This is a genomic window from Paenibacillus methanolicus, assembly GCF_008124765.1.
Lineage (GTDB): Bacteria > Bacillota > Bacilli > Paenibacillales > Paenibacillaceae > Paenibacillus_Z > Paenibacillus_Z methanolicus.
This window is the reverse complement of the sequence record NZ_VNHS01000007.1, coordinates 57,672-115,342: the sequence shown is the minus strand read 5'-3', so window position 1 is coordinate 115,342 and position 57,671 is coordinate 57,672. Positions and strand designations below refer to the sequence as shown.

General features: G+C 55.4%; 39 protein-coding genes and 1 pseudogene (2 of these 40 cut by a window edge). 4 read left to right on the top strand and 36 right to left on the bottom strand.

Features of this window, described 5'->3' with window-relative positions; translation table 11 throughout:
* A protein-coding gene (locus tag BCM02_RS18855) for a TetR/AcrR family transcriptional regulator (RefSeq protein WP_425466191.1) crosses the window boundary here: on the bottom strand, window positions 1–299 show its 5' portion. It extends 343 nt beyond the left edge of the window; only the first 299 of its 642 coding nucleotides appear in the window; its start codon is at window positions 297–299; the stop codon falls past the left edge of the window.
* Window positions 300–479: 180 nt separating this feature from the next.
* On the opposite strand from BCM02_RS18855, the gene BCM02_RS18850 reads away from it, so the two are divergent.
* Entirely contained in the window at window positions 480–1,364 is an 885-nt protein-coding gene (locus tag BCM02_RS18850; RefSeq protein WP_148930676.1) for an SDR family oxidoreductase, read from the top strand.
* Window positions 1,365–1,899: 535 nt separating this feature from the next.
* On the opposite strand, the gene BCM02_RS18845 is transcribed toward BCM02_RS18850, so the two are convergent.
* The 8 genes and pseudogenes from BCM02_RS18845 to BCM02_RS18810 form a co-directional block, all read right to left on the bottom strand.
* Window positions 1,900–2,532 carry a type 1 glutamine amidotransferase family protein gene (locus tag BCM02_RS18845; RefSeq protein ID WP_148930675.1) on the bottom strand — a complete coding sequence of 211 codons (633 nt, stop codon included), beginning with the start codon at window positions 2,530–2,532 and terminating at the stop codon, window positions 1,900–1,902.
* Between the two features lie 75 nt (window positions 2,533–2,607).
* Window positions 2,608–3,570, bottom strand: a complete 963-nt coding sequence (locus BCM02_RS18840) for a helix-turn-helix transcriptional regulator (RefSeq protein ID WP_148930674.1) — start codon at window positions 3,568–3,570, stop codon at window positions 2,608–2,610.
* Window positions 3,571–4,175: 605 nt separating this feature from the next.
* Window positions 4,176–5,159, bottom strand: a pseudogene (locus BCM02_RS18835) (IS110 family RNA-guided transposase); the annotation flags it as partial.
* 259 nt (window positions 5,160–5,418) lie between these two features.
* Window positions 5,419–5,937 carry a hypothetical protein gene (locus BCM02_RS18830; protein WP_148930673.1) on the bottom strand — a complete coding sequence of 173 codons (519 nt, stop codon included), beginning with the start codon at window positions 5,935–5,937 and terminating at the stop codon, window positions 5,419–5,421.
* A gap of 369 nt (window positions 5,938–6,306) precedes the next feature.
* Window positions 6,307–6,756 carry a cell wall hydrolase gene (locus tag BCM02_RS18825; protein ID WP_148930672.1) on the bottom strand — a complete coding sequence of 150 codons (450 nt, stop codon included), beginning with the start codon at window positions 6,754–6,756 and terminating at the stop codon, window positions 6,307–6,309.
* Between the two features lie 165 nt (window positions 6,757–6,921).
* Window positions 6,922–7,524 carry a dihydrofolate reductase family protein gene (locus BCM02_RS18820; RefSeq protein WP_148930671.1) on the bottom strand — a complete coding sequence of 201 codons (603 nt, stop codon included), beginning with the start codon at window positions 7,522–7,524 and terminating at the stop codon, window positions 6,922–6,924.
* A gap of 229 nt (window positions 7,525–7,753) precedes the next feature.
* Window positions 7,754–9,262 carry a UDP-N-acetylmuramoyl-L-alanyl-D-glutamate--2,6-diaminopimelate ligase gene (locus tag BCM02_RS18815; protein ID WP_148930670.1) on the bottom strand — a complete coding sequence of 503 codons (1,509 nt, stop codon included), beginning with the start codon at window positions 9,260–9,262 and terminating at the stop codon, window positions 7,754–7,756.
* Window positions 9,263–9,421: 159 nt separating this feature from the next.
* On the bottom strand, window positions 9,422–10,024 hold the full coding sequence (locus BCM02_RS18810) for a suppressor of fused domain protein (RefSeq protein WP_148930669.1): 603 nt from the start codon (window positions 10,022–10,024) through the stop codon (window positions 9,422–9,424).
* A gap of 259 nt (window positions 10,025–10,283) precedes the next feature.
* Here BCM02_RS18810 and BCM02_RS18805 point away from each other — a divergent pair, with 259 nt between their 5' ends.
* Window positions 10,284–13,832 (top strand): family 43 glycosylhydrolase, encoded by a 3,549-nt coding sequence (locus BCM02_RS18805; RefSeq protein ID WP_148930668.1) that lies wholly within the window; start codon window positions 10,284–10,286, stop codon window positions 13,830–13,832.
* Window positions 13,833–13,929: 97 nt separating this feature from the next.
* On the opposite strand, the gene BCM02_RS18800 is transcribed toward BCM02_RS18805, so the two are convergent.
* Both BCM02_RS18800 and BCM02_RS18795 read right to left on the bottom strand, forming a co-directional pair.
* Window positions 13,930–14,442: a hypothetical protein gene (locus BCM02_RS18800; protein ID WP_148930667.1), complete on the bottom strand. Its 513-nt coding sequence runs from the start codon at window positions 14,440–14,442 to the stop codon at window positions 13,930–13,932.
* A 107-nt stretch (window positions 14,443–14,549) separates the two neighbouring features.
* Complete coding sequence (locus BCM02_RS18795; protein WP_148930666.1) at window positions 14,550–16,670, bottom strand: GMC family oxidoreductase; 2,121 nt, start codon at window positions 16,668–16,670, stop codon at window positions 14,550–14,552.
* A 244-nt stretch (window positions 16,671–16,914) separates the two neighbouring features.
* Here BCM02_RS18795 and BCM02_RS18790 point away from each other — a divergent pair, with 244 nt between their 5' ends.
* Both BCM02_RS18790 and glgP read left to right on the top strand, forming a co-directional pair.
* Window positions 16,915–17,433: a hypothetical protein gene (locus BCM02_RS18790; RefSeq protein ID WP_148930665.1), complete on the top strand. Its 519-nt coding sequence runs from the start codon at window positions 16,915–16,917 to the stop codon at window positions 17,431–17,433.
* Between the two features lie 327 nt (window positions 17,434–17,760).
* Window positions 17,761–19,935 carry an alpha-glucan family phosphorylase gene (gene glgP / locus BCM02_RS18785; RefSeq protein ID WP_148930664.1) on the top strand — a complete coding sequence of 725 codons (2,175 nt, stop codon included), beginning with the start codon at window positions 17,761–17,763 and terminating at the stop codon, window positions 19,933–19,935.
* A gap of 466 nt (window positions 19,936–20,401) precedes the next feature.
* On the opposite strand, the gene BCM02_RS18780 is transcribed toward glgP, so the two are convergent.
* From BCM02_RS18780 to BCM02_RS18660, 25 genes are all read right to left on the bottom strand, one after another.
* Window positions 20,402–21,556, bottom strand: coding sequence for a family 43 glycosylhydrolase (locus tag BCM02_RS18780; RefSeq protein WP_148930663.1), 1,155 nt, complete (start codon window positions 21,554–21,556; stop codon window positions 20,402–20,404).
* A 57-nt stretch (window positions 21,557–21,613) separates the two neighbouring features.
* Window positions 21,614–22,561: a glycoside hydrolase family 43 protein gene (locus BCM02_RS18775; protein ID WP_148930662.1), complete on the bottom strand. Its 948-nt coding sequence runs from the start codon at window positions 22,559–22,561 to the stop codon at window positions 21,614–21,616.
* Between the two features lie 51 nt (window positions 22,562–22,612).
* A complete protein-coding gene (locus BCM02_RS18770) occupies window positions 22,613–23,560 on the bottom strand; it encodes a glycoside hydrolase family 43 protein (protein WP_148930661.1) in 948 nt (315 codons plus the stop codon).
* A 202-nt stretch (window positions 23,561–23,762) separates the two neighbouring features.
* Window positions 23,763–24,641 carry a carbohydrate ABC transporter permease gene (locus BCM02_RS18765; RefSeq protein WP_148930660.1) on the bottom strand — a complete coding sequence of 293 codons (879 nt, stop codon included), beginning with the start codon at window positions 24,639–24,641 and terminating at the stop codon, window positions 23,763–23,765.
* Window positions 24,635–25,492 carry an ABC transporter permease gene (locus BCM02_RS18760; RefSeq protein WP_148930953.1) on the bottom strand — a complete coding sequence of 286 codons (858 nt, stop codon included), beginning with the start codon at window positions 25,490–25,492 and terminating at the stop codon, window positions 24,635–24,637. The genes BCM02_RS18765 and BCM02_RS18760 overlap by 7 nt, the downstream gene beginning before the upstream one ends.
* Before the next feature lie 130 nt (window positions 25,493–25,622).
* The gene (locus tag BCM02_RS18755; RefSeq protein ID WP_148930659.1) at window positions 25,623–27,170 is read right to left on the bottom strand and encodes an extracellular solute-binding protein; all 1,548 of its coding nucleotides are present in this window, start codon (window positions 27,168–27,170) and stop codon (window positions 25,623–25,625) included.
* Window positions 27,171–27,405: 235 nt separating this feature from the next.
* Entirely contained in the window at window positions 27,406–29,631 is a 2,226-nt protein-coding gene (locus tag BCM02_RS18750) for a helix-turn-helix domain-containing protein (protein ID WP_187434299.1), read from the bottom strand.
* 548 nt (window positions 29,632–30,179) lie between these two features.
* A complete protein-coding gene (locus BCM02_RS18745; protein ID WP_148930657.1) occupies window positions 30,180–32,147 on the bottom strand; it encodes a family 20 glycosylhydrolase in 1,968 nt (655 codons plus the stop codon).
* Window positions 32,148–32,297: 150 nt separating this feature from the next.
* Window positions 32,298–37,580 (bottom strand): DUF4962 domain-containing protein, encoded by a 5,283-nt coding sequence (locus BCM02_RS18740; protein WP_187434298.1) that lies wholly within the window; start codon window positions 37,578–37,580, stop codon window positions 32,298–32,300.
* Between the two features lie 441 nt (window positions 37,581–38,021).
* A complete protein-coding gene (locus BCM02_RS18735) occupies window positions 38,022–40,394 on the bottom strand; it encodes a glycoside hydrolase family 95 protein (RefSeq protein ID WP_148930952.1) in 2,373 nt (790 codons plus the stop codon).
* 101 nt (window positions 40,395–40,495) lie between these two features.
* Entirely contained in the window at window positions 40,496–40,957 is a 462-nt protein-coding gene (locus BCM02_RS18730; protein ID WP_148930655.1) for a DinB family protein, read from the bottom strand.
* Between the two features lie 135 nt (window positions 40,958–41,092).
* Window positions 41,093–41,824: a thioesterase II family protein gene (locus BCM02_RS18725; protein WP_187434297.1), complete on the bottom strand. Its 732-nt coding sequence runs from the start codon at window positions 41,822–41,824 to the stop codon at window positions 41,093–41,095.
* Window positions 41,825–41,856: 32 nt separating this feature from the next.
* A complete protein-coding gene (locus BCM02_RS18720; RefSeq protein ID WP_281288214.1) occupies window positions 41,857–43,101 on the bottom strand; it encodes an MFS transporter in 1,245 nt (414 codons plus the stop codon).
* Between the two features lie 2 nt (window positions 43,102–43,103).
* Window positions 43,104–44,339, bottom strand: coding sequence for an ATP-grasp domain-containing protein (locus tag BCM02_RS18715; RefSeq protein WP_148930652.1), 1,236 nt, complete (start codon window positions 44,337–44,339; stop codon window positions 43,104–43,106).
* Complete coding sequence (lysA, locus tag BCM02_RS18710; RefSeq protein ID WP_246183449.1) at window positions 44,326–45,678, bottom strand: diaminopimelate decarboxylase; 1,353 nt, start codon at window positions 45,676–45,678, stop codon at window positions 44,326–44,328. Before lysA ends, BCM02_RS18715 begins: the two co-directional genes overlap by 14 nt.
* Before the next feature lie 299 nt (window positions 45,679–45,977).
* Window positions 45,978–46,739: a diaminopimelate epimerase gene (gene dapF / locus BCM02_RS18705; RefSeq protein WP_148930651.1), complete on the bottom strand. Its 762-nt coding sequence runs from the start codon at window positions 46,737–46,739 to the stop codon at window positions 45,978–45,980.
* Window positions 46,740–46,783: 44 nt separating this feature from the next.
* Window positions 46,784–48,031 (bottom strand): ATP-grasp domain-containing protein, encoded by a 1,248-nt coding sequence (locus BCM02_RS18700; protein WP_148930650.1) that lies wholly within the window; start codon window positions 48,029–48,031, stop codon window positions 46,784–46,786.
* Window positions 48,028–48,285 carry an acyl carrier protein gene (locus tag BCM02_RS18695; RefSeq protein WP_148930649.1) on the bottom strand — a complete coding sequence of 86 codons (258 nt, stop codon included), beginning with the start codon at window positions 48,283–48,285 and terminating at the stop codon, window positions 48,028–48,030. The genes BCM02_RS18700 and BCM02_RS18695 overlap by 4 nt, the downstream gene beginning before the upstream one ends.
* 61 nt (window positions 48,286–48,346) lie before the next feature.
* Window positions 48,347–49,330, bottom strand: coding sequence for an acyl-CoA dehydrogenase family protein (locus BCM02_RS18690; RefSeq protein WP_187434295.1), 984 nt, complete (start codon window positions 49,328–49,330; stop codon window positions 48,347–48,349).
* 231 nt (window positions 49,331–49,561) lie between these two features.
* Window positions 49,562–50,659 (bottom strand): aminoacyl--tRNA ligase-related protein, encoded by a 1,098-nt coding sequence (locus tag BCM02_RS18685; protein WP_148930647.1) that lies wholly within the window; start codon window positions 50,657–50,659, stop codon window positions 49,562–49,564.
* Window positions 50,660–50,664: 5 nt separating this feature from the next.
* Entirely contained in the window at window positions 50,665–51,753 is a 1,089-nt protein-coding gene (locus BCM02_RS18680; protein WP_187434294.1) for an acyl-CoA dehydrogenase family protein, read from the bottom strand.
* Window positions 51,754–52,435: 682 nt separating this feature from the next.
* Window positions 52,436–54,085: a GTP-binding protein gene (locus BCM02_RS18675; protein ID WP_148930645.1), complete on the bottom strand. Its 1,650-nt coding sequence runs from the start codon at window positions 54,083–54,085 to the stop codon at window positions 52,436–52,438.
* A 1-nt stretch (window position 54,086) separates the two neighbouring features.
* Entirely contained in the window at window positions 54,087–55,010 is a 924-nt protein-coding gene (cysD, locus tag BCM02_RS18670; protein WP_148930644.1) for a sulfate adenylyltransferase subunit CysD, read from the bottom strand.
* Between the two features lie 484 nt (window positions 55,011–55,494).
* A complete protein-coding gene (locus BCM02_RS18665) occupies window positions 55,495–57,318 on the bottom strand; it encodes a hypothetical protein (RefSeq protein WP_148930643.1) in 1,824 nt (607 codons plus the stop codon).
* A gap of 37 nt (window positions 57,319–57,355) precedes the next feature.
* Window positions 57,356–57,671 carry the end of a hypothetical protein gene (locus BCM02_RS18660; protein WP_148930642.1) on the bottom strand. It continues 1,307 nt past the right edge of the window, so only the last 316 of its 1,623 coding nucleotides appear in the window; its start codon lies beyond the right edge, outside the window; its stop codon occupies window positions 57,356–57,358.

The following is a 57,671-nucleotide window of genomic DNA, read 5'->3' as shown; positions in this document are numbered from 1 at the left end:
AACAGGTCAGATAAATAAACAACGCACAGCAGCGACTGCAGAAATGTTTTTTGGAAGCGATCTGCATAAGAGAGGGAGTCATCATTTACAACGAGATCAGCCTGCTGTAAGTACTGAATTTCATATTCGACAACCTTTTCGATGATATCATCTTTGGATGAAAAATGTTTATATAGCGTCACTTTACTAATATCCATATATTTTGCGATATCGTCTATTCTCAATTGGCTGAACTTCGCTTTTCGAACGATCGGCTTAATTTTATTCAAGTAGTGATTGGTGCTCATCGGTTTCCTCACGACTTAAGCCTCCTTTGATGCTTACTCCACAATAGTATAACAAAATCGATGTTATCACAATTTTCATTAACGAATTTTATTAACTTAACTAATTTAGTTAAATTAGTTTACTTTGTTGATTGCCTGCTGTATAATCTCTCCTGTACCTAATCATGCCATTGAGGTGAAAGGATGAATACAATGCGTGTATTTGTAACTGGTGCAACGGGTTTCATCGGTTCTGCCGTCGTACGCGAACTTCTCGATGCTGGCCATCAGGTAGTTGGACTCGCCCGCTCTGATAAGTCAGCCGCAGCGTTATCGGCAGCCGGCGCCGATGTGCACTACGGCGACCTCGATAACCTTGACAGCCTTCGAGAAGGCGCTGGGTTGGCGGATGGCGTCATTCACTTGGCCTTCAAACATGACTTCTCCAGTTTTGAGGCAGCCGCAGCCGCCGACAGCCTGGCAATCGAGGCAATGGGAGCGGCGCTCAAGGGCACCGGGAAACTATTTGTTGCCACCTCGGGCACGTTAATGCTCATGCCGGGAATCCTCGGGACGGAAGAGCAGGTTTCGATGCAACCTACGCCGCGACGCTCCGAGGAGGCGGCGCTTGTACTGGCTGGCCACGGAGTGCGGTCATCGATCGTCCGTCTCGCACCGTCCGTCCATGGTGAGGACGAGCAGGGCTTCGTACCGACCCTCATCGGGATCGCGCGCCAAAAAGGGGTTTCGGCATATGTGGGAGATGGACGCAACCGCTGGCCGGCAGTGCATCGGTTGGATGCGGCACGTCTCTTCAGACTGGTGCTTGAGAAGGGCGACACGGGAGCCATATATCACGGGGTCGCCGACGAGGGAGTGCCCTTTCGGGATATTGCCGGCGTCATCGGTCGTCAACTTAACCTGCCGGTGCGCAGCATAACCCGTGAAGAGGCAGACGCTCACTTCGGGTGGCTCTCCTTCGCCGCTTCCACCGATAATCCAACCTCGAGCGCGCTGACTAAGGAACGCTTAGGATGGCAGCCAGTGTACCCTGCTCTGATCGCGGACCTTGAACAGGGCCACTACTTCAAACACTGAAATACCTCGTTATCTCTAATGCAATTTTGGGCCATCCTTTGTGAGACGGCCCTTCGCTTTCGAAAGAATTAATTCCTACTCCGGCCTTCTGTCTTCTTAAAACTTGCCGTTACTTGTGGTACGGTTCACCGTAACGTATCAAAACACAACGTACAGTTTGACCCCATAAAATATATCAATAATATAAACAAAGCCACTCCTGACAATGGAGTGGCTCTTTGGATAGACTTCACTTTATCGAACTAACGTTCCCAGTTAGTTAGCTTAACTCTCTTTTAACCCAGTGGTAATAAAGGAGTCAATGATGCAGTGTGAGTAATCTACGGTGGAACTTAACTGAGGAACAAATAACGTACCAATGAAAAATTTATGCTCAGGTAGGGAAACGACAGGAAAATGCGGATTTACAACAATAAGAAAATTCCAAATTAAAAAACCCAACTTCTCTGCAAAACAAAATAGAGAAAGTGAGCTTTTCAGTTACTTCATTATTTTTATTTGAACCAATATAGAACTGCTAAGTTGATTTTTTAGCTCAGCTATTTATTGAATTCATTAGCTGGAAGAAGTATTCGGGTTTATGAGTCTTATTTAGGTTATACCATGAATGTAATGTATCTGGTGCAAATACATCTAATTTTTTCAGTACTTCCATCGCAAATTCCAGAGGAGCTATTCCTGATGCAGTAACTAAATTCGCATCAGACACCGCAGTTCCCCCCTCATAGAACTTTTCTCCTTTATAGTTAGGACATACCATTTTAGTGTATTCTAAATTATTACTTGTATGCTTTCTAGTATCTAAGTATCCCATATTCGCAAGGGCCTCAGTTGCACCACAAATTGCAGCAACAATAGTGCCAAACGTTAAAGCTTGGCCAATTCTTTCCAAGATAGGTTGATGAATTTCTTCATTCCAAGTAGTCCCTCCTGGTAAAATTAAAAGATCTTTACTCTCAAGAGTACATTCATCAAGGGAAATATCTGGTTTTATGTTCAGTCCTCCCATAGTAGTAATCATTTCTTTATTAGCTCCTACTGTAATTACTTTTAAAGGTACTAAATCTTTTTTGAAGTATCTTCCTGAGTTTAGTTCAGCAATTAAATATCCATATTCCCAGTCCGACATTGTATTAAATACATATAAAAAAACTTTTTTTGTTTGCATCCAATAACACTCCAATCACAATTGATATAGCCAACTATAACATTACTCCCCTGACACCTAGCGTCAGGGGAGTAATCAAATTTGGTGAAATTTAATTAATTCCGACAAAACTTCAATCATTCTTTTCTTAAGGCTGATTGGCTCAATAACTCGAATAGATTTACCGTACGTTAAAAGTAAATAAGGTACATATGTATGTATCATATCTTTCTCAAGAAGAAATACTGCTTGATTTGAAGTCCACTCTTGTAAATAATGTCCTAAAAACCAATGTTGGCAAATATCAGCTAATACACTTTTATCCCCATTAATAACCAAAGAAATAATCCCTTCCTTATCTTCTATAGTTGGAAGAAGATTTTTCATAAAAGAGACACGTGCTGAAAAATTTTCTGGCCGGTTAAACTTATTTTCAGTTAGCATTAGACTTTCAATTCGATCTAATCTAAAACTACGGATATCATTCCTAAGATGACAAAATCCAATCACATACCACTTATTATTCCAATAGATAATTCTGTACGGATCGACCAATCTATAATTTAATTGCTTTTCGCCACTTTTATGGTGAAGAATTTTTACTGAGTACCCGTCAGCTACGGCCTGCTCCAACTCCTTCAAAAAAGGTTCCCTAGCGAATGAACTTAATCGACTTATTACTTCAAGACTAGTTAAATGTTGGTTTATCTTTGTTTCCTGCTCTTGATTTGAGTATTTACTTAGTTTTGAAATGGCCCTATTTAGTGCTTCACCTCCATAATATCCGGCTTCTTCTGCAAAAACAGCAGCGTGAAATAGTGAAATTTGCTCCTCAAAATCAAAAAAAAGAGGAGCCTCAATAAAATTGTTCAATAAAGTGTATCCACCGTTATGTCCTGGTTCTGAAATTATAGGTACGCCACTTGTTGAAATTGTATCAATATAACGATACACAGTCCTTATATTCATCTCTAACTTTTCTGAAATTTGTTTTGCAGTAATTTTTTCACCTGAACGAAGCATCCATAGAATTGCCAACATATTGTCAATTTTAGGCATATAATTCCACCTCAATATGAAATTTATTTTCTATTATACATTTCCGATTTTTGGTATAACTCATCAACTGTTCCAGCTTTCTATACAATGAAGCCCTAGACACATTTGTGAATATGTCTGGTTGCTGTTCCTTTCCCTGTGATTAGATAGCTCGATTACGTCTCCTAATCATACAACTAATTGGAAGTATCCTCCCTCTATGGAGAATCGTTTTCCTCTTAAATACGCCTGTTTTCTTAGATTTTGAACGTTTTTCTTTCGTACGAAACACAAACTGAATGGAGCAAAATTGTAAAAGATACAGAATGTGGGGCAGGGAAAGCGAAAAAGCATACCCACCCAGACCACTCGTTTAAAAAAAGCGGTCGTTCTGGAGATTTATGGTTGCACCTTTGGATCTCCACATCGCCTCATGGAGGTCAACCCTCCCATGTCTCACAGAGTCTTCGCTCCCACATTCCTTCATTCAACCTGTCCATGAGGTGGAGGTCGGATATGCTGCCCGACAGGATCTTCGTCCGTATGATAGGTCTGTTCCGACTCATCCGTGCTTCAATTGTCCGTACCCTTGTTATTTACGTTCGTCCTCTATGAAAAGCCTGAATTTAAGCTGCTAACGAAACTTTCGTGAACCGAGGGATATCCTGCAACATCTTTACTTCACTGAACCGATGACCTTTTTTCAAGACACCAAAGAGAATTCGAATCAGCTTGCCATAAAGCGTAATGAACGACTGCATCTTTTTCAACGGATTGTCTGGCCGTTTGGTGTAGTACTGATGCAAGGCCTTAAACGCTCGGTTCTTGGCCACCAGCGGCATCATGACGCGAAATAGCAGCGCCCGTAACCGCTTACGACCTCTCTTTGTGATCTTCGTTTGTCCTTTGTGTTTCCCGGACGTGTTTTCTTTGAGGTTCAAGCCGGCGAGCTTAATGATCTGTTTTGGATGCCGGTAACGCTCAATGTCGCCAATTTCAGCGAGGAAACCGGCTATGCTATCCCGACCAATGCCTTTTATGGCCATTAACTGCTTCACATGTGGAATTTGTTCTAAGAGCTCATCCAGCCTTGCCTTAAGCTCTTCAAACTTACTTTCAAGCAGCTCGTACTGTGTTAACAACAGTCTCAGCTCGAGTTTTGCTAGTGCTGTACCTTCTCGTATACCAACCGAACAGCTTGCCGCTGCTTTCAGACTTCTCATACGCTCGATACCCAGACCTCGCTTGGCAACCTTCCTGAGATGACTCAGCAAGGCCTCCTCTGACTCTGAAACCAGCTCATGCGGCAACAAACAAAGACTGAGCATTTGGCGTGCGGACTTGCACTCCCAATCCTTAAATACCATGAGGAACTCTGGAAAATACCGATCCAACCTGTTATGGACGCGGCCTTGCACCACGCGCAAGTCAGTCGACAGATGATCGCGAATTTTCATCGCTTCCCTGAGTTCGGCATAGATGCCTTGGGGAAGGTTAGGTACGGCGTATCTTCCGTCTTTGACGAGCTGCGCGATGACTTTAGCATCTTTGATGTCGTTCTTGGTTGGCGAATTGTCATCTAATTCTTTGCTTTTCTTCACGTGGAGCGATGGTAGAAGTGATTTGATTAATTCGATCATTTTGAGTAGAATGCATCTTGTAGTCTCCTTGGTTTGTTTTTGGATCCGTTAGCTGGCCAGCATCGTGGACCCATTAATATCATACCAAGGAGTCTTTTTGTTTTCTCAAACCTCGTATTTCTTCAATATAGGAATGCTGCCCAATAGCTTAATGATAAAAGAAGCAGCTGCCGCGGCGGCAACTGCTCCTGGATCGTTCAACTAAAGTCTCCTGTTAGAGCATAATCAACTAATTATCGAACGTAATGATTAGTCTAATATCCGAAGGGTCCTTACTTCCAACAAGACGATTTACGGCATCCAAAAATCTACATCCACATTCCCGATAATTAACCGATTCCATTATTTTTTCGCCGTCCATAGTCTCATCTTCATATTCAAACACTTGGTCCCAGTTATATTCTATCAGTTCTTTTGCAGTAAACCACGTCGTACTATGACCTTCTATAAGTATGATTTGGGGCGGAATCTTCGGGCTAACGTCTTCGGGCAACCCGCGTGGATCACAGATATAAGGCATGTTCTCGGAGTTACGTTGATTTGCCAAGATTGCAAAGAGCTCATAATTTCTATCAGTGAAGACCATATCCTTTCTTAGGACCTCCCAAATCGGGGGCTCGTCAATATCAGGAACGACACCTGCCCAACTGCTTGTCCACTTATCACAGGATACCCACTTGCCAATTCGGTTTACACCTTCATTTTCATACACTTTCTCTTCTGCAAAACAATGAATATCCGTTCCCATTATGCACCTCTAGTTATTACCAGGATATGAATATCATTCGAGGTATTTCCGCGTTACCCTGCCCGTTAATTCAATGAAAACGACAGCCGATCAAATGGCCGGCTGCCGCGGTGTTCATTCAGCTATCGTTCCCAGATAGCTTAAGCTTCTTCCGATACTACGTGAAATTTGATAAAAGCCACCCTTGATTATTTAAAGTTTGGATTTGCAACTACTTTTAAGTGATCACCTATTTTTTCACAGTCAGGTGAGGACGCTTATCAAGAAGAGGCTGTGCTTCTTTTAAGGCAACTTTTCGTAGTCGATGGCATACCGAAGTGTTTTTTATTTGGCATTGAATGCCTTTGGCATTCGCCCTTATAAAGTTTTTTATCGGTAAATTTCCGCGCATTCCGTGCTTGTTGGTTGGTAAAAACAATGATTTTTCCAAGTACCCGCGAGCGGTTGACCGTACCACACTTCGGGGCAAGCTTGAGATGTTGGCCCCCACGGGTTGAAATACCACAGCGAGTATTTTGAAGGCCATTCTCGCCAGCCTTTTATGGTCTGCTCAGCTAGCCGCCGCTCTCGTTCCCGTGACTTCAGATAAAAATCGGGTTCTACTATGGCGTCGAACATGGCATCGCCATTCATATAATGATAAATAACATCATTAATATTGTTGACGTTCTTGAAGTCCGAACACCTGACTACGGCCCGATTAATCACGACAGCGCCAACCGTTAACATTCCCTTTTCGCCTTCCGCCTGTGCCTCGCCCCTCATAAGCCGCGCCAACAAATCAACGTCAGACGACGTATACTTAACCCTCGCACCCATGGCAAATCCCCCTTTAACTGGTTAACACACTATATTCACATTATGGCAAAATGACCATTGACGTGCGGGGCGGGTCGCATGGCAGCCGATCGTTTGGCCAGCTGCCGCTGTGTAACGGTTGAACTAACGTTCTTCCGTTAGCTTAATCAATAACTGAAGCTTCGTTCACATACTGCCGAATGACGGTTTTCCTACAAGCTGGTAACGCAATAGAACCGCCCCTTTGGAGAACGTTCTGGATTCCATCAATTGCAGGACCGTCGGTAGCGTACCATCACCGAAAAATCGTTTTCCCTTTCCGAGCAATACAGGAAACTGCCAGATGTTCATTCGGTCAATTAGCTCATGACGTAACAAGGTCTGGACCAGGTCACTGCTGCCGGCGACGTGCACCTCCCCGTACCGCTCCTTCAACAAAGGCACACTTATGGTCACATCGGCGTCGAGCAGCTTTGTATGGTTCCAATCCACTTTAGTCAATGTCCGGGATGCAACATATTTGGGTTTCTCGTTCATCAACTTGGCGAACGGGTTTGTATCTGGCGCCTGCGGCCAGTACGACGCAAAGTTCTCGTACGTCTTACGACCGATCAACAGAGCGTCGAGGCTGGCATAATCAGCCGCGATCAATTGTCCAGACTCGGGATCTGTAAACGGCTCCTGCCAACCGCCATAGCCGAAACCACCGTCACGGTCTTCATCAGGCGACCCGGGGGATTGTATAACGCCATCCAAGGTCATGAACATATGCACGACAAGTTCTCCCATTTTGCTGTTCATCCTTTCTATTAAAGCTGGTATCGAGTATCTGTATGCTGCATTTTAGGGCATTTCAGTTCGAATTGTTTCTTACAGATTGCTAATCTAAATTGCCCGATATTTCAATGAAAACGGCAGCCGATCAATGGCCAGCTGCCGTCATGTCTAGATTCAGCTATATTTTTCCGATTACTTAATCTTGTAGTCCACACTATCTGGTTTAGGCAGTTCTACCCCATTAGCTGGGAGTTCCGCCCCTCCGCTCTCGAATCTTATCCCTGGCAACCTCGCGGTCATCAAACTTAATCGTTCCAACCGACGTGATTTGGTAAGTTTCATGCCCTTTACCCGCAATGACGACGACATCACCTGGATTCGCCATTGCAATCGCCCTCGTAATAGCCTCGGCACGATCCGCCGTTAATTCATAGCTGTCTCCCGAATCATGCTTCTCTCGTAGACCTGCCTCGATGTCCGTCAGAATCTGTTCTGGATTCTCCGAACGCGGATTGTCGGATGTAACGACCACATAGTCGCTGTACTCAGCCGCAATGCGTCCCATAATAGGGCGCTTCGTCCGGTCGCGGTCGCCACCGCAGCCAAATACCGTGATAACACGTTGTCTGGCAACCCCTTGGACTGCACGTAGCAGATTGTCCAGTCCATCCGGAGTATGGGCATAATCGACCAGTACGAGGAATGGTTGCCCTTCGTTAACAACCTCCATCCGACCCGGAACGCCTGGAAACGATGCTAGCCCCCCGCGTATAGTCTCGAGTGTCAAACCCTCGACGAGAGCAGCAGTAATTGCCGCCAATGCATTATAAACGTTGAACATACCGACCATACCGACTTGCATCTCAGCGGTTCCCTTATACGTGACGACCCGGAATGACGTACCTAATGGGGTCAATTGGATGGCTTCTGCCCGTACATCCGCCTCTTCGCGAATGCCGTATGTGAGCACATTCGCCGCCGTAAGCTTGCGAAGAACGGAAGAAGCGTCATCATCCTCGTTCAGCACCGCAAACTTGCGTTTCGCCGGATCGTCGGAGAAACCGTTGCCGAGCCTTGAGAAGAAAAGGCCTTTCGCGGCGATATAACGTTCCATCGTACCGTGATAATCCAGATGATCCTGCGTAATGTTAGTAAACACGGCCGACCGGAACTCACAACCTAATACCCGCCCGGCATCGAGCCCCTGCGACGTCACTTCCATTACGGCAATTGAACAGCCCTCATCGACCATTCTCCGAAGATTCGCTTGCAGTACTGGCGGCTCTTGCGTATTGATGTCTGTCTCGAAAAGCGTATCTCCGATCTTCGTGCCGATGTTCCCCATCAACCCAGTTTTGCTGCCAGCATACCGAAGAATCGCATCTATCATGTGGGCGGTAGTTGTTTTGCCGTTCGTTCCGGTGACCCCGATCAGTGTGAGCTCGCGGCTAGGATAACCATAGAAATGCGCTGAAAGCACCGCAAGCGCGTGCCGCGAATCCTTCACGAGAACCACGGGAACATCGACCTCAATGTCATGCTCGGCGACAATGGCTACCGCCCCCGCATGAACAGCATCGCCGGCATAGGGGTGCCGATCTTCCTGATAGCCGGGAATGCCTGAAATGCATACGAACAGTTCACCCGGTGAAAGACGTCGTGAATGATTAGAGATTCCCGTTATTTCGATATCTGCGTTTCCACGGACAATCGCGTTCGGAATAAGTGCTGCTAAATCCCGTAATTGCATTCCTCATCCTCCTCAAAGCGTGCACGGATACATTTATTTTACACATCCAATCCATTCGAAGGAAATATTCCCATTCAAGCGAACTGCCGTTACTTCAACCAGACAAACAAGAAACTTATCAATATTTCTTGAATCCGTTGGTAGTTATTGCTGAGTTGCCTACGGCCGACGAGGATCGATAATGGAATGTTCAGTGCCTGCCATGTAGGAGTCGAAGGCATCCACGCCTTCCCGCAAAATCAGGGTGGCTTCTTGCGCAGTGATAGGTAACGCCCATACAACCCGGATAACCTCGTTTCCGATCTGAATCTCCTCCAGATCTTCGCTTTCTCCCCTCAGCTCGTCCAGGAAAAAGGCTTTCGTCGACCAGTTTGCTGGAGCAAGCTTACTTTCCTCCATGACTATGGGTATCCGGGAATCACGAGATGTTACAATATGATGCGCGATTAGATCGCATACATACGAGAATATTCGATCGACGGACTCGCCGCCTAAATCATATGGCAAAGCCATCACCCATTCCGTACCGATCGGTTGTCCATTGGAGCGGAGCGTATTGGATAACCCGACAGTCGAAAATCTCGCTACGTCGTTCTCGCCTGCTGCCGGAAAATAATAGATTTCTACGTGAACCGCTTTTTCGGGATGGTTCAGGATGACCCGGTATTGGGGCATTGACCATTCTTTGATAAAGGCTCCCAAGATGATCGTCCTTCGAATATCGAACGAAAGCGCTCTCTCTTTGTTTGATTCCATGAACATAGCAAACCACACGCTCCTTCTTTTCGTTGTAACCCGTTGGAATACCAGCGCAATGTTCATTCAACCATAAAAGTGCACGAAAATCACATCGAATTCAATGTTTTGCTCGCATATCGAGGATTATAATGAAAAGGATATACCCATGTAAGCGAATACATTTGAAGGGAGGGCAGCTTCCCTGCACGAACGTTTTTCGTTAGGCCCGTCGAGATACATTTCGTATCTTTTTTGTGCACAAACAATCAGGGAGGGAATCGGATTGTTTCTACGAAAAAAGGTAACCACGGTGTTTCTAGCCTCAACCCTGGTCGCAAGCGCATCCGCCGCCTTCACTCCGGCCATCCACGCCGAAGACGCCGCCGACTTGGCGTACACCGAGCAGCAAATGAAGGATAACGACGACATCGTTTATTTTGTGAATGCGGGTGATCCTTCCCCGCTTACATTGGAGATCGGCGATAAACTAGGCCTGTATGCCAGCCGAACCGAACAAGCTTACGGGATGGATCTCGTAACCGGCAAAAAGTGGGGCTACGCGACAGCCACAACGGGGACGAACGTGACGAACGCCTCTTCCAAAAACGGTTCTCTCCGTTACTATAATGGCGCGCAGGTTCGAAGCAAAGCGATCCAATATCGTTTCGAGCTGCCGGCAGACCGATATGATATTACGTTGGGCTTTCAAAATCCTTGGAGCGGCCGCAGCGTCAATATTCTCGTCGAAGGCAGCAATGTCTCCGGCGGCGATTACGATATAGGCAGCTATGGCGCCTTGAAGGAAGTCACCTACTCCGCCAAGGAAGTATCCGACGGTGAATTGAACCTCGACATCCAAGGACCCGCGACGGCTGCGCTTACCAATCATAATGATCCGCTCGTAAGCTATATCATCGTCCGTAAGCACGTGACCATTCCGATCTCGGATCTGCGGGAACGCATCGACGCAGCCGAGCTTGCGGCAAGCAATCCGATTTACACGACATACAGCGTCAGCCTATTAAGAGGCGTCATCGCCAAAGCCGAAGCGCTCGTCACCCGCGTAACCGAGGATGGCGTCGATGTCGTAACGGTTCAAGATGAAATCCGATCCGTCATGCTGGAGCTGGATGCAGCCGAAGCAGCGCTCGCGCCGTTGGTCACGCATGATTCCTACACGCCTGGAACGGTATGGACGGACACGAACGGCGCGCCTATTCAGGCCCATGGCGGCGGCGTCCTCTTCGACGAGCCTTCGCAAACCTATTATTGGTACGGGGAGGATAAAACGAATGGCTACCTCCCCGCCAGAGGAATCCGCGTCTACTCCTCCAAGGATCTATACAATTGGAAAGACGAAGGTCTCGCGCTGACGGCCATCGAATCGATGGATCAGTTCAAGACGGATCCGCTCATCTCCTCCTTGTATGCGGGGCGGACGGATCAAGCGGATATTTTCAACGACATCGGCACGCAGCGCATTATGGAGCGTCCAAAGGTCATCTTCAATGATAAGACGAATAAATACGTCATGTGGCTGCACACGGACGGGCCAAGCGCAACGTCGAATGCCAACTATGCCAAAGCCGAGGCGGGCTATGCGCTCAGCGATTCGCCTACCGGCCCCTTCGTCTACGGAGTCAGCAACCGGATGGACCGCGTGCCGCCGGGCGCGAGCTATGACGGTCAGCCGGACCAGCCGGGCATGGCGCGGGACATGAACCTATTCAAGGATGACGACGGCACCGCCTATCTCATCTACTCCAGCGAAGAGAATATGACAATCTATATCTCCAAGCTGAACGAGTCTTACACCGATGTCGTCGGCTGGCATAAGGACGGCTTAGAGACGCGCGATACCACCTACAAGGCCGAGTACGGCGTCGATTACATCCGCGTCTTTCCGGGTGCGCAACGGGAAGCTCCCGCCATGTTCAAGTATGACGGCAAATACTATTTGATCACGTCCGGCGCAACCGGATGGGCGCCGAACCGGGCGCAATATACGGTGGCGGACTCCATTTTCGGCGAATGGAAGACGATGCGCGACCCATCCATCGGGGAGAAAGCCTCTACGACCTTTGACTCCCAGAGCACGAATGTCATCCCGGTTGATCCTGCCAAAGGCAAGTTTATTTACATGGGAGACCGTTGGAATTCCAATGACCTGAAGAATTCGCGCTATGTTTGGCTGCCGATTGAATTCGGTCAACAGGATGAGATTGCGCTCAAGTGGTATGACGAATGGAAACTCGAGGACTTGGACCGCATGGGCAGAGTGACCCTCCAAACTTCCATTCCGCAAAAAGCGACCGTTGGTCATCTGCCGCAATTGCCCGCTAAGGTAAAGGTCATCGATACGAGCGGCCAATCGAAGGAAACCGCCGTCGCGTGGACGCTGAATGAAGCGGAATTTTCACGTCCGGGATACGCAACTATCACGGGTCGCCTAACGGACTTGAGTAATAAAGAAGTCCGCTTCTCGCTAACGGTCTTGCCGGATAATGTGCTTTATCTCGTCCATGCCGGCGGCGCCGCGACAGACGACTACGCCTTATGGAGCTCGTACATGCAGCATTCCTTGGTGAACAAGTCCGTCATTGATCAAGCCTACGATCCGGCGAACGGCAAATCATGGGGATATGTCGGTACCGGCACGAGTCCTTCGGGCAGCAATGGCGGCAATATGTTCACCGCGCTGCGTTATCTGAAGGCGAACAATGGGGACGACCTGACGTACAAATTCGATATTCCCGATGGCAGCTATACCGTTTATGTCGGATTGTACGATCCGTGGTACGCCTCGACCAAGGGCAGCCGCAAAGCCAACATCCTCATCAACGGGGAAGTGAAGACGAGCGGTTATGTGTTCACCGATGCCTACGATTCGCTCGGCTATGAGCATGTCAATGTGACCGGCGGGCCAATCGACGTTACCGTCCGGAGGGTAGCGGGTTCCCCGGATCCGCAGATTAGCTGGATCATGATCGTCGATGAGAATACGTCCGCCGAACTTGAGGGCGCCGATCAAGCGAATGCCGGCCAAACCTTCGAGTTGACCTATGGGCTGGATCAAGTTGAAGGCGACCAGAGCAAAGCGTACGCCCAAGAACTGACCATCCAATACGATCCTTCTCTACTTGAATTGGTGAAGGCCGAGTCGTTGAAGGAGAACGTGATCATCGCCGGACAAAGCGACACGCCGGGCAGCGTTCGGCTTCTGCTCGCCGGCGTCGATTCCGAGCACGGCATCGAGCCAGACGAGAGCGGCAGCCTTGTCCGGCTGACTTTCCGAGCGGCAGCCTCTTCCCCGAACTCTGTCGCCAGTGTAAGCGTGACCGGCGTTATCCTTGCCAATGGCGCTGGCGAGGAACGGTCCGTGACGGGCGATCGACATGATATTCGAATCGTTTCGTTAGAAAAGCAATCGCTGGAGCGCCTGATCGCGGATGCGCAAACCCTGCACGACGGCGCGCCGGAAGGCACGAAAGCCGGCCAGTACAAGAAAGAAGTTCGCGAAGCATTCCAGGCCGCGATCAATGCGGCAAGCGCCGTTGCTGCCGATCCATCTGCGACCCAAGCGCGAATCGATCAAGCCGTGAGCACGCTTCAAACGGCCATGGACACGTTCCGTAGATCGGTGAACACCGCCACGCCGGGCGATATCAACGAGGACAATCGCTTCACGATCGGGGACCTTGCCATTATCGCTTCCCACTATGGCGAAACACCTTCTTCGCATGGCTGGCTTGCAAGCGCCGACCAGAACCGGGATGCCGTCATTGATATCCTTGACCTGTCGATTGTGGCGCAGGCCATCTTGAACAAGTAGGAAATGAGCGTACAACAAGGAGAGGCCGAGAGGCCTCTCCTTCTCCGTATGGCGAAAGCCAGCTTCTTCTCCTGCAGCGAGAACATCGGCCCCCCTCTTATGCCGGTATAATGACGACGGTATCAAGAAACATAAAAGCTGGACGCAACCCCGTCCCATTGACCCGAAACTCCAGCTCCAGTGAAGATTGCGCGCTCGAAAAGACGATCTCGAACGATCCGTAATTCGTGGATGGCAGCAGGTTCAAATTCGTCGTTCTTGAAATAGCCGTATTTAAAAAGCTGACCTGAAAAACGCCCTGATTATTGTTCCGATCCGCCAATACGCTATAGATTAACCGAAATCTGCCGGTGGGGCCAGGCTGCCCTAATGTCACTCGCTGCCGCAGCGATGCGCTTCTGCCCGGCTGAACGGCAAAAAACGCGGATTGCGCGCCAATATTCGGACGCAGGGTGGAAAGGAATACGGCGCCGACATCCCGCCACGGGAAGAACGTCGGGTCGGTGAAGCCCGGGTTTAGCACCTGGGTGGCTCTCGCTTTTCTTGCGGCTATACTTTTTTTTCGCGTAACATTCCCGACTGGCTTTTTCCTTTTGACTCTCGCCGGCATGCTATCTCCTCCTTCTCTGATCCTATACTATATGATCACAAAAAATGAGAGTGATAGTTGAGTATCCAACACGCCTTCAGAGCCGTATCCGACCATACGGGAAGGCCCTACTTCGACTTCACCAGATTCTCGGCCGTCCGGAACGCCAAGGCCAGAATCGTGAGCACCGGATTGACGCCGCCGTTGGTGACGTGCACCGAGCCGTCGCTGATCCAAATATTATCGTAGCCATGCACGCGTCCCGAAGGATCCGTCACCGACGTCGAAGGGTCGTCGCCCATCCGCAGCGTGCCCGCCTGATGCTGTCCGCCGCTCAGTCCGCCGCCTGCCGTGGTCCGCCATACGTCGCGCGCGCCCGCCGCCCACAGCCACTTCTCCGCTTGCTCGGCCAGCAGGGCCGAAGCGCGAAGCGATTCGGGATGGACGCTGCCGGAAAGCTGCGCGACGGGGAGGCCGAAGCGGTCCCTGGCCGAGCCTGAGAGCCGAACTCTGGCATCCGCGTTCGGAATCTCTTGGATCGGCCCCTGAATATGGCTGGTGCGCAGGTACGTCTCGCGCATCGTCGCCTTGCCCGCGCTCCCCCATCTGGGCGCATGCGGCGCGAGCGCCCGGTACCAATGGAGGATCGGCAGCCGGGTGAACTCGTTGGCCAGCAGGCCTCCCCCGATGATGCCGCTATCCGAACGATGGTCGAAGCGGAAGGTCGCGATGCTTACCCCCGGACCAAGGCCGTCTTGCACGGGTTCATCGAACAGTCCGTAGGCGCCCGAGTAGACGTGGCCTTGAAGATGCCGGCCTACCTGTCCTTGACGGTTGCCGATCCCGCCTTGCTCCGCGTCGCTGGCCGAGTTAAGCAAGAGCCGCGCGCTCTCGATCGCGCCCGCCGCCACGACCACATGGCCTGCCCGCACGCTCCGCCGACGGATCCCGCCTTCCCATTCCTGTACGAGACGCACTCCGGTGGCATGCTTGCCCCCTTCGGTATCGATATAGGCAACCGCGGTATCGCAGATCAGATCGCACTTGCCGGTCGCGATCGCCCGCACGAGCATCGTATTATGTCCGCCGTTCTTGCTGTTCGTCGGACAAGCGAACCCGACGCATTGCCCGCATCGGCCGCAAGCCGGCCGTCCGTCCCGCTCCACGGAGTTGATAAGCAGCGGCACCGGTCCCGCATCCCAGCCTAACTTGTCTGCCGCCCGGGCCAATCGTTCGGCCTCCAGCGTCCTCGCAAGCGGCGGCATCGGATACGGACGCATCCGCTTCCCGCGTCCGGGGTGAGCACTGCCGTCGCCGGAGACGCCGACTTCCCATTCGGCCCGCTCGTAATAGGGCTCGAGATCCTCATAGCGGATCGGCCAGTCGCTGAGCGAGCTCCCCTCCGGTATTCCGTAACGGCTCGCCATGCGGAAGTCGTCCGGATGGAACCGCCACGCCTGCGCCCCGTAGATACGCGTCCCGCCGCCCACCGTCATGGCGTTATTATGATAATCGCCGTCGATGGGCGAGGTAATGCGCTCTTGGCCGTTCGCGAGCAGAATCGTTCGCGGGCTGCCCTCTAGCGAAGGTCCCGTGTTGTGACCATATCTGGTGAACCGATGGTTCCGCAGATGGTCGCGCCCGATGTCGTCATAACGAAGCCAGCTGCCGCGCTCGACGACCAATACGCGAAGCCCCGCCTCGGCCAATACGGCGGCCGCGACGGAGCCGCCGGCGCCGGCGCCCACGATGACGGCGTCATACGCCTCGCGAAGGTCGTCGAGCGACGTTTGCGCAAGCTCCGTCTCCTGAATCCGCGGCTGTTGTTCATCGACGACGCCAGGACGGAATCCGATCATCGCCCATGACTTGGCCTCCCGATTGCCGCCCGACTCCGGACTCCCGTAATAGCCTTCGATCACCAGGGGCAACAACGCGTCGAAGAAGCGCTTGGACGACGCGGGCCAGTCCGGCAAAGCGTCCTTCTCCGCTTCCTGCAGCAGGCTATCTTGTGCCTTCGAAGCCAACTCGGCGAACGGACGGCTATAACGCGCGATTGCCGCCGCTTCCAGCGCGCGAAGTCCGGGCTCGAGCACCTCGCTCCAGATGCCGGCAGTCTCGGCGGCATGGCGCTCCAAATACGTCAGCACGCCGCCCTCCGTCCCCGACGGCCAGTCATCCCCCGGAATCACCCGGTCGGTAACCGCTTCCAAAATCGAACGAAACGAATCGAATCGCGTACTGTTCATCTACCTTCCACTCCCTATTCTCGATCTGCCGGCAGTCATTCAAGCCATGCACGGTCCGCGCATGGCGCGTTCGTATTCCCTAGATACATTATACGTTCCGAGGATCTCGAGCGCAGTCGAAACTTGTCCCCTCGTATTAGAGAGTCCGCTGCTCGCGCCCGGCGCTGGCGAATTGCGGCCGCTTCGGTTAACATGATGGCATGTCCCTCGGTCGTTACCTTTCATTCCTAGGAGATGCACAAGCATGGATATAACCAAGGACCCGCTCGTTCAGAAGGCGCTCGCCGTTCCTCGTCTCAGGCAGCATATCGTGAACAAAGGAACGATGTTCCTCTATTGCGACTACGCCGGCTTCGCCGAGCGCAACGCGTACGGCACGGCCGTCTGCGCGGTGTACAATCGCACGGTCAACGTCGCCGCCCGGAAGCTGCCGATCGAGCAGGATCCAGGTTCGAGCTACGGCGAGATGATGGCGATCGTCTTTAGTCTGGAGACGCTCGCGGCCGCGTTTTTGGAACATCGACCGAACAACGCCGTCATTTACACCGATTGCAGCCGCATCTCGCGCCTGCTCGCGCAGGACCGGTTCGCGCATCCGCACGTCGAACAAGGCCGAGACGAGCTGTTGGCCGCGCTGGCCGAACTTCGCGGCCGGTTTCCCGAGGTTGAGGTGCACATTACGTATATGCGCGGCCATCGGAAGAACAACTACTTGCATCGCATGGCGCACAATGCGGCGAGGAAAGCGGCCGAGCTAGCTTAGATTCACAAGAAAAATAAACCGGCTTCTGTCGCATGGCAGAGTCGGTTTATATCCTCTGCCGTCTCCCTGCTTCATCCGCTCCTCCCTGTCGTAATAAGAATCGACGCCTCTTCTTTCTCCCGATCGCTCACCAGCGGAATCGCCATACTCCATCCCGCTTGAATGCCGCATAAAGACGACCTCCTTCTACTTCTTCTTACAACGATTGGTACAGCCCATGTCGAATTATTGGGCAGTTGCACCGGGAACCGGCATATAGATATAAGGGCACCAAGTAAGTCGCTTTCATGACGAAGGCGCGATTTTACGCGAAAATGAGGTGGGATCATGCCAAACGGCGGCGTGGCGTATTTCTCCGCTGAGTTCGGAATCGACGAATCCTTGCCGATTTACTCGGGCGGGCTCGGCATCCTGGCAGGCGACCATATCAAGGCAGCATCGGACCTGAACGTTCCGCTTACGGGCGTCGGCATATTGTATGGCAAAGGGTATTTCCGGCAGCTCATTAACGAAGGCGGCTGGCAAGAGCATCTGTATCCCGAGGTCGACCTCGCGGCAAGCGCTTACCCGATTCGGCTCGCGCGGGATGCCGAAGACCGTCCGGTCGTCATCGACGTGACGTTGGCCGGCCGGCGGGTGCATGCCAAAGCGTACACCGTGCAGGTGGGCGCGGTCACCCTGTATCTTCTCAATACCGACGTTGAAGAAAATGGCGACGAGAATCGCCGCTTGACCGACACGCTCTACCCGAGCGATCCGGACGTCCGCATCCGCCAGGAGCTCCTGCTCGGCATCGGCGGCGCGAGGCTGCTGGCCGCGCTCGGCATCCATCCGGACGTCTGGCATATGAACGAAGGACATTCCGCCTTCCTGGCGCTCGAGCGCATCCGGATGCTATCCGCCGAAGGCGTGCCGTTCGAGACGGCGCTCGAGGCGGTCAAGGCGAGCACCGTCTTCACGACGCACACGCCGGTTCCGGCCGGGCACGACGTCTTCTCAATCGACATGATGGACCGCTACTTCGGCGACTATTACTGGCAGCTCGGGACGGATCGGGAGCGCGTGTTGTCGCTGGGACAGCTGGGTGGCGCCTTCAACATGACCCGGCTTGCCGTCAGCACGTCGTCCAAGGTGAACGGGGTGAGCAAGCTGCACGGCGAGGTGACCCGCGATCTGTTCCACGGATGGACGCCGCATATTCCAAGACAGGATATTCCCGTGGACTCGGTCACCAACGGCATCCATATCGGAACGTGGCTGGCGCCCGGCATCCAGGAGCTGTACGATCGGCACCTTCCGTCCGACTGGGCCGTACGCGCGGCCGAACGGGACGTATGGTCCGCCGTGCGGGATATTCCGGCCAAAGAGCTGTGGGAAGCGCATTGGCGGGCGAAATCCGACATGGCGGAGGAGCTGGGCTTGCCGATCGCGTTGTCCGGCGAAGGGCCGCTCGTCATCGGCTTCGCCCGCCGATTCGCGACGTATAAGCGGGCGCTGCTCATCTTCCGCGACTTGGAGCGCCTCGCGCGCATCCTGAACGATCCGCATCGCCCGGTTAACCTGGTCTTCGCGGGCAAAGCCCATCCCGCCGACGGACCGGGTCAGGAGCTGATCCGGCGGCTCGTGGAACTGTCCCGGGAGGAGCGGTTCAAGGGACGCGTTCACATCGTGGAGAACTACGCGATGGATAAAGCGAAGAAGCTCGTGCAAGGCGTCGACGTCTGGCTTAACACGCCGGTGAAGCCGATGGAAGCGAGCGGCACGAGCGGGCAGAAGGCCGCCATGAACGGCGTGCTCAACTGCAGCGTGCTCGACGGCTGGTGGGTGGAAGGCTACAACGGGCGGAACGGCTGGGCCATCGAAGGCGCGACGGACGGCGACTCCGAGCACCAGGCGCGGCAGGACGGCGAAGCGCTGTACCGGCTGCTCGAGGAAGAGATTGTCCCGCTGTTCTACAAGCGGGACGAACGCAACATCCCGACGGAATGGGTCAACATGATGAAAGAGTCGATCTGTACGCTCGCGCCCGTCTATAACACCCACCGGATGGTCAGCGATTACTGGCACAAAGTTTACGAACCCGCGAGCGCAAGGGGCAATCGGTTCGCCGCGGATTACTTCGAGGTCGCCTCCAGGGTGGCCGCCTACAAGCAATTCGTCCGCGACAACTGGTCCGCGGTCCGCGTGCGCAAAGTGGAGATTCTCGCCGACCACAGCAGCCGGATCGGACTGTCCAAGACGGCCTTCCGCGCCGAAATCGCGCTCGGCGCCATCTGGCACAAAGACGTCCGCGTGGAGGCGGTCGGCTCCGACGGGAAGCAGGGCATCTGGAAAGCGAAGCTCGAACCGGTCCAGCAGCAGGCGAAGGGCGTGTACGTCTACGAGGGCGTGTCGCCCGATATCCCGATTCATATCTGGCGAACGAACGTCAACGTCCGGGTCACGCCGGTCAGCCCGGATTTCGCCAGCGACTTCGAGATGGAGCTGTCCGCTTGGGGGTAATACTAGAGAACAAGGGGCTTTGCCCCTTCAGATCCCCATTCATTCTCCCTCCCCCTTCCCCCTCCGCTGAGGGGAACCATAGGGCTTTGCCCTCTGGACTCCCTTTTCGTGATGGCTCACTTGTTTGCGGTGGGCGGGTTGGCTTGAGCGGGGCACGCTTTTGTCCTGCCGGACAAAGCTTCAGTAGGTTTTGAAGTCCGTCCTAAGACTTAAGCCTGTCAACTATAGGACCTTGCTGGCTTTATCGGACGTTTTTCCTTAACCTGACAGCATTGCCCCCTCTCCAGGGGAACCAAAGCCTATGCTTCCGAAGTGCGCTTTCCGTTGAGGCGCTCTCGCGGACACGCTTTACAACCCGATAGCGACACCTATGTCGCTATCGCTCGCCAGCAGGGCGGTCGGCAGATCCTACCAAAAAATCCCGGCATGATGCACACGCCGGGAGCCTTCGCTATATAACTTTCGCCTATTCGACGGTCACCTTGCATCTAAACGCGCGGCCGGCGGCATCCGGTCTCCAGCCGGGCGCGCCGAAGAACGGCGTGCCGTCCGGCTTCCAGAAGAAGCGCTGCACGCGGGCGTGGCGATTGGGATCGTAGAGCGGCTCGCCGGCAATTTCCCGGTAGGGACGGGCATGATACACGAGCAGATCGGCCGAGCCGTCCTCGGATACCGTGAAGCTGTTATGGCCCGGGCCGTATTCGGAAGCGGCTTCGTTGCTGACGAACACCGGCTCCTGCGATTTGGTCCAGGAAGCCGGATTCAGCAAGTCGCTCTCCTCCTCCGCGGCCAGCAAGCCCATGCAATAACGATGGTCGGTGCCGCTGGCGGAATAAGCCATGAACACGTACCCATTGCGCTTCAGCACGGCCGGCCCTTCGTTCACGCGATGCAGCTGCGTCTCCCAGTCGTACTCCGGGGCCGACAGCTTCACGGGATCGCCGGCGATCGACCACGGCGTGTCCATCGGCGCGAGATATAGGCAGGAGTCTTCGATAATTTGAGCCCATGCCAAATACCTGCGCCCGCGATGTTCGAAGGTCGTGGCATCCAAGGAGAAGCTCTCGACCGGCAGCTCGATCCTTCCCTTCTCCGTCCAAGTTCCCTGAAGAGGATTCTCGTCGCCGCATTCCAGCACGTAAGGACGGATCGCCCATTTGTTCTCCACCGAGCCGGCCGCGAAGTAGATGTACCATTTGCCTTCGATCCAATGCAGCTCCGGCGCCCATATATGGTTGCCCATCTCGCCTTCGTCGCGCTTCGTCCAAATGACGGTCTCCTCGGCCGCGGACAACCCGGCCACGGTTCGGGACCGCCGCAGCGCCAGCCGGTCGTACTCCGGCACGGAACCGATAAAATAGTAGTAGCCGTCCGCATGCTTCAGCACGTAGGGATCGGCGCGGTTCGGCACGAGCGGGTTCGGATAGTCGTCCCCTTCGATAACCCCTTCCACGGTGAAGCTCCCCGGCTTCTCCGCCAGCGCCGGGTCGAAGGGCGCCCAATGAACGGGATAGCTCCCCGTCAGGCCCCCCTCGAGCTCGATCTCGACCGATCGCGGCAGGCATGGACGTTCTCCGGCCGCCATCCGGATATTCGGTTCCTTTACCCCGACCATCTTCATCCTTATTCCACCTATCTTTCGCGCATCTTCGCCCGGCCGGATCTGCCCGGCTAGACGCTAATACTCCGACGGCATTTTCTTATACCCCTTCAACCTCTCATACTCTTCCATGGTGATCGTCAAGATCGTGCCGTGCTTGAACCCATAGGGGAACGTAAAAGCGTTGTCCGACCGCACGAATTCTCCCGTCGACAGCTTCTCGGCCACGAACGGCACATACCCTTGCTCCTCCGCGGAGACGCCGAAGCGGTCCGCGAACAAGCACCATCGGCCATCCTCCAATTTGACGGCCGTCGGCGCCTCGTAATGTCCGCCTTCCAGCTCCGCCATGCTTTGATCGAACGCTTCTATTCTCTCGAACGGTCCGGTAATGTGCTCGGATGCCATCAGAATGATGCCGACCGGGTTATTCTCGCTCTTCAGGAACAGATAATACTTCCCGTCTTCCTCGTACATGGCCGAATCGATGATGCCGCTATCTTCCTTCTGCAGGAGCAATTGCGGTTCCGAGAACTGCACGAAATCGTTGGTCCGGGAATAATAGATGCCCTTCTCGCCGTAATCATTGCCGCGATGAGCGGACGACCAATGCACGACATAATCGTCGCGGCGCTTGTCGTAGATGATATCCGGCGCCCACAGACAGCCGAAGTCTTCATTCCCGAGCTTAACCATCCGCTGCTCCGACCAGTGAATGAGATCGTCCGACTCCCAGAGCACGAGATTTTTGCTTCCGTTCCGGGAAATTTCCGCCCACGAATGTTGATACTGATTCAACATCCCGTACGACAAGCTCAAGTCGGTTGCGAGGATGACGAACTTGCCTTCCTTGGTCCGCGTGATCGTGAAATCCCGGACGCCTTTATCGCCGTAGTAGCTCCACAGCACGGGGTTGCCCTCGTTCACCGCTTCCCACTGAAAGCCGTCCTTGCTGATGCCGAAATAGACTTGTTCGCCGTCCGGCGTTCGCTTCTCCTTAAAATGAACGAATACATACGCTTGCATGATCGTTTATCCCACCTTCCGAAATCTCGGATCAACTCGCGCTTCCGTACGTCAACGCACGGTGCGCCGGCCGCTTCCGAACGCCGCCAGCAGGCGGTTGCCTTCGTCCGCGGTAACCGGGATAACGCCGCCGTGGCGCTTCTTGGTTTGCCCCAGATCGAATTCGCCTTCCGGAACAACCGTGAATTCGCCGCTTTCGAGATCTGTCGTTAACAGGGGCAAATACCCTTTGCCTTCCATGAAACGATCGACAATGAGGCACCACGCCTCACGGTCGTTCAATTTGTAGATTTGCGGGCCTTCCACGCCCATCAAGGCCTCCAATACCGGCGCGTGCAGCGGCACGAACGAGTCGCTCGCCAAGGAGGTGCCCTTCTCGGCCCGGATATTCTTGGTCGTCTCGTCCTTGGAGTACCGGTAATAGGCGCCGTCATGCGCGATAATCGTCGTGTCGATAATATGATTATCCCGTTCGATATACTTCTCGGTCGCGGCGAAGCTTCGGAAATCCTTGGTGCGGGCGCTGTAGATCTTCTGCTTCCGCTCGTGCTCCTGCGGTTCTTGCGTGGCGGAAGCCCAGAACACGAGGAACTCGTCCGCCGCATCATCATAGACGGCCTCCGGCGCCCAGACGCAGCCGGCTTCCGGCACGCCTACCGCGACCGACCATGGCGAAGACCAATTCATCAAGTCGGCGGACTCCCAGACGATGATGTCCCGGCTTCCTTCGTTCACCGCCGCGGACCAGCCTTTGCCGCTCGCGATGCGAAGATCCGTGGCGATCAGATAGAACTTGTCTTCCTTGGGCGAACGCACGAGGAACGGATCCCGGACGCCTTTCTCCCCGAGCTCGGAGCGCAGCACCGGCAGCCCTCCGTTCAGGTCTTCCCAGCGAAGGCCGTCCTCGCTGTAGGCGAAATACACCTGCTCGCCGTCGGGTTGTTCCCCGATGAAATGCGCCAGTAGATAACCGGCATAATCGCTATTCGGTACGGACACAAGATAGCCTCCTCAACGAATTTAGCTAATCGGATTCTTCGATTAATAATATAATTAATTCAATGATAATATTGTTAATTCAACTTCATATTAAGGTAAACAGGGCCTGATTGCAATCCTTAACTTGCCGGCCCAACGCATAGAGAGCCGCCCCAGCGGGGGCAGCCCTCTTCTCCTTGCCATAGCGCTAATCTCCTCACGCCTACCCTTTCACCGATCCGATCATGACGCCTTGCACGAAATGCTTCTGAATGAACGGATAGACGCACAAGATCGGGAGCGTACCGACCAAAATGACCGCGTATTTGAGCGACTCCAACACGACGGGGCGGCCGCCGACGCTTTCGCTGACGGTCATGTCGCCGACTTGACCGACCATGACGATGTTGCGAATCATCACTTGAAGCGGATGCAAATCCTCGTTCCGCAGGAAGATCAGCGCCGAGAAGAAATTGCTCCAGATGCCCACCGCATAGAAGAGCCCGATCGTCAGCAGCACCGGCATCGAGAGCGGCAGCACGATGCGCAGCATGATCATCCAATCGGAGAGGCCGTCGATCTTGCCGGATTCCTCCAGCTCCCGCGGAATGCCCTGGAAGAAGGTTCGCATGACGATCAAGTAATAAGGGGACACCAGACCCGGCAGCACCATCGCCCAGATCGTATCGAGCAGGCCATAGCTGCGGATGACCAGATAGGTCGGGATCAGCCCGCCCGAGAACAGCATCGTGAAGACGATGAGCATCATGAACGTTCGGCCGAATACGAGATTGCGACGCGATAGCGGATACGCGCCCAAGATGGAGAAGAATAGCGACAAAGTCGTCCCGAGCACGACATAGATCAGCGTATTTTTGTAGCCGATCAGAATGCGTTTATCTTGGAACACGGCGGCGTAGGCGTCGAAGTTCAGTCCCTTCGGCCAGAGCGCGACTCGGCCCGCCACGACCGGTCCGGGATCGCTTATCGATACGGCGGCCATATGGAGGAAGGGAAACAGCATCGCGCACGTCAGCAGCGCCATAACCAGCACGTTCGCGTAATCGAAGAGCAGGGACAAGCCGTTCCTGTTCTTTACCATAGACTCGTCTCCCCCAGTCTCCGGCTCAATTGGTTGGTCGCGTATACGAGCAGGAACCCGATGACGCCCATGAAGAGATCGATCGCCGTCGCGTAGCTGAAGCCCCCTTGCAAAATGCCGACGCGGTACACGTAGGTGGCGATGACGTCCGATGTATCGTACGTGGCCGCATTGGAGAGCAGGAACACTTTCTCGAAGCCGATCTCCAGCGCGTGGCCGATCTGAAGAATGAACATAATGACGACCGTGGCGGCGATCCCCGGGAGCGTCACGTGAAGCGTCTGCTTCCATCGGCCCGCGCCGTCCATCCGGGCCGCTTCGTACAGCTGCGGATCGATCGTCGTGATGGCCGCCAAATACAGGATGGAGCCCCAACCGACCTGCTGCCAGATTTCCGAGAGGACGTAGATCGAGCGGAACCACTCCGACTCCTGCAGGAAGCTGATGGCCGGGAATCCCAGCCCTTCGATGATCCGGTTGACCCATCCGGTGCTGGGCGACAGGAGCATGATCAGCATGCTCGCGACGACCACATTGGACAAGAAGTGCGGCAGATAGCTTACCGTCTGGACGAATCGCTTGAATATCGCATGGCGAAGCTCGTTGAGCAGCAAGGCCAGAACGATCGGCGCGGGAAATCCGAACAGCAGCTTGTAAGCCCCCAGCAGAACGGTATTTTTGATGATGACGAACGCGTCCCGGTTTTCGAAAAACTGCGCGTAATACTTGAATCCGACCCATTCGCTTCCGGTGATGCCTTTAAACAGGTTGTAATCCATGAAGGAGATGACGATGCCGAACATCGGCACGTATTTGAACAGGATGAAATAGAGCAGGACCGGCGCGAACATCAGCACGAAGGCTCGGTCCCGCTTCAGCTGCTTGGCGATCGACGGCGATTTCAATACGGCACCCCTTTCCCGCAAGCGCTCGAGGAGGGCCGGACCTGAATCTGCATCCGGCCCGTCCCCGAACGCCGGGTTACTTGATGTTCTGTTTCAACCGGTCCAGCGCGACCTGGTACGTATCGATCACCTTCTGCGCGCCGATCTTGTTCAACTCCTCCAGGAACGAATCCCATTGCGTCATCGGCGTCTCGCCGATGATGAACTTCGCGACGGACGATTCATAATATTTGGTCAGCTGCTCCTCGATGGCCATGATGGCGTTTCTCTCCTCATCCGTCAGCACCGGCGTCACGCTCATCGTCGGGAATTGATATTTCATCGCCTCCTGGAACGAGTACTTCTCGTTCTCGTTGCTAAGCGACAGCGACGCCTCGATGTCGGCGAACCCGTAAGCGGCCGAGGTAAAGATGCCCAGCTCTTTACGCAGGTCGTTCGGCTCCTTGAATTGCGGCAGAAATTTACGTTTGCCGTTCTCGATCGCGTACGTCTCCCCTTCCTTCCCCCAGCTCAGGATATCCTTCCCTTTGTCGGAGTAGATGAAGTCGAGATAACGCAGCGCGGCATCCAGGTTCTTCGTCTTGGAGGATACGGCGATGCCGTAATCTTCATAATCCGCCTTCGGGATATAGGCCTTGTCTCCGTATCCTAGCGGGGGCGGCATAAACTTCAGATGCGCGCCGTTCTGGAGCTGGCTGTTCATGATTTCGATCTGGCCGATATATTGAATCGTCATGAACGTTTTGTCGGTCGCGACCTGCTGGGTCCACGCCTTGTAATCCATGGACAGCCAGTCTTGCGGGATCAGCTTCTCCTGATAGAACTTGTTCAAATATTCGACCATGACCTTGAAGCCGGGATCGGTTGCGCCATACTTGATTTTGCCCGGGGCGGCCGGATCCTCGTGCATGTACGGATAGATGCCGAACTGGGGACCGAACGACCGGAGCGTGCCCACGCCGTGACGGAACGAAAACGGATAGCTGTCCGGGTACAGCTCCTTCAGCTTCTTGGCCGTCTCGTAGACTTCATCCCACGTGGTCGGCACCTGCAGATTATGCTTCGCGAAGATATCGTCCCGATAGAACCACACCATGAGATTGCCTGCGCCCAGGCCGTCGTTCAGCACGTGGTACATTTCGCCGCCCGGCGAAGTCATGCGCTGCGCGACTTCCGGTTTGGCTTCCAGGAACTTTTTGACGCTGGGCATCTGATCCAGATGCTTGGATAAATCGAGGAACGCCCCTTGCGGACCGTATTTCTGCGCGTCATACGGGAACACGGTGAACAGGTCGGGCATGTCTCCCGAGGCGATCGCCAAGGCCAGCGACTCCGGTCCCGTCCATGTCTCCTGCTCGATGGCGATGTTGGTTTCCTCCTTGACCCATTTCCAGACCGCCCAATCCGGCTTCGGCGGATAAATATCCTTAAAATCGGTCAGCAGGCGCAGCTTCGCTTCCGGCGGAGCGCTTGGAGCCGCGCTCTCCCCCGTATTCTCCTTATTTGGTGAGACGGAAGGAGCCTCTGTATTGTTCCCCGTTGTACCGCCGCTGTTCGAACAGCCCGCAAGCATGGAAGCGATGATAATGGCTCCGATTACGCTAATCTTCTTTTTTCTTTTCACTTGGATGCACCGTCCCTTTAGTCGAATAATCGTATCGCTACACCGCCATCATACGGCCGGCCCGAACCGGGCGAAAATAGACGGTACCGCATGGACTGCAACTCCTTTACGTTTATCTAAAAAAACGTTCAGTTTCCGCAAAAGCGCTCAGTCTGGGCCTAGCCCCGCCGAGGTACGTTCCCTCGCCCGCTTCAAGCCCAGGCGGCATGACGGCCAGAAAGAAAGAAAAAAGTTCCTATACGGAACTTTGCTCAGAGGAGGCATCGAACTGCTTCCGGTATTCGCTTGGCGTCATCCCCGTGTATTTCTTGAACATGCGGTTGAAGGACGTAATATTCTGATAGCCGACGGCCTTGGCGGCGCTGTGGATTTTGATCTTGTGGTCGGCGAGCAGGCTCGTGGCCTTCTCGATTCGGGTCTCGTTAATATAGTCGACGATATTTTTGCCGGTCTTGCCTTTGAAGTAGGAGGACAGGTAGCCGCTGCTCATCTTCAGCTTCTCGGCCAGCACGTCGAGGTAAATCTCTTCCGACAGATGCTCGTGGATATACGCGATCACGAAGGACGTCACCGGGTGTTTCTCCTCTTTCTTCTCCTTGACCGCTTCCGCGGCCTGCGCGACCCAGCCCATGAGCAGCTGTTCCAGTTCGGTTACGAGCAAGCAGCTCTCGATCTTCTCCTCCGCCCTGTCCAGAATGGCCGCAAGCTTGTCGGCTTCCAAATGAACGGGAAGAAGCGTGCCGCGGATCTTGCCCGCCATGGACTCGGCGAACCGGTAAAGGGCCGCCGCCGTCATGTCCTTCGTCTGCCATTTGGCAAACTGGCGTTCCAGAAGAGCAGCAAGCTGCGGCAGATTGCCCTCCCGCAGATTGACCTCGAATTCCTTCTCCTGATCGGGCGAGAAGCCGGCGGAAGCAACAATCGCCGCGCGCTCCGTAATAATCTGCGTTTCCTTCGCCAGCCGGCGTTCCCCGATCAGCTGCTGTCCTTCCTCGTAAGCGAGCGTAAGTTGATCCGACGACGTATAGACGGAGGTGACCGCGATCGTCACGATCCCGTAATCCGCGTCGTGATCGAACACCGCCTTGATCTTGGCCAGCAAACGGAGAAGCTCGGGCGACCGCTCGGCGAATACCAAGCTCAAGATTTGGTTCCGCTCGATCTGGAAGGTGAGGGAGTCCGGCACCATGGGGACGAGCTGGCTGTCGATATAGGTTTTGAGATAATAGAGCCACTTCTCGATGGCCGCTTGATTGCTCAGCTTCCCCGGATGATGCTGCACGTGAAACAGAAGAAACACGAACGGCTTGTTCGCAAACTCGAGGTTGGCGCGATCGGCCTCGCGGCTGTGAATCGCTTTGAGCCGGTTCATGAAGCCGAGCTGCTTGCGCGCCAGCCGGATGCCGACGATTTCATTGCTGATAATATTGAACTCGTGGATGCTCGAGCGGAAAGGCAGGTTCTCGTTCATGGACCGAATCGATTCGATCACCTTGCGCAGCGGGTTGTTGATCCGCACGGCGAAGAATACGGCAATAAGCAGGCTGAGCAGAATGACCGCCGCCATCATCGCCACCAGCGATACGTTGAGCCGCGTCTCGTACGCGATCTGCTCGGCGGGAACCCGGTAGACGTATTGATTTCCCGAGGTTCCCGTTCTGCTGAAGTAGTATTCGCCGTCCCGCGCGAATTCGCCCCGGCCGTCCGCCCGGAGGTCGGCATGCGACAGGAAAGTCTCCTTCCCCTCGGATTGATACAGCGTCTCCCCTTCGCTGCCGTAGACGATAAAATCGTCGTAAATGCTCTGCTGGAAGGCGCTGTACATCCGATCGGCATCCAGAAACACGATCATATACAGGTTGTTGTGCCATTCGTTCTTGAACACGAGCGGCAGACGGCTGCCGATCTCCGACGGTTTATCGCGGTTCATATTGTTGAAGACGGGCGCGGACGGCAACAGGCGATTCACGTAAGGCTCGTCGAACTGCCGTTTCCAGAACTCGAGCGGATACGCCTCGCTTTGGTAGAACACGTTGAACATGGAGGCGGCGTCCGTGCTGGTCCCCTTCTCGATCACGAGATCCTCGTGCTTCAAATAAAGGACGATATTATCGATGAAGAGATACGGATTATTCGAAAACGTGGAGATTACACGGATAATTTGAGGAATGCTGATAAACTTCGGATTGCTCTGCAGACGCTGGACGTCTTCGCTCAGAAAAAAGAGCGACATCTGTTTGCGCACCAGATCCAGATGCTTCTCGTAGCTGTTCATGGTGTTCTCGATCATGAGGGTGTTGTAGTTGACGATGCCTTGTCTGACGCTTCGCTTGGACTCCGCGAGCGTGTACATGGCGAAAGAGCCGAGCAGGAGGATGATGCACAGAAATCCGGCGATTAGCCGAAGGAATAAAGAATTGGATCTGCGTCCGATAGATAGGAGCGATTGTAATGGTTTCATACGACCCTCCGCCCATATAATTATGTATCCGCTTTCAAAATTACATAACCCTCGTACTCCCATCGTAGCGGCAAGGGCGCGCGTTGTCCACGAGCAAAACATCGCAAGCCTCGACTTTGGGGCAATCTGTTAAAAAAAGACCAGCTTCCGCAAAAGAGATCAGTCCGCACGGCCAACAACCCGGTGCCGGTTAGGCACCAGGTGAAGGGGCAATGCTGTCAGGTTAAGGTAAAACGTCCGATGAAGCCACCCGGGCCCCATAGTTGACAGGCTTAACTTTTTAGGACGGTCTTCAAACCTACTGAAGCTTTGTCCGCAAGGACAAAAGCGTGCCACACTCAAGCCTTCCCGCCGACCGCTAACAAACAGGTCAGCACGAAATAGGGAGTCCTGAGCGTTTTCAAAGGAAAACGCACTTCGGAAGCATACGCTTGGGCAACGCCCTTTGGTTCCCCTCAGCGGAGGGGGAAGGGGGAGGGAGCAACAAAAGTCGGATCCAAAGGGCCGAGCCCTCTTAACCGGCTGATCGGCTGTCCGCGCCGGGATCATTAGACCGGCTGTACCGCCGAATACGGAAACGCCCTCATCTCCTTGACGAAAATCGAGTAAGCGGTTGGATCGTCCACGATCAGGCGGACGCGGCTGATCGTTCGGTCCGGATGGGGATTCTCGATCGTCCACCGGTAATAGGTGCCTTCCGCCGTGGGCAGCGGCCGGGTCGTATAGGCGACCTCGAACAAGGCATCGTCCACCTTGTACGCTTCTTTCTTGACCGGCCCCGGGTCCGCCGAGCGGATTCGTTCCCACGAGCGGTCCTTGTTGGAGATGTTATGCCCATAGCAGATCGGCACCTGCTCTTCGGTCCCGTCCTCGTATTCGAGCGCGTAAGCTCCGATCCGGTATTCCGCCTGATCCAGGAAGACGCCGTCGAAGAACAGCTTGTAGGCGCGATATTCATCCGTCGTATGAATGACCTCGACGTAAGACGTGCCCCGGGCAACCCTGCCCAGCAGACGGCGGTTCTTGTCGCGGTACAGCGCCTCGAACGCCGACTCGACGACGTGCCCGTATGCGGATTCTTCGTAATCGTCCCGCCAGAACAGGAACGCCGAGTACGCCATCGAGAACAGCACGCCGTTGCGCTGCAGGTTCCCCTCCGCCGTCTCGCTCCAGTTCGAGATGATCCCGCCTCGCGCCCCGTCCCGGATTCGTTCCTTCCAGTCCGGGAAGCCCGGACCCTCCACGTTGCCGTAGATCAGCGGCATCCCGCGATCCAGGAACAACCGGTCGTATTGCCGCTCCATGCCCCAATACCAGTTGAGCATCTGAATGTCTCGCGGAATCAGATCGATCGCCCGATACGTCGCCGGAATCGTCTCGCCGAATGGCTCGCCGGTCACGTGGCTCTTCATCGGCCGTTCGGCGCCGCCCCACTTCTCGCCCTGCCGATCTTCGGCGTCGATCAGCTTCTCGCACCAGATCATCGTCCCTACGCCGCGTTCCGCGAGATAACCATGAATGCGCCGCAGATCGTCCGCGTACAACTGCTCGGCCGGCTTGCCCTTGCAGCGTTCGCACAGGCCGATGCTGTAATATTCGTCATGGCCGACGTGCGCGGTCCGAGGCTCGAATACCGCGAGCACCTCGTCCAATACGTCGAAGAGCAATTCATAGGATCGCTCGTCCGACGGGCAATAGGTGTCCGGATACGGATCGTTCTTGCGTTCGGCCAGCTCCGGGTGGTTGATGAGCAAATAGTCGCAGTGGCTGAGCGAAGGCACCTCGGGAATGACCTCGAGGAACCGTTCCTTGCAGTAAGCGACCAGCTCCCGCACCTCGTCTTGGGTTAAGAAGCTTCCGCCGCCGTTCTCCACGTGAATCGAATTTTTGTACCACGGGAACGTCCGGTCCTGAATCTCGATCGTCTTGCCGCTGTACGCGCTCATCTCTTCGCAGTAGCGGACCCAGCCTTCGTTAATCTCGGGATGCTTCTTGTACTCCATCGCGCCGCCGACCTCGATCACGACGGTATTGAACTGGAAGCGGCACAGCATATCGACGAATTGCTTGAAATACGCCATGCCTTCCCGCGTCGGCATGTACAGCTTCAGCCCGCGGACCGGACACGTCGGCCGATTGTAAACCAAGCCGTGCCGAATACGCCCTTCCTCCGCCAGCCGGACGAGCGTCGCCGCGCCATAGAGAGAGCCGCGCGCCGTGATCGCGTACACCTCGATGCCCGTCGCCGCGATCTCGATCGCGTAGGCTTCGTCGTCAGGTTCCTCGTCGCAGCCGAACGCTTCTCGAATCCGGGCTTGCAGCTCCGGCGGCCACGGCCCTTCCCGGAACTGAACGGAAGGGAACGACGGGAGTCCCGGGCCATCGGCGCGGGCGTCTTCCAGCAGCGAGCCGACGGCCGGATGCGGCGTCGTCACCTGCGTGGCCGCCGTTATGTACGCCCCTTCCTCCTTCAACGAGGCGTGCATGGTCAAGTAATCATTGGTCGCGTTCCGCATGACGATCTCCCACCTTTTCTATTGAACCCTGTCATCATTTCGCGCGACGCCCCCTTGCTTCGATAAGGAGACGCCGCGCCTTGATTCGCCTTAAGCATACGATAGCGGATGATATAAGGACACGAGATTAAATCGTCATTAAATCGGCCGTTACCCGATAATCCGGCTGGCCATGAACGCCAAGTCTTCGATATCGATGATACCGTCGCCGTTCAGATCGGCCGACTTCGCCTGCTGCCAATCCGGGCTCGACGAATCCTTGCCGTAATACGTCGCGATGTGGACGAAGTCCGCGATATTAAACTGCTGGTCTACGTTCGTATCGCCCGTCGATGCCGTAATTTTGCTTGCTTCAAACCGTGCGATCGCCGCCGCCAGATTCGTCTGAGCCGTCTCTACTTGAGCCGCGGTAGCATTCGCCTGATTATAGACGGTCTTCGCGGCGTCTACCGCAGCGGTGAGCGTGGTCTTCAGGCTAGGGAGCGCCGAGCTGAAGTACGTACCTGGCGTCGTCCCCGCAACAGCTTGATCGCGAGTCGATTCCGCTTGCGCGATCAGCGCCCCAAGCGCCGCTTTACCCGAGTTGACCGTTACTTGCGTTGAAGCGTTCGAAAGCGGCGTAATGACTCCCGCTTCAGTGGAGGTCGATACTGCCGAAGCCGCGAAGCTAGACGGTCCCGAAGGCGCGGCCGCGTTGACTTGGAACTGTACAGACAACAAGGTGGCTTCGAGCGGCAAGGTGCCGGTGCCGGTTCGCGCGGCCAAGATACGCAGCGTTCCGTTCTCCTCGTCGTTCGTTACATTGACAACCTGCTGCTCCACATGTTTCACATTGCCGGTATAGCTGAACTTGGCCGGATCGTAAGTCAGGGTCAAATCCACGCCGGCCGCCGCGTCGACGCCCTTCAGCGCCAGTCCGATGTCAAGCGGCTGGCCCGGACTAACGGCACTCGCGCTCGGCGTCAGTTTAACGGAAGGCTCCGCGGCCGCGTCGGTCTTGACCAGGCCGACCCAGTCCACGTTCATCGGCCCCCGGACGTTCCACATCGTAAGCTGAACCGGACCTGCAGGCAGGGTCGTTCCGGAACGGACGGTCAACGCCTTCCAATATTCCGGCTTCGTCCCCCAGTCGAATGTTTTCTCCGCTTCCGCCGTATAGAACTGATTGCCGAGCTTTATCAAGCGGGCCGGAAGTCCGTTCACGTCTTCCCATGCTACATATTTAATGACGACGTCGTAATTGCCGGCTTCGGGAATGTCCAAATTCCATGTCACGCTCTGACCGACATCCGCCCAGCTGCTGATGCCTTGACCGCCGGACAACCAAGGCCTCGTGCTGTAGACGTTGAGCGCGCCGCCGTCGGTACCGCTGAAGCTCTCGGCTTCCTTGAACACCGTCAATCCCGCCTTGACGGTATCGTAGTCTCCCGTCGCGTCCGCCGGCGTCATCGCCCCCGTCCCGGCGCTGCGAAGCTTCAACGTCCCCGTCACGCGAGGGAGAATAAACCGCGCATTCGCGCCTAAGTAGATAACGGGCTGCGCCATGCCGCGCTTATCGAAGTAGAGGCCCGGCGGCGCTTCGATAACCTCGTAAAGTCCTGCCGTATTCGAGAGATTGCCCCAAGCGGCCGAACCGCCGTGCCCGTCGCCATAGGCCGACAGCGTTACCGTCGACGGCGCCCCGTTGATCGCAACGGGATAAGAGACGGGGGCCAGCGGAGCCGGCGCGGGAACATCGCTTAGAAGAAGCTGATGCTGGCCCGGCTCGACATGGAGCGTTAGCGTGCCGCTGATGCCGGCCGTATCCCAATGAACGCCTCTCGCGTTAACGGCATTCGTAATACTGCCGCCCTGAGGAAGGGTGCGGTACTCTTCATCCAGCACCGTCGTAACGCCGGGTTTATGCAAGCTGACCTTTGCCTCCTGCGTGCCCGTAATCGACAGCTCGTCGCCGGAGAGCGCGACGGTAGCCGGCTGCGTGCTGCTAATCCGCGTAACCCCGTCGATCGCCAATTGGGTACCGCCGACCAGAAGAATCGAGTCTCCCTTGACGGTGGCGGCAATGCCGTCGAACTGAATATCGCCGGCGTCGACTACGCCGCTGTGCGCGGTGCGGACATACACGTCCGTTCCATCGGCGAAATGCAGCTTCCGGTAAGTCTCGTGATCCTCGGATACGATGCTCTGCGGCGAGGAACCGACCTCATACGGAACATAGCTGGACACGATCGTCGCGGCTTCCGTTTTCGGCGTCGCGAATTTGGCATGCAGCCGCGTCCGGCCTGCATAGGTGCCTCCCGGCAGCCATTCCGTGCCGTTGGCATCCAGATATTGCCCGGTTTTGGATGCCGTCAATCCCGGATAATACAGCCGCATTTTCAGGGCCGCATTGTTCTTGGTAATCGTCGCGCCGCTTTGGTCTCCGTCCAGTTCCAAGCTCTTATCGGCATGCAGCCAATATTCGAAGCTGGAACCGCCCGACTCCTTCGCATTCAGATTATCGACGACCACGAAGGCGCCCGGTTTCACGTAGATTACGCTGCGCCGCGCCAAATCAAGGCCGGTTCCGCCGCCGGTATTGTAGGCCGTCGTCGCGTCGCCGACCGCGGCGTCGAAGTCTTTGTTGGTGGCGAAGCCGGTAATTTTGCCGGAGGCTTTCATATCGAAAATTTTCTGCCCTTGTTTGTCGTCATAGGTGATCGCGTTATGGGCGAACGTCTGCTTCGCATACTTTTGGAAATGGTCGCTGTTGTAATCGTCGTAGAACCCGCCGTCGACCGTAAGGTCCTCTCCGAAAGCTTTGATCTGGATGCCGTTCTGATCGGCATGACTGTGGTTATAGCTGCCGTAAGGGCTGGATTTGAAGAACATGGAAATACGCTTCGGATCGAGCAGGCTGGAGTGCATCGCCACCGCGCCAAGCTGGTCGAAGTACTTGGCCGTCGGCATCTCGACCGGAGGGCGCGCCGGCAAGTCGCCGTCTTCATAGAGATAAGTGATGTAGTTGCCGTAATCGTAATTGTATTGCTGCGCGAACCACTGCATGACTTGATTCTGCTGCATTTGGGCGTTGCGCGTCATACTCGCGTGGACGGCGCCGCGCTGAATATCGTCGGCGCCGTCTCCGAATACGCCGGTCTTCTGGCCGAAGGGCAGCATATACAGCGCGTACCACGATTCGTTGCGGTTGTACGCCTTGTCATAAATACTGAAGCCCGTCGCGGCATAGAGCGTATCGATGAACTGCTTGTTGCTCAAGGAGGACCATTGCCAATAGGCTTCCCCGTTGCCCCAGCCGCCGTCTTCGCCGCCCCATGTCGGCGATAGATTAATGTAGGCAGGCACAATCCGATTAAACCAATCCTCCGCATCCTCCGAAACAACGGTCCCGTTCACGCTAATATCGTCGTGCAGCAGCGAAATCGCGATCATGCCCAGGAAGCCGAACACGGTCCACCCGTGCGAATCATACGGCGTGCTGGAGATCGGACGGCTGTCGTACAGGACGTCGTCCGCGATCGTATCGGCGCGATCGTGCACCATCGTCAAGACGGTTGCCCGCTCGGACGGACTAAGAAGATCATAGAGCCAGTCATAAGCCATCGCGCCGGACAAGGCGATCTCCCGATGAACCTGATCATTGCCGCCTTTGTTGTTGTGGTATTGGGTCGCGCCTTCTTTCGTCCGCCACGTCGCGAGATGCAAGAGCCGCCGCTTGGCGAATTCGCCGTAATCGGGATCCTGCGTGACGAGGTAGATAAAAGCGGCGTCCATCATGGGGTCGGTGACGAGCTCGGTTTGAGCGAGCACGGTCGGCGAATTGTTCGGCATCTTGACCGGTTCGGCCGGCAGCGTCTCCGGATTGCTCGCTTCGGCCGTCACTTTGGGTTGGACGCGGCCCTTCACGTTATCGAACGTCCTCTTGCCTTCGCCGTCTTTCCTGGCGCGGAATTCGTCCAGTTGATCCGGCGTCGTCAGGACGCGCGGATGCTCGCTGGGCACGGCTGCGAGCAGCTCGGACGCGAGAGGCACCGGGAAAGGCACGCTATCGGCATCGATGCGGAACTTCCGGACCTCGCTCCAGGCGGACCAGCCTTCCGGCTTATGGAACCGAACTCGCCAGAAATACGACTGTCCGTCCGCAAAAGTCTGCGGGAAACTGTAGTAGTTGGACGCGATATCGCTCTTCTGGTACGCAATCGACTGGAAGCTGCCATCGCCGGCCACCTGTAATTCGTAGGCATCGGCGCCGGCAATGAACGGCCAGCCGAAATCAGGAGGGTTCTGCGTCGTGACGAGATGGTTGGCGGGGCTGAAGCTTCTTGAATGTGCCGGTTCCAGCCCGGTTGGCCATGCCAAAGAACCGTCGCCGGGGGGCTCTGTCGAATCGCTTACGGTCAGCGTAGCCTGATCGAAATAGAGATCGGCCGTCCCGGAGCCGGAGCTCGCGAGTTCCACTTGAACCTCGGTTGTCCCGGACGGAGCGTCGCCCGTTAAGGTCAGCGTCTCCCAAGTGCCGTTGCCCGCGGTTGCCGCTTCCATCGATTGCGGAGCGGCTGAACCCAGGAAGTGCACAATCAGCCTTCCGACGCCGGCCGCCGCGTTCGCCTTGACGGAAGCCGTGTACGCGCCGCCGGTCACGACGGGCGCCGTCGCGCTTTTCACGCCATATGCCTCCGTCGTCGATTGGTCGAGTATGCGAAGCGACTTATTGCCATGTGTCTTATTCGCGGGGTCGGTTACGGCGGCGATACTGGCGATTACGCCATGATCGATCGCGGTCCAGCCGGTTGGCCTCGTGCCCGCCGCCTGTTCAAAGCTTGGATTGAGGAGCAATTCGGTCGTCTTGAGCGTTGCGGCGTCCACGTAGGCGGTGCCGGTGCCGAAGATGCTCGGAACGACCAGAATCATTTGTATATTCACGGTATCCGCCGGCGGCGTCTTGCTCAGCGTTAGCATCTGCCAATTCGGCCCCGTGCCGCTGCTGTTGACGGAGTCTTGCGTCGAACTGCCGTCCGCCTTGTAATAACGGACGACCAAGGCCACGCCGCCCGCTTCGGCTTTGACTTGAACGCCGGCTTGGTATTCCGTTCCCGGCGAGTACGGAATCATCGTGCCGTACAAGCCCGCCGCCGCGCCGGACGCGCTGCTCGTATCCGTCAGCTTCACGCTGCGCGCGCCTTCGGCGGCTTGTTCCGTGACCGATTCGACGGCCACGCCCTCCGGGTTCGGATTCACGTACTTCGTCCAGCCAGCCGGCAATCCGCCGGATACTTGCTCGAATCCCGGATTCACGATCAGCTCCGGTCCCAAGGCGGATTCGTCGACGGCCGCGCCGGCCGACTGCCATGCAAACAAGTTCACGAGCAGACTTAAGCCCATCACACAGGCCAGCATCGTCGAGATGTTGCGCTTCCACACGCGATTGATCAATTCACTAACCTCCCGTTTTTTGAAATACGGCATCCAAAAACAAGTTAGGCCGCCTCACCCCCAGCTTCCATGCGGTAGAGATGCGTGCTATCGCCAGGGTAGTGAATGCGCTTTCAATGCGGGCTATCCCTAGCTACCGCCATCGTAAGACACCGCGCGAATAGACGTAAATCAACGGTACTCAAGGAGTTGCAACTACTTTAAGGTTTTCGATAAAAAGACCAATTTCCGCAAAAACGACCAGGTTGAAGGGGGGAAGGTTTTGTGACGCGTGCTGACGTAGAGGGGAGCTAACCAGCGGATGGAACCCTTTGCCGCTGTCAGACATCGGTTGCCATCGATGCCCGCTAAGCGGAATCAACAAAAGGCGGGTCCGCTGCGCGGACCCGCCTTCAACATCCGTATCCTCTTCACGCCCCTGCATCTGCCGCTGCTTCGTCGTTACTTGACCATGATCCGGTATCGTCTCCCCGTCTCTGCACGGAATTGGACATGTCCGGCCGATGTCCGGACGAGCTCGACCCGACGCCGATCATCCCATACCTCGAAGCGTTCGCCGCCCTTCACCGTGCACGTCTGGTCCCGGCTCGAGACGATGTCGGCCTCGGCCAACTTCCCATGCGTCCACCGGAAGCTCACTTCGAAGCCGCCGCGGGCTCTCAATCCGGTGACGAAGCCGCTCGGCCAGGCCTCGGGCAGCGCCGGCAGCAGCTCCAGATAGCCTTGATGGGACTGGAGCAGCATCTCCGCGATTCCGGCGGTCGCCGCGAAATTGCCGTCGATCTGGAATGGCGGGTGCGCATCGAACAGATTCGCGTACACGCCGCCTCGATGGTAGTTGTCCGGCTCGTCTTCTCTGACGAGCGTCAATAAATTCGAGATGAGCCGCTGCGCGCGGTTCCCGTCCTTGAACCTCGCCCACAAGCCGATCTTCCATCCCAAGCTCCAGCCCGTGCCGCCGTCCCCTCGCCGTTCAAGGGAAGTTCTCGCCGCAGCGAACAGCTCCGGCGCGGCGTCTTCCGTAATTTGCCTTCCGGGATAGACGCCGAATAAGTGCGAGACGTGCCGATGATGAACGTCCTCCTCCTCGAAGTCCTTATACCACTCCTGCAGCTGCCCGTGTCGGCCGATCTGCAGCGGGAGGAGGTGGCCTAGCGCCTTCGAGAGCCGCTCGCGGAACGCCTCGTCGATGCCGAGCGCCTCGGAGGCTTCCATGCAATTCGTGAACAAATCCCAGATTAAGGACAGATCCATCGTCGTCGCCGCGCTGACCGCGCAAGTTTGCTCCCGGTCAATGAATGTATGTTCGGGTGAAGTGGACGGAGCCGTAATCAAGCAGCCATCTTCATTCGGTATTAGCCAATCCAGGCAAAATAGCGCCGCGCCCTTCATGATCGGATAAGCGCGGTCCCTGAGATATGCTTGATCGCGTCCGAAGGCATAATGCTCCCACAGATGCTGGGCTAACCAGACGCCGCCCATCGGCCATAGCGCCCACGCCGGGTCGCCGTGTCCGTAATCGCCGACGGGGGCCGATTGCGCCCATAGATCCGAATTATGATGCGCCACCCATCCGCTCGCGCCATAATTGACTTCGGCGGTCTTGCCGCCGCTAACCGCCAATCGGGCGATAAAGTCGAGCAGCGGCTCATGCATCTCGGCCATATTGCACGTCTCCGCCGGCCAGTAGTTCATCTGCGCATTGATATTCAACGTATAATTGCTGCTCCATGGCGCGCGCGTATGCTCATTCCATATGCCTTGCAGATTGGCGGGCTGCGTGCCGGGGCGCGAACTTGCGAGCAGCAAGTAACGGCCGTAGTGGAACAACAGTTCCGCTAGTCCCGGGTCGCTGCCGCCGTAGGCGGCAATGCGCCGGTCCGTCGCCATGTCCGCCGGCGCCTGGCTTTCGCCGAGACTTAGCGTGACCCGGTTGAAGAGCTTCGCGAAGTCGGACGCGTGATCCTGCCGAACGTCCTCGTAACGTTTGGTCTTCGCGCGTCGCACGTGCTCGGCCGCGATCCGCTCAGGGTCGCGGTCCGTGCTGCCCCTTCCGGTCCCCGCGTCGAAATTGGTCGCGGCGCTGAAGTATAGCGTCGCCGTCGTTGCTCCGGTCACGTGAATGCCGTCATGCGCGACGCGCATTCGGCCGCCCTCGTGCGCAACGGCCAACCGTCCGTGGAACCGCAGCGCTTCCGTTCGCGCCGGATCGCCGTAACGAATCGGGTCGTCCGCCGGATAGTAGTTGGGGGAGACATGCTCCGGGGCAATGCCGCCAATGGCAAATTCTCCGTCCACGACCGCGGATTCGCAGCGGAGCGGACTATCCAGCGTCGCGCGGAAGTTCAACAACCCCGGCTTGCTGCATTGAAGACGCACGACGACGAGCTGCTCCGGGTGCGAGGCGAAGATTTCGCGCGAATAGGCCGCATCGCCGATCTCGTAATTCACGGCGCAGATGCCATGCTCGAGCATGAGACTTCTCCGATACGACCGGCATAAATTGCCGTGCTCCATGAACAGCCGCAAGTCCCCGAACGGCAAATAGGATTGCGTGTAAGGCCCCATCATTTGCTTGGACAACCGATCGGCTTCTCCGTATTCGCCTTGCGCGACCAGCTCCCGCACTTTGGGCAGCACCGCTTGGGCTTGGGGGTTATTCCCGTCCTTCGGGTAGCCCGACCACAAGGTATCCTCGTTCAACTGAATCCGCTCGCGCTCCACGCCGCCGAATATCATGGCGCCCAGCCTGCCGTTGCCTACGGGAAGCGCCTCCGTCCAATAAGTCGCAGGCGAGTTATATTGAAGATTCATCACGTTCACGACCTTTCGTTCCGTACAATCGATTCCATCCTACCAATTCGCATATGTCCGGAAGAATAGTCGATCTTAACTTCTTGTTGGATAAAACGAACTCATCGATTCTGCTTGATGACGCGCAGCATCTCATCCATCTTCCCTGCGTGGAAGGATTCATGGACAACGACAAACCCTCCGCATTCGCCATAGCTTGCGAAACCGAAGTGCGGCGGGTCGAGACGGACGTCGAATTGCTGCGGCGCAATGGCAAGGAAGCGTTCGCATTGCCTTCTCGACAGCGCGATGAGCTCCTCCATCATAGGGGGGCGCGTACGCCAATCGCTCGGCTTGGTCCCCGAATCGAACCATCCTGTGAATGCGAAAGGCAGCGAAGAGGAATGAGGCGCAAATGAAAACAACATTCGCTCCGCGACGACGAGGATATGTCCAAGCTGCCAACGAATCGTATTAGGGAATGCGTCCAATTGAACGTCGGCCAGATCCGCGGGGCACAATTCCGCGATATCAAGGCTCCACCCCCGCGCCATGATCAATTGAGAAACGACCGGATGATTCATGAAATCCCTCCTTTATATCATTTATGGTACCACCTCTAGCATGCCGAGATTTCTCCTCGGTTGCTCGGTTTGAGCTAGCAGGCTGCAATAAATAAGACCGCTCGTCATTGAGCGGTCCGCTACATTCTCCTATGTCTACGGCCGTGCCGCCATGAGTCCAAGCAGCTGCGCGTTCATCCGCTGCACAACCTGCTCCCCGTGTTCATGGATGAAGAAATGCCCGCCTTCATAGGCCTGCATCGCAATCCGTCCGGTTGTATGGCGCTGCCACTGCGACATGATTTCCGGCAGGGAGTGATCCTCGGTCCCATAGAGAACGGAGATATCGCAATCGAGCATCGTGTCATTCGGTCGGAAGACATATCGCTCCGAAACCTCGTATTCTTTCCTCAAGATCGGCACGAACAGCCGAAGGAGTTTCCGATGGGCCAACAAGTCCTCCGGTATACCGCCGAACTGGGTGATCTCCTCGATGAAAGCATCATCGTCCAATTCATGGACGACTTTCGCCTCGGCTCTGCGCGGCACGTGGGGCGGATTGCGGCCGGAGACGAATAGATGGTCAGGCGAAGGATACGCCGATTGTTGGCGTATCCTTCGCGCCAGCTCGAAGGCGAGAATCGCCCCCATGCTGTGACCGAATATCGCGTACGGCTGCCCATCCAGTCGAGCGGTCACCGTCGTATACGCGTCCGCTACGGCTTCTTCCATCGTCGAGCAGAACGGCTCCTGTTTACGGCTTCCTTTGCCGGCCAGATCCACGGGCACGATCGTGATCGAGTCATGCGCGTATGCCTGCCACTTCAGAAATTCCGCCGCAGCTCCTCCGGCGTAAGGGAAACAAAACAATGTACAAGGTATCGTCAAACGCAACCCTTCCTTCTTCCGTGACGTATCGCCTAGGCGCTTCTCGTTTCTTGCGGGATCGGCTGTCTGCCTCGCATGAAGCGCATTTCCAGCAGCGGCGCGAGCAAGACGAGGAAGCTGACGAGCAGATAGACCCATCGGATCGAGACCACATCGCCCAAATACCCGACCCCCAAATAGACGAACAGGCTGATATACGAAATCAGCATCACCATCATGCTGTTGACTCGGCCGATAAACGCGGGCTCAATCTCTAATTGAATGAGCGTCTCGTTATGAATCCGATTGCTCACCACGAAGAAGCCCAGCAGCAGGTACCCGACGATAGCCTGGATCAGATGCGCGGACGTCAAAAATATAATCATCGAGAGCGCGATCATCAGCATGCTAAAACGTCCGTACGAGACGAGCTTCATCCGCTTCAGCACCGCCGCGAGCATGTAGCTGCCCGCGATCGCGCCGATCGCCCATGCGGCTTCAATATAGCCGAATCCGGTTGCGCCTACCTTGAGATCCCGCTCGGTAAATACGGGCAGCAGCGTATTGCACACGAACAGCGTGATGTAGCCGAAAATTTGAATGATGGCCAGCCCGATGACTTGGGGGCGCGACCTCATATAGGCGAACCCTTCCAGCCAATCCTTCTTCAAGCTGGAGGCGGAGGACGCGGCGGAATCCCCGCTCTTCTTGACGGCATAGACCATCGCGATCATCGCGGTCAGCACCGCGGATAAGGCAAACGTGGCGATATTGATATAGATGACGACCATCGCCGAGAAAGCCGAGATGAGCATGCCGCCTACGGCCGATCCGACCAGCATGCCCAGTTGATTGGCGATGCCGAGTCTGGAATTGGCGCGCAGCAGCTGATTCTCGGGCACGATCGTGCGAATCAACCCCATGGTAGCGGGCCAATGGAACCGGTCGCAAGCAGCCAGAATAAATTCCGTCGCGTAGATGATCCCGATCGGGATATCGCCTTGCATCGCGAACAAGGGAAGCGCGCACAGAGCCAAGGCGCGCAATCCGTCGCTGGTCACGCAAATATGCTTGAAGCTCCAGCGGTCGATATAGACGCCCATCCAAGGGGAGACCAGAATGCCGGCAATACTGTGCACGAGCAGCAGCCAGCCGATGGAGGCGGCGGACCCGGTCATATTGAACAGCAGCAAACTCATGGCGATGAACTGCATGCCCGCCCCAATAGAAGAAATCAGGGAAGCCGCGAAGAACTTCCCCAATTGTGTATTGGCAGATCGCGATAGAGATCCGTTCATAGTCATAGCATGTCATGCTGGGCTGTCACGGGTTGATTCACTTCAATCCGCAAGCTGGACCATCCGCGTTCAATCGCTTGTACCGCTTCTTTCGTCGTGCTCCCCTCGGCAAGGATGAAGCCGTTGCGTTCCATCGATTTGGTGAAGGGCTTCGTCTCCTCGCCCTGCTGGACGTCGATTTGATATTTGACCAAGCCGGGCAGCTCGCCAAGGGCATCTACGCCTTCCAGAACGCTCACCTTCCCCGGCGGCAGCTGCAAGTAGCGGATCGCCGCGGCTTGTCCGGTGAACCCGTTGTCGAGATTCGGCTGACCGCTCAAGAAACCGTTGAACGTTTGGGTAAATAAGTCGAACCCGTATACGCGCTCCACCATCTCGAAGATATAATCGCCGCCTACGCGCGTATGCGTCTCCACGACGTACATCCCATCCTCGGCCACGATGATTTCCGTATGCGAAGGTCCGTATTGATGGCCGATCAGATCCATCAGCGCCGCAGAGATACGCTTCGCCTCTTCGATGATGTTCGCCGGCAGGGAAGACGGCATGTTATGCCCCGTCTCGACAAAATGAGGCGCGCCCGTCGTGAACTTATCCGTGACGGCAATCATCGTATGCCGCCCGTTCCACGTGAACCCTTCCACGCTTACCTCGGTGCCCGTGATGTATTTCTCGACGAGGATGTCGCCGCTGACGTACGCGGATTTGATTTGCGCGAGGGCGGGCGCGATTTGCGGAATCTCCGTAATTTTATGAATTTGCGCGCTGCCCGTGCCGTAGCTCGGTTTCAAGATGACCGGCAGCTGGTGTTCATCGATAAATTCGAGCACGTCCGCCGTTTCCGTAACCAGCGCATACGGAACGGACGGGAAGTCGTTCTCTTTCATGAAGGCTCTCATCTTCCCTTTGTCTCGCGTCGTCAGGACGGGAAACAGCGGATTGCCGGGCAGATTCAATTTTTCTTGGAGCAGGGCTGCCGTCAGCACCCCCATCTCCTGGAAGGAAACGACGCAATCATACGGCTTCTTCTGATGCCGCACCTCGAATAGATCGAGCAAATCCGGGTCATCTAATTCAGATGTAATCAGTTCGTCGATATATGCCAAATCCTCGAACTTGATTTTGCTCTTCTCCTGAACCAGCGTCACTTCAAGACCGCAGGCATGGGCTTTCCGATAAATATCGGTCCATCCTCCGATCATGAGCATGCGTTTGGCTGCTGCTTTATCGGCTTTCATAACTCATCACCTCGCCCATCATTTCCGTCCGGATCGAATCCTCGAAGGTCTCGCGGCGGATCGCTAATCTGGATTGCCCTTCTCGCACGAATACGACGGCCGGACGCATAAACCGGTTGTAGTGGTTGGACATCGCGTACGTGTAGGCGCCCGTGCATTGCACGGCCAGCACGTCGCCGGTCGCCACCTCCGGCAGATGCACGCGCTCCATCATCATATCCGTCTCGCAATGACGGCCGAAGATTCGGACCGGCTTCAAGTCGTTCCCCTCCGAACCCGGACAGGCCGCCGCGAGCACATGATGATGCGCCTCGTACATGATCGGTCTCGGATTGTCGGACAATCCGCCGTCTATGGATAGGAAAGCGCGAACGTCCTGACTTTCCGGTACCGATTTGATCGGACCGACGGTATAGAGGGTTGTCCCGTATTCGGCGACGACCGACCGGCCCGGTTCGATGCCGAACACGACGCCTTCCTCGCACAGCGGGGCGACCTTCTCCCGGAAGACCGGCATCACGCCATCCGCCCATTGCCTCGGCGTCGGCGGGGTCGCATGACCGGAGTAGTTGACGCCCATTCCGCCCCCCATAGTGATGCTGGAGGGCTTCCATCCGTATGCGCCCGTCACGTCTTGGATGAATGCGGCTAATTGCTCCAGCGCCTGCTGGTGATACTTCACGTCCTGAATCTGCGATCCCAAATGAAAATGGATGCCTCTTAACATGAGCGAAGCGGATTGAAGAATGGCCTCGATCGCGCGATGGGCGGCGCCGTCATGGATGGTCAGGCCGAATTTGGATTCCAAATGTCCGGTCGTATACTTGGGATCGGAGTAGACGTTAATGCCCAGATTAAGGCGGACGTCCACGGCTTGCAGCTTGCCTTGGCTGCGGGCTTCCAGCTCGATCAGCTGCACTTCTTCCAGACAATCGACGACGAGCGTTCTCACTCCGCTGGCGACGGCTAGCTTGATTTCGTCCGCCGTCTTGTAATTCCCGTGGAACGTGATGCGGGATGCCGGAGCGCCGGCCCACAAGGCCAGACGAAGCTCGCCCTCCGATACCACGTCCAGACTCATCCCTTCTTCGCGAACGAGCTGTACCATGCGGCCGATCATGAACGCTTTCGACGCATAGGCGACATCGACGTGATCCCAATGCGCTTGGAAGCTGCCGACATAATCCCTGCACTTCTGCCGGACGGCCTCTTCGTCGATGACATATAAAGGCGTGCCGTATTCCTTGGCAAGCGCCACCGTATCGCAACCGCCAATCTCCAAATGCCCCTCTTGGTTAATTCGTTGTGTCCCATAGATAAACAGATCGATCGCTCCCATCTGATGGTGTTGCTACCTCCCCCTTCCCCCTCCGCCGAGGGGAACCAAAGGGCTTTGCCCAAGCGTATGCTTCCGAAGTGCGTTTTCCTTTGAAAACGCTCAGGACTCCCCATTTCGTGCTGCCATGTTTGCTCGCGGTTGGCGGGGCGGTAAGAGATTGGCACGCTTTTGTCCTAGCGGACAAAGCTTCAGTAGGTGTTGAAGTAAGTCCTATGACACAAGCCTGTCTACATGGCTGCCGGCGGCTTCACCGTACGCTTTTCTTAACCTGACCGCATTGCCCTTCCGCGAGCGAATGGTTAGGCAAAATAAGTGCCTTCGGCCAATAGACTTACGTTACCTTCCATGCTCAACATCCGTTCCATCGGATTCCATTCCACGCGCACGCAGCCCTTCGGCGTCAGCACCTCCGACTCTATCGGCCAATCGGGGGTCTGCATCGCGACGGCCATGACGGCGGCTGCCGATCCCGTCGCGCAGCCTTCCACGACGCCGACTCCCCGCTCCCAAGGCAGTACCCGGATGACACCGTGATCGATCACGGATGCGAACATCACATTCGTCCCCCCGTCATAGGTGGATTCGAACCTCGGCCCTTCCTGGGTTAAGTTCACGGTATCCAAATCGGTCAAAATGACCAAATGCGGCGAACCGACCACATATTGATAGCGCGATTCCGCTTCATATTTACTGATCAGCGGATCTTGATCCAAACGAATCACCGCGTTGAATTTCATCCCGTCCGTATCGGCCAACCGATGCGTCACCGTCGCCCCCTTCGCCTGAATGACGATATCCCGGTCCTTCAGGTGAGGACGGTTCACGTACGCGAAAGCCGCTACGCAGCGCGCGCCGTTGCCGCACATAGGCGCTTCGGTACCGTCCGCGTTGAAGACGCGCATGCGAACCGTGCTTTCATTCAGCCATTCCGCCGTGAGCAAGCCGTCGCTGCCGAGTCCGACTCTGCGGGAACAGATGCTTTGAACGTCCACCGGATGTTGGTTGGAGCTTTCCACTACGATATAACTATTACCCTCGGCCTCGAATTTCCAGAATTGCATGGACAACCCTCCAATATATTCTTGGTTAATTGTTCTCGCTCTACCTAAACCAGATAGGGCACCTTGGGCTTCGTTCTAACGGTTACTTCGACGGATTCGCACACGGACTGCGCCATCTCGATGCATTGCTGTTCGGTGTCCGCGCACGTCAGCACCGAGAGCAAGGTATCGTTATTAGAGGAGGTGGAAGAGACGAACCGGCTCTGCGGCGCATGGTTCATCACCCAGACCGGCCCCTCCTCGCTCGACGGGATGGATTGGATATCGATCGAGATGTACCCCTGGGTCGGCGGGTAATATTCGAACAAGGTCGCGACTTTGGCCGCCTGCGTATTCGCCGTGAATACCCCGGTCTCGAAGAGCGAGGTAATCGAGGCGAAAATATTGACCGACATCGCCTGGTTAATGAGCCAGTAACAAGGGAAGCCGAACAACCGCGGATTAACCTCCAGAATGAACAGCTGCCCGTCGTTGTCCATGATGTACTCGATATGGCAAGGGCCGAAGTCGAATTGGAACCGCTCGATGAAGGCGTACGTTTCCTTGATTACCGCCTCGGTCTCCGCGCCCTGATAAGGGAAGATGAACCCGGACTCGACGAAGCTTGGCGGTTCGCCCAAGTAGCGATTCGTCACGCCGAGCATGTGAACGCCGCCATGGTCTTTAATAAACTCGCAGCTGTAGATCGGGCCCGGCACATATTCTTCCAGCAGGAACGCGCTGTTCTCCACGACCCCTTTCGTAAACCGGGACAACAGCTTCAGCGTCTCATAGGCTTCTCTTAATTCTTCGGACGTGTAGATCAGCCGAATGCCTTCGGATTGGTTGCCGTTCACGGGCTTGAAGACGATCGCCTTGTTCATGCCGGCCAGGAACGCCTCGCCTTCTTCGATCGTGCGGCACAGACGGAAGGCCGGCGTCTTGAAGCCCAGCTCCGTCTGCTTCTCCCGGAACGCATGCTTATTGCGCAGCGACTGCGCCAGCTCCGGGTCCAGATTGTGGTAGCCCTTCTTGCGGCAATATTGGGTGACGAGCGGAATCATGAAATCGCCGGTCGTAAATACGCACGCAACCGCGTACTTCCGCTCCAGTTCTTCCATCTGCCGTTCGAAGAATTCCGGCTCGAACAGCTTCTTGTCCCGGATCACTTCGACCGCCATGTCCAGGTATTCCTGAACGTTGCGATACATGCCGGACGTCATATACACCACCGCATAACCTGCCTGCGTCAAGTCGCGAATTTCATAGGCATGGTTGCCGGATTCCACGAGGACGACGACTTTGGCGCTCAAGCCGTCACCCCGTAATGATCCAGCGTGTTGATGATGCTGCGGATCGACGCGAAGTTGTCCAGCGATAGATGCTCTTCTTGAAATTGAATGTTTAATTTCTTCTCCAGCTCCACCAGCAGGCGAACCGTCGTAATCGAATCCAGGCCTTCCTGGCTCAAACTCGTATTTTCGTTCAGTTCCACCTTGCGATTCAACACGTGAACGACGGCCTGTTGTACGATTTCAAATAAAGCTTGCTCGGATGCATTCGGCATAATGGATTGTCCTCTCTATAGCGAAAATAGTTATGAACCTCAATACGTGCACGTGCAGGCGCTATACGTTCGCGGCCTCTTGCAGGATGGCCTTCGCGATCCGATCCCGGTTATTCGCGCTATCCGTCTGCCCCATATCGAATCCAGGCGATCGAAGGGTTGCGTACAGATTCGCGAGCGGATGACCGGAACGAATGGACGAGATTCCGGTAATTTTCATGGCGAGCTGCAAAATTTTGTGGGTGGTATCAACCACATATTCCATCGTTAACAGTCCGGTATCCGCCGCCAACCGTCTGTCGCCGCCTTGTTCGTTGAACAGTTGGTTCAACCGGCTGCCGTACGTCACCAGCTGAGATTCGCACGTTTCCAATAAGATGGCGGCATCCGCGACGAGGAATTGCGTCCCCGGGAATCGGCTCAGCGGCAACCCCCACTGCGGCACATGCGAGGCCTTCGCCGAATCGCGCGCGCTAGCTAACGCCGACCTTGCGATTCCCGCGTAAATCGCGCTCACATGCAACCGATGGAGAAGCGTGAAGTTGTCCAGGCCTTCTGCTTCGGGCGAAGCGAATAAGACCGCCTCGCTTGCCGGAACGAATACGTCTTGCAATCGAACATCGCCGGTTACGAACTCCGTTCCCTCTGCTTCCTCCGCGTTCAGGGCATCTGTATGGCGGCTTAAGGCAACGCCCTGCGCCGTGACGGGAATGAGGGCAAACGCAAATTCCGGCCGTCCGCCCGCATGGCCGATTCGTCCGCACACCGGCACAACATGCACCCGCGAATCCAGATGAAGTCGGGAGCGGGTCCCGTTGAAACGAAATCCGCCATCCGCCTGCGTCGCCAGAATGGGAGCGCTATTCGGCTCTTCAAGTTCGATTCCCCGGAAGCCGGCGAACAAACGCCCGTCGTTCCGAACCTCCGAGAAATAGCGGTTAACCGGCAGATCGGACCGCAGAAGGCGAAGTCCCCAGGCACTGGACAGATGCATGGCCAACGGAAGCGCGGAAGGAAGATGTTGAGCCGCTAAATCTGCGATCATCCGGGAATAACTCACCGCGCACGAGAGCCCTTTGCCATAAGGCTGGGGAAGGGTCCGCGTATGATCTTCCTGATGAATGAACGCTTCCATACGACTCGCAACGGAGCTGGTCAGCTCGCGAATAGTCACGAATTCACACCCTTTACGAATGAATTGGTTCACATATAGGAACGTATAAGTTTCACGCTTTTACTTCGGCCTCTATGTCTCCGGAACGAAACTCGCCTCGCCTCAAAAGGCGGCGATAGCCGTTTCGCCTTGTTGCAGCGCCAGCGGCCAATTACGAACGTCGTCGCCATGGCGATGACAGAGCGCTTGAATCCAGCGGTCGATGCCGAAGCCTACGCAGCCCGTGTACACCGATTCGCCTTCGGCTCCCGTAATTTGAAACTTTCTGGCGATCACGTCGCCGCTGTGATTGAAGGAGCTGATGGCGGAAGAATGGCTGCCGCACTGCGCGATCAGCTCGTATTTGGCGCTGGATAACAATTGGAAGGTTAACTTATCGAGCCCATCCGACGTGAAGAACGGATCATTCGCGGTTTGCACCGTTCCCTGCAGTCCCAACCGAACGAACAGCTCCCATACGTCGTCAATGATGCGCTGCCGAATTTCGGTAATGTCCGAAGACGTGCCGATCATGACGATCTCCCGCATCGAGAATTCATTGCGCCGGAACGCGTTCAAGCGCCACTTCGCTTCATGCCGGAAGCATCTTCCTTCCGCCGTATAGAGTCGCACGCCGCTCACCTGCTGGCCATAGAGCTCCTCGTATACGTGATAGCAAATACAGGGCTGCAAGTAATAAGCCGATTTCTGGAAGACCGTATCCATATGCCGGTGAGCGGATTCCAGCACATCGAACTGATGCGGAATTTCGGCGACGGCGTACACGTTCTGCGGGAAGTTCGTATGATAACCGCACGTATGCATCACCTGCTTGGGCAATAGCGTCGGGTATCTGCGTTCGATGGCGTTATGCTTGCGAGCGATGCCCAGGAATAGCTCGTCCAACAGCTGATAAGCGCTTGGATCGACGGAGGTATGGTCGCGGGATAAGGAGACGGATTGTTCCGGCGCCGCGGCGTAATGCGTCTTCAACGTTCGAACCGGGATCGATTTGTAGTCCGCGATTTTGTTCACGATGGTTTGGAATTGCGCTTGGAGATAGGATTCGACTTGCTCCATGCCAACCTGGAACGAAATGAGCAGGTCGTCTTGTTCGATCGTCACCGACGTAATTCCGGGCGTCACGTAGGACACTTGCTCGATAAGCAGCCCCCGCTTTTGCTCGTCGAACGATTCCGGGATTGCCAATTTTAGAACCATAACCCCTAACACCACCTTGATCGAATTGTAAGTACGCCTAATTGTTGCTTCGCGATAATTTCCTTCAGGACGTCGCTGCGCGGAAGATGGAAGGTGTTCGCTTTCACGTCGAGATACAGCTTGGACAGCAAGGATTCCGGCTGCATCGCTTGAATGCCCATCATGTCGACGGCCAGCTCGACGATGCGTTCGGCCGAGGTTAACACGTATTCCTTCGTAATCAGGCTGATCGAAGTGATATCGGGGGCCGGTTCGCCTTGAAGATACGATTCCGCAAGCAGGCAGAATCGGATCAATTGGGACTCGCTCGTATCGAGCAGGATTTTCATCTCCGCCAGCTTCTGATGCAAGCCGAACGCTCTGCTCGCATGGCTGGCGATCGACGGAGCCAGCTCCTGGGCGACATGTTCGAATGCCGTTTTGGCCACGCCAAAATAAACCGAGCAAATTCCGATCCGAAACAGATACGGAAAAACATCCATATCCAGCGGGATTTCGGCATTTCTCGAAATAATGCGCTCCGTCGGCAGGAAGACCTGATTGAGCTCGACCGTATTGCTGTGCGTCTGGCTCATCGAGATCGTATCCCAATCTTTCTTGACGCTGACGCCCGGGTCCGACTTATGCACCATGGCAAAAACAATCTCGTTCTCTTTGGTCTCCGGATTGCGCGTGATGCTCATAATCGGCAAAAACTGAACGAACGGTTCGAGCGACACATAAGGCCGGATGCCGTTAACCAGCACGCCGCCGTCCACGAACGTCATTTTCACCGGGAATTTGTCTGGATTGATGTCGGATAGCTTCCTGAAGTAGAGTACCGGGTCGTTAGGGGATGCAAAAAGCGAGTTGTTGCGAGAGACTTCCTGGAAATAATAGCTGCGGTCAAAATCGGTATGAATGCGGGATAGCCCCCACACCGTAAGCAGGTGCATCGACATGCTAAGCGCTAAAGCGGGATTGTGCCGCGCTACGCGAATGAGCATGTCCTTGTACTGCAAAGGCGAGTAGGCTTGGCCATACGGAGAAGGAAGAGTGGTTTTATGAATTCCTTGCTCAATGAGATCGTTGACTGCCAACGACAAATACGTCAAATAATTCCCCTCCATGTCCTCGTAGATTTTGGATGGTGTATTTGATTCTGAAAGGCATGTTTTGAATTGTAACATCAAAAAACACAAAATTACACCAATTTACTTCTTTTTAATAAATTGGAAGTGTAAACGTCACCTCTTTCCCCAAAATGCTACAAATTGCTACAAACCTCTCCCGCTTGACGATCATTTCAAGCCAAAAAACCTCGCAATCGCTCTCCGCTACGCTGTTCCCTTTGCTTGCCAAGCGAGTCCCGAAACTTTTTTGAGAGTTTTTTGAAAGGTTTTTGATACTATACGTATCATATCATATAACCATGAAATGTCATCATTCATTTCATCAAAATCTTTCTTTGTTAGTTTTCCTATCATTCAATGTTTAATTATTTAGCGAAATTCGGCCTGTCTATTAGAGAATAGGCACGAAGCGAGTCTGACTTTCTTCCCCGCCCCAATACCGTCTCATATCGTCATGTCTTCCGCGTCGATCGCTGGCGCGCAATTCGGCAATCAACGAAAGCCTTTAGGATCCCGGTCTGAACGTCGCATCTTTTCTTCCGATGTCGGTGGTTACCGTCTCGCTGAACAACAGGTAATCGGGAATACCAATCTCCTAAGCAGCAAAAAAAAGAGCACTGCGCGAACACAGTGCTCTTAGCGTTTCTCGGCTTTCTACATGAAACTAGACTTGAATGAGAGCTTTTACCACACGCTTCACGGTATCTTTGGCCGCTTCCTCGATCGAAGAGCTGTCGTTAACCTCGATTGGCAAGAAGGCCTGGCCAATCATTTCTTGCGCGATGGCTTGGTCGTTGTCGTTCGCAGGACCGGCCGGTACCAATGCAAGAAGTCCCGCATCGTTCAGCAATGCGGCATAAGCCGCGATTTGCCGCACGGATTCACCGGATTGGTTATCAATCCGCATCGTATGATAGCCGCTTGCCACCAACCGTTTTTCGACTTCCTTTGCAAGCTCCGCATTGTCTAATGCGGAAGAACCGGTCAGCCAAATCGTGAATGGCTGCTGTCCTTTTTGCTGGGCACGAATCTCTCTGGTAACCTCCGCATCAATTCGGACGGCCTGGTCAGCGCTTTGTAGAGCCTCGTCAATGACGCCGCAAGCGGATGTCATATTCGTTACGCGATCGATGAGAATAAAGCCGCCGATGCTTTTGTTTCGATCAAACGAGTCAAACACAATGCCATCCGATAAGGAAAATTCGCATTTCGCCAATTCATTCTTAACCAGATGGTCGGCCGAAACCGTGTTTCCTGTATTGATATCGATTTTGTAATTGATGGCCGTTACCGTACCGGGAAGAACCTTCGTGCCTACCTTCACGAGCACGTTTTTGCCCGGCGTCAGGACAGAATCGTCCATCCACAGAATCGTGGCGCTAAAGCTGTCCGCCTCTTGAATCTGATCGTCCTTCGTAAACACGCAGCCTCGCGAGACGTCGACTTCCCGATCTAATTGAATCGTGACAGGTTGTCCGGCATGAGCCGAATCGCGGTCTTGATCGGTGACCAAAATTCGTTTGACGTTCGCCTTCTCCCGGCTAGGCAGAATGGTCAGTTCATCGCCAACCGCGATGCCGCCGGCTTCAATCTGGCCTTGGAATCCGCGGAACGTGTGATCCGGTCGGCATACCCGCTGAATGGGCATCATGAACGGCTTATCGTCGTCGCTTGCATGAACATCGACATTCTCCAAATACGGCAGCAACGGAAGACCTTCATACCAAGGCGTATTAGGCGATTTCGTCGTGATATTATCCCCTTCCGTTGCCGAAACAGGAATCACCTCAATGCTCTCAAACCGGAATTCGGTCGTGATGCGAGCGAACTCTTCTTTGATGGCATCGAATTTCTTCGTATCGAAATCCACCAAATCCATTTTGTTCACGGCCAACACCAGATGTTTAATCCCCATGAGGGCGCAAATCCGGGTATGGCGCTTCGTTTGCGTAATAATCCCTTTGGTGGCGTCCACCAGAATAACGGCAAGATCGGCAAAGGATGCGCCCACGGCCATGTTGCGCGTATATTCTTCATGCCCCGGCGTGTCCGCTACAATGAACGAACGGTGATCCGTCGTAAAATACCGATACGCCACATCGATCGTGATCCCCTGCTCGCGTTCCGCAAGCAGCCCGTCAAGAAGCAAGGAATAGTCGATTTTGCCGCCGCGGCTGCCCAGCCTGCTATCCAGCTCGAGCGCCCTCTCCTGGTCGGCGAACAAGAGCTTCGCCTCATACAGCATATGTCCGATCAAAGTGGATTTGCCGTCATCGACGCTTCCGCACGTAATAAATTTAAGCAGACTCTTCATCTTAGAAATAGCCCTCCCGTTTACGTCTTTCCATGCTTCCCGCTTCTTCCTGGTCAATAACCCGCGTTGTCCGTTCGGAGGATACCGCGCCGAGCGTCTCCTCGATAATCGCATCCAGCGTGTCCGCCTCGGATTGGGCGCCGCCAGTCAACGGATAGCAGCCTAATGTGCGGAACCGCATCTTCATCGTCTCAATCTTCTCATGGGGCTCGAGCTTCATCCGCTCGTCATCCACCATAATCATCTGGCCATCGCGAACGACGACAGGCCGTTCTTTCGCGAAGTAGAGGGGAACAATATCAATGTTCTCTCTGCGAATGTATTGCCAGATATCTTTTTCCGTCCAGTTGGAAATCGGGAAAACGCGGATGCTTTCGCCTTTATTGATTCTTGTGTTGAACAGCTTCCACATCTCAGGCCGCTGATTCTTCGGGTCCCAGGCATGATTCTTATTGCGGAAGGAGAAAATCCGTTCCTTCGCGCGCGACTTCTCCTCATCGCGTCTTCCGCCGCCGAAGGCAGCCGTGAATCCGTACTTATCCAAGCCTTGCTTCAGGGCTTGGGTTTTCATAATATCCGTGTAGGAGGAGCCGTGATCGAAGGGGTTGATTCCTTGCTCGATCCCTTCCTGATTGGAGTGAACGAGCATTTTGATTCCGAACTCTTTCGCCTTGCGGTCGCGGAATTCAATCATCTCTTTGAACTTCCACGTCGTATCGATATGCAGGAAAGGAAACGGCGGCTTCTCCGGATAAAATGCTTTCAGCGCCAAATGCAGCATGACGGAGCTATCCTTGCCGATGGAGTACAGCATGACGGGATTTTCGCATTCCGCCGCTACTTCTCGAATAATGTAAATCGCTTCAGCTTCGAGCTGATCCAGATGTGTGGTTGCATCTATGGAATCAAGCGTCAATTTGTCCATGAAAAGTGCCTCCCTTTAATCCTTACTAAATCTATAGACTATATTCAATATCGTATCAGATTTTCACTTTTAAGCAAAGTGGAATAAACAATTCCTTGTATTTTTTGAGGAATTAGATTTGTTGAAAAGCGAGGACGCAACCCCGCATAAGGAAGCCAGAACATAATTCCGTTTTAGGAAAAAGCGTTGATGAAACCGAAAGGACAGCGGCGGCGTTCAGATCACCCGGAGGTCCGCGCTAGCCCAAATCCTTGGTAACACCATTAGATTCATTATGCAGATATGAAGTACCATGTACAATACGGCCTCCTTGAAAAATGACCATTCGCCAACCATCCCCGAGGATTGTGAATGCGGCATTCCGCGACGAGAAATAGAAGATGATTGATAAACGTGAAACTTAAAATTCTTATATTTACAAAAAAACCGTCAAGGCAGCTCGCCTTGACGGTCCTGTTCGGTTCGGAATAGCCGTTCTTCCCCGCTACCGGAAAACAAATCTCAGCTCCGCCGCGAACAGCTTGCTCGTCCCCGGTTGGGCGATCAGCTGGAGGCGATAATAGTGCTCCCGCACACCATAATGGTTCGCGAACATCCGCTCCTCCACAGCCGCCTCGAACAATCCCGCTTCGTATTCCAGGACGGCCGTGTGCCGCGTGCCCGCAATCAGGATGCGGCCGTCCTCGATGACCCGCGGCCGGCAGCGGGTGACGATGCATTCCGTGATCTGCGCAGCCTGCGCCGCGAATCGATACGTATCGGTAAGCGTCAGCCGCGGAGGACCGGACTTGACCCAATCGAAGCTGCGTTGGAGCGAGACTAACCCGCTCGCGGGATAACACGCCGCCAGCTCGAGGACGAAGCGGTCTTCCAGTTCGCTCGTCGATGCTTCGAGCACGATCGCATGGCTCGCCGCGCCGGACGCCTGACCGCGTCCGTCTATCATCGGGAGCGAGTGACCATGGGCGCCGGTACAATCGTACGCATACCGGTCCGCGCCGAAATATTGCGCCGTATACTCGCCGCAACCCAGATCGGCGGCAAAGGCGGGATCGTCATCCGCGAGCAGGATGAAATGCCCGACGTCGTTATGATTGTGCGGCTCGTCGTTCGTTCCGCCTTTGGCCGCGAAGCCGAACGTTCCGGCATCTGCAGCGCGACGCGAGATCATCCATTGCGCGTCGGGCAAATACCAGCTGCCCGGCTGCCAATCCGCGCCTCTTCGCGCTTCCGGCCGAAACCAGATCACATTCCGCAGCGCCGGCGCGAAGCGCGCGCAATGATCGTCCAGGAATGCGGCCCGGACCGCAAGAGGCGGATGCTCCGTCTCCTCGTGCAGGGCGGCCAAATAATCCGAGAGCCCCAGGTGGACGTTGACGCGCGGCATCGCATCCGAGAAATTGGCGGGACGATTGCCGGCCAAGTAGCATTGCTGCTGGAACAACGCGATCCGTCGCACCTTCCCGTCCTCGAACAGGTCCGCGCGCCCGCCCGTCGCGCGGCGCAGCAGATCGGCGAAATAGACATAGTAGCCGAAGCCGTAATTCCAGTAACCGGGTCCTTCCAGACAAGCGCCGTCTTCGCCGAAGCCGGACAAATAATGATTCATCGCGCCGACCGCCTTCGCGCACATCGCCGCTCTTCGGGCCGCGTCCGGCTCGATCAGCAGCGCGGCCGCGCCGATGGAGCCGGCGCACACGGCGGCCCAGTTATGTTCCGCCGTCTCCCAATGATAGGGTCCGAGGGTCAAGTACGGGACGAATAGCCGGCGGTTCACTTGCGCCTTCATCGCGTCCGTCAGCTCCCGCGGCAGCCGTTCGCCGATCAGCGCCGCAATCTCGCCGAGCGCGAACCCGGTCTCGGCCGCGAACAGGTCGATGCCGCGGTCGACCGACTCGTCTTTCATATGCGCGGGCAGGCACCACGTCGTCTCGGCTAGGATCGATTCGATCGTCTCCTCCAGCCGCCGCGCGTAGGGAGGCTCCCCCGGGAATAGCAGATGCAGCAGCGCGAAGGTCGTCAGACGGCGGCGCCGCTCGAAATAGACGCCTTCGTACGCCAGCCGGTTCCCGGTCGCCTCGAACAGACCGTATAACTCCTGCGTCAGTTCTGGAATCGGCCGATCCGCAAGCCTGCTTCCCTCCTCCAGCAGTTCCTGCTTCATCTCGTCGTATCCCGGAGATGCCGCGATTGCGGCCCAATCGATACGCCCGCCCGAGGCCGAACGCGCATACAGCTCGCCTGCCGGCGTCGGCTGATTGTCCAACCACCCTTGCAGCAGCTCCCGCTCCCAATGAAAACGTTGCATGTTCGCACTCCGCCTCCCGTTCTTCGTCACCTGCCGATTACCTATTAAGCCGCGTCCCGTTAGAGCTTCGAACGACCTCATTCCCGACGATGGCCAGCTCCAGATCCTCCCCGGCAGGCGTCCGGTAGCGGACTGACGGACGCTTGCCCGCCTCGTTCTCCCACTGCGGTCTCCGGCGCTCCATGGACAAGAAGAAATCGTCCAAAGTATGGATCCCGAGCGCCGCAGCAGCTTCTTTCTCCACCACCTCGACGACAAAACCATTGCAGCGGCCGCCATCGCCAGAACTGTCGAGTTTCACATAATCGTCCATAGGCGCCATCACGAATCCGCCGGGCATGAACAGTGCCGCA

Excerpts from the sequence above, each read along its gene's own strand:
- BCM02_RS18850 (WP_148930676.1), top strand. The coding sequence starts at position 480 with ATGCGTGTATTTGTAACTGGTGCAACGGGTTTCATCGGTTCTGCCGTC.
- BCM02_RS18845 (WP_148930675.1), bottom strand. The coding sequence starts at position 2,532 with ATGCAAACAAAAAAAGTTTTTTTATATGTATTTAATACAATGTCGGAC.
- BCM02_RS18840 (WP_148930674.1), bottom strand. The coding sequence starts at position 3,570 with ATGCCTAAAATTGACAATATGTTGGCAATTCTATGGATGCTTCGTTCA.
- BCM02_RS18830 (WP_148930673.1), bottom strand. The coding sequence starts at position 5,937 with ATGGGAACGGATATTCATTGTTTTGCAGAAGAGAAAGTGTATGAAAAT.
- BCM02_RS18825 (WP_148930672.1), bottom strand. The coding sequence starts at position 6,756 with ATGGGTGCGAGGGTTAAGTATACGTCGTCTGACGTTGATTTGTTGGCG.
- BCM02_RS18820 (WP_148930671.1), bottom strand. The coding sequence starts at position 7,524 with ATGGGAGAACTTGTCGTGCATATGTTCATGACCTTGGATGGCGTTATA.
- BCM02_RS18815 (WP_148930670.1), bottom strand. The coding sequence starts at position 9,262 with ATGCAATTACGGGATTTAGCAGCACTTATTCCGAACGCGATTGTCCGT.
- BCM02_RS18810 (WP_148930669.1), bottom strand. The coding sequence starts at position 10,024 with ATGTTCATGGAATCAAACAAAGAGAGAGCGCTTTCGTTCGATATTCGA.
- BCM02_RS18800 (WP_148930667.1), bottom strand. The coding sequence starts at position 14,442 with ATGCCGGCGAGAGTCAAAAGGAAAAAGCCAGTCGGGAATGTTACGCGA.
- BCM02_RS18795 (WP_148930666.1), bottom strand. The coding sequence starts at position 16,670 with ATGAACAGTACGCGATTCGATTCGTTTCGTTCGATTTTGGAAGCGGTT.
- BCM02_RS18790 (WP_148930665.1), top strand. The coding sequence starts at position 16,915 with ATGGATATAACCAAGGACCCGCTCGTTCAGAAGGCGCTCGCCGTTCCT.
- glgP (WP_148930664.1), top strand. The coding sequence starts at position 17,761 with ATGCCAAACGGCGGCGTGGCGTATTTCTCCGCTGAGTTCGGAATCGAC.
- BCM02_RS18780 (WP_148930663.1), bottom strand. The coding sequence starts at position 21,556 with ATGAAGATGGTCGGGGTAAAGGAACCGAATATCCGGATGGCGGCCGGA.
- BCM02_RS18775 (WP_148930662.1), bottom strand. The coding sequence starts at position 22,561 with ATGCAAGCGTATGTATTCGTTCATTTTAAGGAGAAGCGAACGCCGGAC.
- BCM02_RS18765 (WP_148930660.1), bottom strand. The coding sequence starts at position 24,641 with ATGGTAAAGAACAGGAACGGCTTGTCCCTGCTCTTCGATTACGCGAAC.
- BCM02_RS18760 (WP_148930953.1), bottom strand. The coding sequence starts at position 25,492 with ATGTTCGCGCCGGTCCTGCTCTATTTCATCCTGTTCAAATACGTGCCG.
- BCM02_RS18750 (WP_187434299.1), bottom strand. The coding sequence starts at position 29,631 with ATGAAACCATTACAATCGCTCCTATCTATCGGACGCAGATCCAATTCT.
- BCM02_RS18745 (WP_148930657.1), bottom strand. The coding sequence starts at position 32,147 with ATGCGGAACGCGACCAATGATTACTTGACCATGCACGCCTCGTTGAAG.
- BCM02_RS18735 (WP_148930952.1), bottom strand. The coding sequence starts at position 40,394 with ATGAATCTTCAATATAACTCGCCTGCGACTTATTGGACGGAGGCGCTT.
- BCM02_RS18730 (WP_148930655.1), bottom strand. The coding sequence starts at position 40,957 with ATGAATCATCCGGTCGTTTCTCAATTGATCATGGCGCGGGGGTGGAGC.
- BCM02_RS18720 (WP_281288214.1), bottom strand. The coding sequence starts at position 43,101 with ATGAACGGATCTCTATCGCGATCTGCCAATACACAATTGGGGAAGTTC.
- BCM02_RS18715 (WP_148930652.1), bottom strand. The coding sequence starts at position 44,339 with ATGAAAGCCGATAAAGCAGCAGCCAAACGCATGCTCATGATCGGAGGA.
- lysA (WP_246183449.1), bottom strand. The coding sequence starts at position 45,678 with ATGGGAGCGATCGATCTGTTTATCTATGGGACACAACGAATTAACCAA.
- dapF (WP_148930651.1), bottom strand. The coding sequence starts at position 46,739 with ATGCAATTCTGGAAATTCGAGGCCGAGGGTAATAGTTATATCGTAGTG.
- BCM02_RS18695 (WP_148930649.1), bottom strand. The coding sequence starts at position 48,285 with ATGCCGAATGCATCCGAGCAAGCTTTATTTGAAATCGTACAACAGGCC.
- BCM02_RS18690 (WP_187434295.1), bottom strand. The coding sequence starts at position 49,330 with ATGATCGCAGATTTAGCGGCTCAACATCTTCCTTCCGCGCTTCCGTTG.
- BCM02_RS18685 (WP_148930647.1), bottom strand. The coding sequence starts at position 50,659 with ATGGTTCTAAAATTGGCAATCCCGGAATCGTTCGACGAGCAAAAGCGG.
- BCM02_RS18675 (WP_148930645.1), bottom strand. The coding sequence starts at position 54,085 with ATGAAGAGTCTGCTTAAATTTATTACGTGCGGAAGCGTCGATGACGGC.
- cysD (WP_148930644.1), bottom strand. The coding sequence starts at position 55,010 with ATGGACAAATTGACGCTTGATTCCATAGATGCAACCACACATCTGGAT.
- BCM02_RS18665 (WP_148930643.1), bottom strand. The coding sequence starts at position 57,318 with ATGCAACGTTTTCATTGGGAGCGGGAGCTGCTGCAAGGGTGGTTGGAC.